This is a genomic window from Burkholderia aenigmatica, assembly GCF_902499175.1.
In the GTDB taxonomy this organism is placed as follows: domain Bacteria; phylum Pseudomonadota; class Gammaproteobacteria; order Burkholderiales; family Burkholderiaceae; genus Burkholderia; species Burkholderia aenigmatica.
In genome coordinates this window covers 111877-167648 of sequence record NZ_CABVQC010000009.1, presented here as the reverse complement: position 1 = coordinate 167648, position 55772 = coordinate 111877, and the positions used below count along the sequence as shown (strand labels likewise).

General features: G+C 67.6%; 53 protein-coding genes, 1 tRNA gene, 1 pseudogene and 1 riboswitch (2 of these 56 only partly in view). Of the genes and pseudogenes, 22 read left to right on the top strand and 33 right to left on the bottom strand.

The window, feature by feature from the left end:
- Nucleotides 1-665 carry the end of a tetratricopeptide repeat protein gene (locus BDO18943_RS09485; RefSeq protein ID WP_175022071.1) on the top strand. 1009 nt of this gene lie to the left of the window's left edge, so the window shows 665 of its 1674 coding nt (coding positions 1010-1674); its start codon lies off the left edge, out of view; it ends in the stop codon at nt 663-665.
- Nucleotides 666-752: 87 nt separating this feature from the next.
- Here BDO18943_RS09485 and lnt read toward each other — a convergent pair whose 3' ends face one another.
- From lnt to BDO18943_RS09445, 8 genes are all read right to left on the bottom strand, one after another.
- Nucleotides 753-2441 (bottom strand): apolipoprotein N-acyltransferase, encoded by a 1689-nt coding sequence (lnt, locus tag BDO18943_RS09480; RefSeq protein ID WP_175022070.1) that lies wholly within the window; start codon nt 2439-2441, stop codon nt 753-755.
- Nucleotides 2442-2493: 52 nt separating this feature from the next.
- Nucleotides 2494-3381 carry an HlyC/CorC family transporter gene (locus tag BDO18943_RS09475; RefSeq protein ID WP_043190655.1) on the bottom strand — a complete coding sequence of 296 codons (888 nt, stop codon included), beginning with the start codon at nt 3379-3381 and terminating at the stop codon, nt 2494-2496.
- 309 nt (nt 3382-3690) lie between these two features.
- Complete coding sequence (locus tag BDO18943_RS09470; protein ID WP_175022069.1) at nt 3691-3840, bottom strand: hypothetical protein; 150 nt, start codon at nt 3838-3840, stop codon at nt 3691-3693.
- A 70-nt stretch (nt 3841-3910) separates the two neighbouring features.
- Nucleotides 3911-4543: a gamma-glutamylcyclotransferase gene (locus BDO18943_RS09465; protein ID WP_175022068.1), complete on the bottom strand. Its 633-nt coding sequence runs from the start codon at nt 4541-4543 to the stop codon at nt 3911-3913.
- Between the two features lie 12 nt (nt 4544-4555).
- Entirely contained in the window at nt 4556-5332 is a 777-nt protein-coding gene (ybeY, locus tag BDO18943_RS09460) for an rRNA maturation RNase YbeY (RefSeq protein ID WP_043190659.1), read from the bottom strand.
- Nucleotides 5333-5473: 141 nt separating this feature from the next.
- Nucleotides 5474-6520 (bottom strand): PhoH family protein, encoded by a 1047-nt coding sequence (locus BDO18943_RS09455; protein WP_043190661.1) that lies wholly within the window; start codon nt 6518-6520, stop codon nt 5474-5476.
- A 29-nt stretch (nt 6521-6549) separates the two neighbouring features.
- Nucleotides 6550-7923, bottom strand: coding sequence for a tRNA (N6-isopentenyl adenosine(37)-C2)-methylthiotransferase MiaB (gene miaB / locus BDO18943_RS09450; RefSeq protein ID WP_175022067.1), 1374 nt, complete (start codon nt 7921-7923; stop codon nt 6550-6552).
- Between the two features lie 214 nt (nt 7924-8137).
- Nucleotides 8138-9070 (bottom strand): LysR family transcriptional regulator, encoded by a 933-nt coding sequence (locus tag BDO18943_RS09445; protein ID WP_175022066.1) that lies wholly within the window; start codon nt 9068-9070, stop codon nt 8138-8140.
- A gap of 147 nt (nt 9071-9217) precedes the next feature.
- Here BDO18943_RS09445 and BDO18943_RS09440 point away from each other — a divergent pair, with 147 nt between their 5' ends.
- The 3 genes from BDO18943_RS09440 (at nt 9218) to ribB (ending at nt 12480) form a co-directional block, all read left to right on the top strand.
- On the top strand, nt 9218-10393 hold the full coding sequence (locus tag BDO18943_RS09440) for an MFS transporter (protein ID WP_175022065.1): 1176 nt from the start codon (nt 9218-9220) through the stop codon (nt 10391-10393).
- Nucleotides 10394-10611: 218 nt separating this feature from the next.
- Complete coding sequence (locus BDO18943_RS09435; protein WP_175022064.1) at nt 10612-11313, top strand: helix-turn-helix domain-containing protein; 702 nt, start codon at nt 10612-10614, stop codon at nt 11311-11313.
- A 189-nt stretch (nt 11314-11502) separates the two neighbouring features.
- A riboswitch (FMN riboswitch) is annotated at nt 11503-11651 on the top strand.
- A gap of 118 nt (nt 11652-11769) precedes the next feature.
- On the top strand, nt 11770-12480 hold the full coding sequence (gene ribB / locus BDO18943_RS09430; protein WP_011353122.1) for a 3,4-dihydroxy-2-butanone-4-phosphate synthase: 711 nt from the start codon (nt 11770-11772) through the stop codon (nt 12478-12480).
- A gap of 100 nt (nt 12481-12580) precedes the next feature.
- Here the strand turns inward: ribB and BDO18943_RS09425 are convergent, their stop codons facing one another.
- The 5 genes from BDO18943_RS09425 to BDO18943_RS09405 all read right to left on the bottom strand — a co-directional run bounded on the left by BDO18943_RS09425 (nt 12581) and on the right by BDO18943_RS09405 (nt 17638).
- Nucleotides 12581-13267, bottom strand: coding sequence for an HAD family hydrolase (locus tag BDO18943_RS09425; RefSeq protein ID WP_175022063.1), 687 nt, complete (start codon nt 13265-13267; stop codon nt 12581-12583).
- Nucleotides 13268-13458: 191 nt separating this feature from the next.
- Complete coding sequence (gene iolG / locus BDO18943_RS09420) at nt 13459-14445, bottom strand: inositol 2-dehydrogenase (protein ID WP_175022062.1); 987 nt, start codon at nt 14443-14445, stop codon at nt 13459-13461.
- A gap of 71 nt (nt 14446-14516) precedes the next feature.
- Complete coding sequence (locus BDO18943_RS09415; RefSeq protein WP_175022061.1) at nt 14517-15344, bottom strand: TIM barrel protein; 828 nt, start codon at nt 15342-15344, stop codon at nt 14517-14519.
- Nucleotides 15345-15382: 38 nt separating this feature from the next.
- Entirely contained in the window at nt 15383-16405 is a 1023-nt protein-coding gene (locus tag BDO18943_RS09410; RefSeq protein ID WP_175022060.1) for a xylose isomerase, read from the bottom strand.
- 168 nt (nt 16406-16573) lie between these two features.
- Complete coding sequence (locus BDO18943_RS09405) at nt 16574-17638, bottom strand: LacI family DNA-binding transcriptional regulator (protein WP_175022059.1); 1065 nt, start codon at nt 17636-17638, stop codon at nt 16574-16576.
- A gap of 172 nt (nt 17639-17810) precedes the next feature.
- Between BDO18943_RS09405 and BDO18943_RS09400 the strand changes: the two genes are divergently transcribed.
- From BDO18943_RS09400 to BDO18943_RS09390, 3 genes are read left to right on the top strand one after another with little or no spacing between them, the layout of a single operon-like run.
- A complete protein-coding gene (locus BDO18943_RS09400; protein WP_175022058.1) occupies nt 17811-18893 on the top strand; it encodes a fatty acid desaturase family protein in 1083 nt (360 codons plus the stop codon).
- A gap of 36 nt (nt 18894-18929) precedes the next feature.
- Nucleotides 18930-19238 carry a non-heme iron oxygenase ferredoxin subunit gene (locus BDO18943_RS09395; RefSeq protein ID WP_011353115.1) on the top strand — a complete coding sequence of 103 codons (309 nt, stop codon included), beginning with the start codon at nt 18930-18932 and terminating at the stop codon, nt 19236-19238.
- A 4-nt stretch (nt 19239-19242) separates the two neighbouring features.
- Complete coding sequence (locus BDO18943_RS09390; protein ID WP_175022057.1) at nt 19243-20493, top strand: NAD(P)/FAD-dependent oxidoreductase; 1251 nt, start codon at nt 19243-19245, stop codon at nt 20491-20493.
- A gap of 184 nt (nt 20494-20677) precedes the next feature.
- Here BDO18943_RS09390 and BDO18943_RS09385 read toward each other — a convergent pair whose 3' ends face one another.
- The 3 genes from BDO18943_RS09385 to glpD form a co-directional block, all read right to left on the bottom strand.
- Complete coding sequence (locus BDO18943_RS09385; RefSeq protein ID WP_011353113.1) at nt 20678-21394, bottom strand: MIP/aquaporin family protein; 717 nt, start codon at nt 21392-21394, stop codon at nt 20678-20680.
- Between the two features lie 81 nt (nt 21395-21475).
- On the bottom strand, nt 21476-22978 hold the full coding sequence (glpK, locus tag BDO18943_RS09380) for a glycerol kinase GlpK (protein WP_089440962.1): 1503 nt from the start codon (nt 22976-22978) through the stop codon (nt 21476-21478).
- A gap of 104 nt (nt 22979-23082) precedes the next feature.
- Nucleotides 23083-24606, bottom strand: coding sequence for a glycerol-3-phosphate dehydrogenase (gene glpD / locus BDO18943_RS09375; protein WP_175022056.1), 1524 nt, complete (start codon nt 24604-24606; stop codon nt 23083-23085).
- Nucleotides 24607-24768: 162 nt separating this feature from the next.
- Here glpD and BDO18943_RS09370 point away from each other — a divergent pair, with 162 nt between their 5' ends.
- A complete protein-coding gene (locus tag BDO18943_RS09370; protein WP_175022055.1) occupies nt 24769-25137 on the top strand; it encodes a hypothetical protein in 369 nt (122 codons plus the stop codon).
- 91 nt (nt 25138-25228) lie between these two features.
- Here BDO18943_RS09370 and BDO18943_RS09365 read toward each other — a convergent pair whose 3' ends face one another.
- The 3 genes from BDO18943_RS09365 to BDO18943_RS09355 all read right to left on the bottom strand — a co-directional run bounded on the left by BDO18943_RS09365 (nt 25229) and on the right by BDO18943_RS09355 (nt 26707).
- Entirely contained in the window at nt 25229-25426 is a 198-nt protein-coding gene (locus BDO18943_RS09365) for a hypothetical protein (RefSeq protein ID WP_006751304.1), read from the bottom strand.
- A 303-nt stretch (nt 25427-25729) separates the two neighbouring features.
- Nucleotides 25730-26509, bottom strand: a complete 780-nt coding sequence (locus tag BDO18943_RS09360) for a DeoR/GlpR family DNA-binding transcription regulator (RefSeq protein WP_006493999.1) — start codon at nt 26507-26509, stop codon at nt 25730-25732.
- A gap of 54 nt (nt 26510-26563) precedes the next feature.
- Nucleotides 26564-26707: a hypothetical protein gene (locus BDO18943_RS09355; RefSeq protein ID WP_175021984.1), complete on the bottom strand. Its 144-nt coding sequence runs from the start codon at nt 26705-26707 to the stop codon at nt 26564-26566.
- Nucleotides 26708-26731: 24 nt separating this feature from the next.
- On the opposite strand from BDO18943_RS09355, the gene BDO18943_RS09350 reads away from it, so the two are divergent.
- The 3 genes from BDO18943_RS09350 (at nt 26732) to BDO18943_RS09340 (ending at nt 30103) form a co-directional block, all read left to right on the top strand.
- Nucleotides 26732-28372 (top strand): gamma-glutamyltransferase family protein, encoded by a 1641-nt coding sequence (locus tag BDO18943_RS09350; RefSeq protein ID WP_175022054.1) that lies wholly within the window; start codon nt 26732-26734, stop codon nt 28370-28372.
- Between the two features lie 326 nt (nt 28373-28698).
- The gene (locus BDO18943_RS09345) at nt 28699-29526 is read left to right on the top strand and encodes a ferritin-like domain-containing protein (RefSeq protein ID WP_043190698.1); all 828 of its coding nucleotides are present in this window, start codon (nt 28699-28701) and stop codon (nt 29524-29526) included.
- Between the two features lie 70 nt (nt 29527-29596).
- Nucleotides 29597-30103 carry a hypothetical protein gene (locus BDO18943_RS09340; RefSeq protein ID WP_175022053.1) on the top strand — a complete coding sequence of 169 codons (507 nt, stop codon included), beginning with the start codon at nt 29597-29599 and terminating at the stop codon, nt 30101-30103.
- On the opposite strand, the gene BDO18943_RS09335 is transcribed toward BDO18943_RS09340, so the two are convergent.
- The 3 genes from BDO18943_RS09335 to BDO18943_RS09325 all read right to left on the bottom strand — a co-directional run bounded on the left by BDO18943_RS09335 (nt 30097) and on the right by BDO18943_RS09325 (nt 33761).
- Entirely contained in the window at nt 30097-31551 is a 1455-nt protein-coding gene (locus BDO18943_RS09335) for a DEAD/DEAH box helicase (protein WP_175022052.1), read from the bottom strand. The two genes, BDO18943_RS09340 and BDO18943_RS09335, sit on opposite strands and share 7 nt — an antisense overlap.
- Before the next feature lie 127 nt (nt 31552-31678).
- Nucleotides 31679-32977 (bottom strand): c-type cytochrome, encoded by a 1299-nt coding sequence (locus tag BDO18943_RS09330; RefSeq protein ID WP_043190707.1) that lies wholly within the window; start codon nt 32975-32977, stop codon nt 31679-31681.
- 19 nt (nt 32978-32996) lie between these two features.
- The gene (locus BDO18943_RS09325; RefSeq protein WP_043190709.1) at nt 32997-33761 is read right to left on the bottom strand and encodes a c-type cytochrome; all 765 of its coding nucleotides are present in this window, start codon (nt 33759-33761) and stop codon (nt 32997-32999) included.
- On the opposite strand from BDO18943_RS09325, the gene BDO18943_RS09320 reads away from it, so the two are divergent.
- Together BDO18943_RS09320 and BDO18943_RS09315 are read left to right on the top strand one after the other, a co-directional pair.
- Nucleotides 33760-33948 (top strand): hypothetical protein, encoded by a 189-nt coding sequence (locus BDO18943_RS09320; RefSeq protein ID WP_143331030.1) that lies wholly within the window; start codon nt 33760-33762, stop codon nt 33946-33948. The genes BDO18943_RS09325 and BDO18943_RS09320 overlap by 2 nt on opposite strands.
- A gap of 192 nt (nt 33949-34140) precedes the next feature.
- A complete protein-coding gene (locus BDO18943_RS09315) occupies nt 34141-35073 on the top strand; it encodes a CopD family protein (protein WP_175022051.1) in 933 nt (310 codons plus the stop codon).
- Between the two features lie 152 nt (nt 35074-35225).
- Here the strand turns inward: BDO18943_RS09315 and dgoD are convergent, their stop codons facing one another.
- Nucleotides 35226-36374: a galactonate dehydratase gene (gene dgoD, locus BDO18943_RS09310; protein ID WP_043190713.1), complete on the bottom strand. Its 1149-nt coding sequence runs from the start codon at nt 36372-36374 to the stop codon at nt 35226-35228.
- Nucleotides 36375-36596: 222 nt separating this feature from the next.
- Here dgoD and BDO18943_RS09305 point away from each other — a divergent pair, with 222 nt between their 5' ends.
- Nucleotides 36597-37229: a FadR/GntR family transcriptional regulator gene (locus tag BDO18943_RS09305; RefSeq protein WP_235995892.1), complete on the top strand. Its 633-nt coding sequence runs from the start codon at nt 36597-36599 to the stop codon at nt 37227-37229.
- Nucleotides 37230-37256: 27 nt separating this feature from the next.
- On the opposite strand, the pseudogene BDO18943_RS09300 reads toward BDO18943_RS09305, so the two are convergent.
- Nucleotides 37257-37516: pseudogene (locus BDO18943_RS09300) on the bottom strand (DUF1272 domain-containing protein).
- Nucleotides 37517-37670: 154 nt separating this feature from the next.
- On the opposite strand from BDO18943_RS09300, the gene BDO18943_RS09295 reads away from it, so the two are divergent.
- Nucleotides 37671-38018: a GFA family protein gene (locus tag BDO18943_RS09295; RefSeq protein ID WP_043190717.1), complete on the top strand. Its 348-nt coding sequence runs from the start codon at nt 37671-37673 to the stop codon at nt 38016-38018.
- 34 nt (nt 38019-38052) lie between these two features.
- Here BDO18943_RS09295 and BDO18943_RS09290 read toward each other — a convergent pair whose 3' ends face one another.
- Nucleotides 38053-41160 carry a transglycosylase domain-containing protein gene (locus BDO18943_RS09290; protein WP_175022050.1) on the bottom strand — a complete coding sequence of 1036 codons (3108 nt, stop codon included), beginning with the start codon at nt 41158-41160 and terminating at the stop codon, nt 38053-38055.
- A gap of 420 nt (nt 41161-41580) precedes the next feature.
- On the opposite strand from BDO18943_RS09290, the gene BDO18943_RS09285 reads away from it, so the two are divergent.
- Both BDO18943_RS09285 and BDO18943_RS09280 read left to right on the top strand, forming a co-directional pair.
- Nucleotides 41581-41973, top strand: a complete 393-nt coding sequence (locus BDO18943_RS09285; RefSeq protein ID WP_175022049.1) for an MAPEG family protein — start codon at nt 41581-41583, stop codon at nt 41971-41973.
- 153 nt (nt 41974-42126) lie between these two features.
- On the top strand, nt 42127-42411 hold the full coding sequence (locus tag BDO18943_RS09280; RefSeq protein WP_166963454.1) for a PAAR domain-containing protein: 285 nt from the start codon (nt 42127-42129) through the stop codon (nt 42409-42411).
- Nucleotides 42412-42469: 58 nt separating this feature from the next.
- Here the strand turns inward: BDO18943_RS09280 and BDO18943_RS09275 are convergent, their stop codons facing one another.
- Together BDO18943_RS09275 and BDO18943_RS09270 are read right to left on the bottom strand one after the other, a co-directional pair.
- Nucleotides 42470-42781, bottom strand: a complete 312-nt coding sequence (locus BDO18943_RS09275) for a cupin domain-containing protein (protein ID WP_175022048.1) — start codon at nt 42779-42781, stop codon at nt 42470-42472.
- Between the two features lie 75 nt (nt 42782-42856).
- The gene (locus BDO18943_RS09270; RefSeq protein ID WP_175022047.1) at nt 42857-43540 is read right to left on the bottom strand and encodes a DJ-1/PfpI family protein; all 684 of its coding nucleotides are present in this window, start codon (nt 43538-43540) and stop codon (nt 42857-42859) included.
- Nucleotides 43541-43657: 117 nt separating this feature from the next.
- On the opposite strand from BDO18943_RS09270, the gene BDO18943_RS09265 reads away from it, so the two are divergent.
- Both BDO18943_RS09265 and BDO18943_RS09260 read left to right on the top strand, forming a co-directional pair.
- Nucleotides 43658-44629, top strand: a complete 972-nt coding sequence (locus BDO18943_RS09265; protein WP_043190728.1) for a GlxA family transcriptional regulator — start codon at nt 43658-43660, stop codon at nt 44627-44629.
- A gap of 181 nt (nt 44630-44810) precedes the next feature.
- Nucleotides 44811-45785, top strand: a complete 975-nt coding sequence (locus BDO18943_RS09260; RefSeq protein ID WP_175022046.1) for a LysR family transcriptional regulator — start codon at nt 44811-44813, stop codon at nt 45783-45785.
- Between the two features lie 85 nt (nt 45786-45870).
- On the opposite strand, the gene BDO18943_RS09255 is transcribed toward BDO18943_RS09260, so the two are convergent.
- The 6 genes from BDO18943_RS09255 to BDO18943_RS09230 form a co-directional block, all read right to left on the bottom strand.
- The gene (locus tag BDO18943_RS09255) at nt 45871-46704 is read right to left on the bottom strand and encodes a hypothetical protein (protein WP_175022045.1); all 834 of its coding nucleotides are present in this window, start codon (nt 46702-46704) and stop codon (nt 45871-45873) included.
- An 86-nt stretch (nt 46705-46790) separates the two neighbouring features.
- Entirely contained in the window at nt 46791-48983 is a 2193-nt protein-coding gene (locus tag BDO18943_RS09250; RefSeq protein WP_175022044.1) for a WD40 repeat domain-containing protein, read from the bottom strand.
- Nucleotides 48984-49554: 571 nt separating this feature from the next.
- Nucleotides 49555-49631 (bottom strand) — tRNA-Met (locus tag BDO18943_RS09245).
- Nucleotides 49632-49769: 138 nt separating this feature from the next.
- Complete coding sequence (locus tag BDO18943_RS09240; protein ID WP_175022043.1) at nt 49770-51428, bottom strand: MFS transporter; 1659 nt, start codon at nt 51426-51428, stop codon at nt 49770-49772.
- Nucleotides 51429-51654: 226 nt separating this feature from the next.
- The gene (locus BDO18943_RS09235; RefSeq protein WP_043190739.1) at nt 51655-53202 is read right to left on the bottom strand and encodes a sensor histidine kinase; all 1548 of its coding nucleotides are present in this window, start codon (nt 53200-53202) and stop codon (nt 51655-51657) included.
- A 17-nt stretch (nt 53203-53219) separates the two neighbouring features.
- On the bottom strand, nt 53220-53948 hold the full coding sequence (locus tag BDO18943_RS09230; RefSeq protein WP_041492943.1) for a response regulator transcription factor: 729 nt from the start codon (nt 53946-53948) through the stop codon (nt 53220-53222).
- Between BDO18943_RS09230 and BDO18943_RS09225 the strand changes: the two genes are divergently transcribed.
- The 3 genes in view from BDO18943_RS09225 to recX are tightly spaced (at most 50 nt apart) and all read left to right on the top strand, a layout consistent with a single transcriptional unit that may run on beyond the window.
- Entirely contained in the window at nt 53947-54087 is a 141-nt protein-coding gene (locus tag BDO18943_RS09225) for a hypothetical protein (RefSeq protein WP_155292077.1), read from the top strand. The two genes, BDO18943_RS09230 and BDO18943_RS09225, sit on opposite strands and share 2 nt — an antisense overlap.
- 50 nt (nt 54088-54137) lie before the next feature.
- Entirely contained in the window at nt 54138-55211 is a 1074-nt protein-coding gene (recA, locus tag BDO18943_RS09220; RefSeq protein WP_043190741.1) for a recombinase RecA, read from the top strand.
- Nucleotides 55211-55772 carry the 5' portion of a recombination regulator RecX gene (gene recX, locus BDO18943_RS09215; protein ID WP_175022042.1) on the top strand. 311 nt of this gene lie beyond the right edge of the window, so 562 of the gene's 873 nt are visible here — the first part of the coding sequence; it begins with the start codon at nt 55211-55213; its stop codon lies beyond the right edge, outside the window. Before recA ends, recX begins: the two co-directional genes overlap by 1 nt.

Below are 55772 nucleotides of genomic sequence, written 5' to 3'. Positions count from 1 at the left end.
TGCTGCCCGCGTTCGATTACGAAGTACCGCTGATCGGCCTGCCGCTGATGCTCGGCATGGAAGCGTCGACGCTCGCGTCGTCGGTGCCGTACCTGCGGGCCGATCCGTCCGCGCGCGACGCGTGGTACGCGCGGCTGGCGGGCGACCGCCGGCTGAAGGTCGGGCTCGTGTGGACGGGCAGCGCGGGGCACCAGCGCAATCCGTACCGGCGCGTCGGGCTCGAACGCTATGCCGACGCGTTCCACGGGATCGACGGTGTCGCGTTTTATTCGCTGCAGCCGGGGGCGGGCGCGGATGTCGCGGCGGCGCGCGCGGCCGGCTTCGCGATCGAGGATCTCACGGCGGAACTGACGAGCTTCGACGACACGGCCGCGTTCATCGGCGCGCTGGATCTCGTGATCACCGTCTGCACGTCGGTCGCGCACCTGTCGGGCGCGCTCGGCGCGCGCACCTGGGTGCTGCTCGACGTGAATCCGCACTGGCCGTGGCTGCTCGAACGCAAGGACAGCCCGTGGTATCCGACCGCGACGCTGTACCGGCAACCGGCGTTCGGCGCGTGGGCGCCGGTGATGGAGGCGGTGAGCCGCGACCTGCGGCGTCTGGCCGCGCAGCCGGTTCAATCGGCAGAGTCGGCAGAGTCGGCGGAGTCGGCCCGGCAGGGCTGAGCGGCCGGCCGGTTCGCGGCCACGGACCGCTGTTGCACGTTGCATTGGCGGCGGCCGCCACGCATTGCGCAGCGGCCGCCCGTTGCGTCACTTCGGCTGGCTGTCGCCGTTCTTCCGGCCGTTGCGCCGGCGCAGCCCGGGGCCGAACGTGAAGCCGAACGCGAGCAGCACGAGCGACACCGCGAGCACGATGTTGTTGCCGCTCGTCACGTAAGGCGTGAAGCCGCTCGTGCCTTCGATCCGCACGTCGAGCGAACCGATCGTGAACGGCTTCAGCTGGCCGAGCACGCGGCCGTGCGCGTCGATCGCGGCGGTCATCCCCGTATTGGTCGAGCGCAGCATCGGCCGGCCCGTCTCGAGCGAGCGCATCCGCGCGATCTGCAGGTGCTGGTCGAGCGCGATCGTGTCGCCGAACCACGCGAGGTTCGTCACGTTGACGAGCACGCCCGGCGGCTGCGGGTTGTCGCGGATCGTCGCGGCGATTTCCTCGCCGAACAAGTCCTCGTAGCAGATGTCGGCCATCACGGGCTGGTTGTGTACCAGGAACGGCTTCTGCACGGGCGCGCCGCGCGCGAAGTCGCCGAGCGGCATCTTCATCAGGTCGACGAACCACCGGAAGCCCCACGGGATGAATTCGCCGAAGGGCACGAGGTGGTGCTTGTCGTAGTGATAGATGTCGCGCGAATTCGGCGTCACGCCGTACAGGCTGTTCGTATAGTCGACGTAGTGGCCGTCCTCGGTCACCGACGCGCCGACCGCGCCGAACAGCACGGCCGAGCCCGTCGTGTCGCTGAACTTGCGGATCGCGACCGCGAACGGCTCGGGCAGCTCCTGGATCATCACCGCGATCGCGGTTTCGGGCGTGACGATCAGGTCGGCGGGCTTCTCGATGATCATCTGCGTGTACATCTTGATCGCTGCGTCGATGCCCGCTTCCTCGAACTTGATGTCCTGCTTCACGTTGCCCTGCAGCAGCCGCACGGTGAGCGGCGCGTTCGCGGGCACGGTCCACGTGACCTGCGACAGGCCGAGACCGGCCGCGATCAGCGCGAGCGCGATGCCGGCCGGCGCGGCGATGCGTATGCGCGCATTGCCGGCGCGGGGTTCGGCGAGCGGCGATGGCCGGGCGGCGGCGAGCGCCTGCACGACGAGCGCGGCGAACAGCGCGAGCACCCACGCGATCCCGTACACGCCGGCGACCGGCGCGAAGCCCGCGAACGGGCCGTCGACCTGCGGATAGCCGCTGGCGAGCCACGGGAAGCCGGTGAGGACGGTGCCGCGCAGCCATTCGCCGAGTGCCCAGGCGCTCGCGAACGCGAATGCGCCATGCCAGGTCGGCGAGAACGGCCGCGGGTCGCGCGTGCGGCGATGCCACGCATGGCCCGCGCAGAACGACCACAGCCCGGCGGAGAACGCCGGGTACAGCGACAGGTACAGCGAGAACAGCACGAGCGCGCCGCCCGCGAGCGGCGCGGCCATCTCGCCGTACACGTGCATGCTGATGTAGAGCCACCAGATGCCGGTGATGAAGTTGCCGAAGCCGAACGCGCCGCCGGTGAGCGCGGCGCTGCGCCAGCTCGCGGTGCGCATGAGCTGCGCGAAAAACCAGACGAATACGACGAGTTGCAGCCAGCCGCCATGCGGCGTCGGTGCGAAGCTGAGCGTATTGGCCGCGCCGGCGAGCAGCGCGGCCGGGTAGTGCCAGCGCGGCAGCGCGCGGCCGGGTGTCGGCGCGAGCAGGCCGCCAGCCGGGCGGGACAGGATCGGATCGTCCATGTGAAGCGAAAGTGGGCGAGCGGTTGTGGAACGCGCGGCTGGCGCGCGACGGTCAGTCCTCGTGCGAGGTTTCGGCGCGACGGCTGGCGAGCGGGTTGCGGCGTACCAGCAGTACGTGAACCTGGCGCGCATCGCCGCGCTGAATCTCGAACACGAGGTTGCCGAGCTGCAGCTTCTCGCCGCGATGCGGGACGCGGCCGAAATGATGCGTGATCAGCCCGCCGATCGTGTCGACTTCGTCGTCGGGGAAATCGGTGCCGAACGTCTCGTTGAACTGTTCGATCTCGGTGAGCGCGCGCACGCGGTAGCGGCCATCGGGCCCCGAGATGATGTTGCCGGCTTCCTCGTCGAAGTCGTATTCGTCCTCGATGTCGCCGACGATCTGCTCGAGCACGTCCTCGATCGTGATCAGGCCCGCGACGCCGCCGTATTCGTCGACGACGATCGCGAGGTGGTTGCGGTTCACGCGGAAGTCGTGCAGCAGCACGTTCAGGCGCTTCGATTCGGGAATGAACACGGCCGGGCGCAGCATCCCGCGCACGTCGAATTCCTCTTCGGCATAGAAACGCAGCAGATCCTTCGCGAGCAGCACGCCAATGACGTTGTCGCGGTTCTCCTCGTACACGGGGTAGCGCGAGTGCGCCTTCTCGAGGACGAACGGGATGAAATCTTCGGGCTTGTCCGCGATGTTGATCGCGTCCATCTGGGCGCGCGGCACCATGATGTCGCGCGCGCACAGGTCGGACACCTGGAACACGCCTTCGATCATCGACAGCGAATCGGCGTCGATCAGGTTGCGTTCGTGGGCGTCCTGGAGGATTTCCAGCAACTCGCCGCGGGATTCGGGCTCGGGCGAGATGAAGTCGGTCAGGCGCTCGAGGAGCGAGCGCTTTTCTTGCGGTTTGTCGGTTGACTTACGACTGGGATACGAATCGTTCATGGTGGTGCGCCCGGGTCATGCCGGAGCGCGCTGTCACGGAGTAGGCAAGGATACACCAAGGGCACGACGCGACCGTGTCACACCGGCCGCATGGCCAGGGTGGGCAGCGCGCGCGGGCCCCGCTCGGGAACGGTCGCGCCGGGCGCGACATCGTCCTCGGTTCCATCCTATCTCAGAAAAGGGCGGCGGGGCAGCGGCGGCAAAAAACGGGTGCGGAAGGGGCCGGGAACCGTGACGCGGGAAAGCGGCCGGCCGAGGCGGCCAGCGGCGGCATTCTGCCGCACGGGGGCTTGGCCGCCGGGGCGTGGATCAGAACCGCATGCCGGCCGAGCAGCCGCCGGCGGCCGCACCGTTGGTCGCGGCGCCGCCGCAGCCAAGGATTCCGCAGCCGAACAGCGCGATGCTCGCGGCGACGAGCAGCGCGGCGACCTTGCAGCGCGACCAGCGTGACGGTTTCATCGTTTATGCCCGCGTTTGAATCCGCACCCGCCGCGGCAGCGCGTGGCGGCGAGCCGGGCGTCGTGCCACGTCACCGGCATCGCGCGAGCAGCCCTTCAAGTGCGCGATCGGGGATGCCGCTCGCGCGCAGCGCGTCGACCGTGCGGCTCACGTAGTCGAGCGTCGTGCCGTAGCGGCCGGCCGCGCAGTCGAACACTTCCTTTACGATGGGGTCGGACAGCTTGCCCGTATAGGTCGGCGCGTCGCGGCGCATCACGAATGCGAGCGCGTTCACGCGTTCGCCGTTCTCGAGCGAGCACGGCAGCCATGCGGGCCGGTACGAACCCATCGGCATCTCGCGCTTCCACAACGTTTCGAGGTGCGGCTGCGCGGTCGGGCCGGCGAGCCGGAACGCGATGCCCGAGCACGAGCCGCCGCGATCGAGCGCGAGCACGAGGCCCGGGCGTTCGGGCGTGCCGCGGTTCACGCGCGACCACAGGTAGAGCCCGCGATGATAGCCGTGCACCTTGCCGCGCACGGCGGCGATGGTCGGCAACCCGGGGTTCCAGATCAGCGAGCCATAGCCGAACAGCCAGAGATCCTGCTGACCGTCCCAGTCGCGCATCGTGTGCGCGAGCGAGGCCGCGAGCTCGTCTTCCGTCAGCAGGCGCCCGTCGCCGATCGACGGCGGGTAGGCGGGCGGGAGCGTCGCGGCGTTGCGCATCGTGCGGACGGCTTACTGGTACGGGTTCGGGAAGCCCAGCTTGGCGAGGATGTCGACTTCGAGCGCTTCCATTTCGGCCGCGTCCTCGTCGCTCGTCTCGTGGTCGTAGCCTTGCGCGTGCAGCGCGCCGTGCACCAGCAGGTGCGCGTAATGGGCCGTGAGCGACTTGCCCTGGTCGTGCGCTTCCTTCTCGACGACCGGGCAGCACAGCACGAGGTCGCCGATCACGGTGCCGTCGGGCGCCGCGTCGTACGCGAAGGTCAGCACGTTGGTCGGGTAGTCCTTGTGGCGGTAACCGGCGTTCAGCGTGCGGCCTTCTTCTTCGCCGACGAAGCGCACGGTGAGCTGCGCGCTGGCGAACAGCGCCGGCTCGATCCATTCGGCGATCAGCTTGCGCTTGGGGCAAGTCTTGCGCACGTCGCTCGTGATCTCGTCGCCGTACTGCACGGACAGGTCGAGCTCCGGCTCGCGCAGCGCGTCTTCGGTGTCGTCTTCGCGCGGCGCGGGCTCGGCACCGACGTGCAGCGTCACGCTGTCGTAGTGCTCGGGCTGCAGCGCGAGCTTCGCGCGCATCGCCGGATCGTTGTGCTGCGCGACGATCGCAACGGCGGCTTCTCCCGAACTGCCCGACAGGTCGAACATCAGGCTGCGGCCATCCGGGAAGTCGATTCGCAGCCCTTGCGCGTTGACGGTCCGGGCCTTGCCCTTCGCATCGAACAGCGACAGGCGGGGGGAGGCGGGCGCGGCGGACTGGGCGCGCCCGGACTTGCGGGAACGGGAGGATTTCATGACGCGTGCGGCGATTAGGACGCGTTGAGGATACACCAAACGGCCGATCGCACCCGAATTCGCGCAGGCGAAAAAAAGCCCGGCGCGCCGTCTGGCGGGCCGGGCTGTCAGACCAAGCGGCGCGCAGGCGCCGCCGGCCGGTCAGCCGTCCTGGTGCTGCGCGTGGAACTCGTCGTACGCCTCGACGATGCGCGCGACGAGCGGATGGCGCACGACGTCCGCGCTCGTGAAGCGCGTGAGCGCGATGCCGCGCACGCCGCTGAGCACCTGCTGTGCCTCGACGAGGCCGCTCTTGTGGCCGCGCGGCAGGTCGACCTGGCTCGTGTCGCCGGTCACGACCGCCTTCGAGCCGAAGCCGATCCGCGTGAGGAACATCTTCATCTGTTCGGGCGTCGTGTTCTGCGCCTCGTCGAGGATGATGAACGCGTGGTTCAGCGTGCGGCCGCGCATGTACGCGAGCGGTGCGATCTCGATCATCTGGCGCTCGAACATCTTCGCCGTCTTGTCGAAGCCGAGCAGGTCGTACAGCGCGTCGTACAGCGGACGCAGGTACGGGTCGACCTTCTGCGCGAGATCGCCCGGCAGGAAGCCGAGCCGCTCGCCGGCCTCGACGGCCGGGCGTGTCAGCACGATCCGCTTGACCTGGTCGCGCTCGAGCGCGTCGACCGCGCACGCGACCGCGAGGTAGGTCTTGCCGGTGCCGGCAGGCCCGACGCCGAGCGTCACGTCGTGCGACAGGATCTGCTTCAGGTATTCGCGCTGCGCCGGCGTGCGGCCGCGCAGGTCGGCGCGCCGCGTGTAGAGCTTCGGTGCAGGCTCCTCGTCCGGCTCGCTGGCGTCGAGCTGTACGATGGGGTCGTCGAACGGATGGTCGGGGTCGCCGCGGAAGCGCACGTCGAGCGTGTCCTGGCGCCCGTTGCCGGACGTGTGGCGCACTTCGACCAGCGCGAGCTGGATGTCGTCGACCGACAGCGCATCGCGCGCGCGGTTGTAGAAGTTCTCGAGCGCGGCGAGCGCGAGCTTGGCGCCGCGACCGCGGATCGCGATCCGGTGGCCGCGTCGCGACAGCGTGACGTCGAGCGCCTGTTCGATCTGCCGCAGGTTCTCGTCGAGCGGGCCGCAGAGGTTGGCGAGGCGCGCGTTGTCGTCGCGCGGCGCGACGAATTCCAGTGCTTGGGTCGGCTTCAAAGTGGCGTCGGGTTCCTGTTGAGCGTCAGTCAGTGGGTGGCCGCGCTCGCGTCGTCGCTGACGAGCAGGAGCTCGCCGCGCAGCGAATGCGGATACGCATGGTTGATCTTCACGTCGATCATCTGGCCGATCAGGCGCGGGTGCGACGCGAGCGGCGCCGGGAAATTCACGACCCGGTTGTTCTCGGTGCGGCCCGCGAGTTCGTTCGGGTCCTTGCGCGACGGGCCCTCGACGAGGATCCGCTCGACCTTCCCGACCATCGACTGGCTGATGCGCGCGACGTTTTCCTCGATGGTCGCCTGCAGATGTTGCAGGCGTTTGAGCTTCACTTCGCGCGGCGTGTCGTCGTGCAGGTTCGCGGCCGGCGTGCCGGGGCGCGGGCTGTAGATGAACGAGAAGCTGGTGTCGTAGCTCATGTCGTGCACGAGCGCCATCATCTTGTCGAAATCGTCCTCGGTCTCGCCGGGGAAGCCGACGATCATGTCGGTCGACAGCGACAGGTCCGGGCGGATCGCGCGCAGCTTGCGGATCACCGACTTGTATTCGAGCACCGTGTAGCCGCGCTTCATCGCCATCAGGATGCGGTCGGAACCGTGCTGGACGGGCAGGTGCAGGTGGTTCACGAGCTTCGGCACCTTCGCGTAGGTGTCGATCAGGCGCTGCGTGAATTCCTTCGGGTGCGACGTCGTATAGCGGATCCGCTCGATGCCGGGGATGTCGGCGACGTATTCGATCAGCGTCGCGAAATCGGCGATCTCCGACGAGCCGGCCGTCAGCGCGCCACGATAGGCGTTCACGTTCTGGCCGAGCAGCGTGACTTCGCGCACGCCCTGGTCGGCGAGGCCGGCCACTTCGGTCAGCACGTCGTCGAGCGGGCGCGACACTTCATCGCCGCGCGTGTACGGCACCACGCAGTAGCTGCAGTACTTCGAGCAGCCTTCCATGATCGACACGAACGCGCTCGGCCCTTCGACGCGCGCGGGCGGCAGGTGGTCGAACTTCTCGATTTCGGGGAACGTGATGTCGACCTGCGAGCGGCCGCTCGCGCGGCGCGCGTCGATCATCTGCGGCAGGCGGTGCAGGGTCTGCGGGCCGAATACCAGGTCGACGTACGGTGCACGGGACACGATCGACGCGCCTTCCTGGCTCGCGACGCAGCCGCCGACGCCGATCAGCAGATCCGGCTTCGCTTCCTTCAGCTCGCGCACGCGGCCGAGATCGGAGAACACCTTCTCCTGCGCCTTTTCACGCACCGAGCACGTGTTGAACAGGATGATGTCCGCGTCTTCCGGGGTGTCGGTCTTTTCGAGGCCTTCGGCCGCATTCAGCACGTCCACCATCTTGTCCGAGTCGTACTCGTTCATCTGGCAGCCGAAGGTCTTTACGTAAACTTTCTTGGTCATGGGGGTTCGCCGTTCGCAGTGGTTGACCTGGGGGCGTCGTCAAGAGTGAATCGGGACGGCCGTGCGCTGCACGCGGATGGCGCGCAGCCAGCATGAAAGGCCGTCGGGAAAGCCTTCCATTATAGCTTTTCATGCTGCCCGGGACGGGCGGCGGGTTGCGGCCGCGCGACGCCGCCTGCCAGGTTTCGACCCCCGGACGACGGTGCGCCGGCCATCAGCGGCACGCGTTCAGCAGGTCGTCGTGCGCGGCTTCCTCGCGCGCGAAGCGTTCGGCGAGAAAGTCGAGCAGCACGCGCACGCGTGGCGCCATGTAGCGCTTGCCGGGATAGATCGCGTGCAGCGGCGCGCTCTGGTGCCGCCAGTCGGGCAGCAGGACCTTGAGCCGCCCGGCGCGGATGTCGTCGGCGACATCCCAGATCGAGTTCAGCACGATGCCGCGGCCGCGCAGCGCCCACTCGCGGGCGAGGCCGCCGTCGTTGGTCTCGAACGCGGTGGCGAGCGGCACCGTGCAGGTCTGGGTGTCGTCGCCGCGCGTGAAGCGCCACGTGTTCATCGGCCCGGACGCCACCGTGATCACGTTGCACGGAAAGCGGGCCAGATCGTGCGGATCACTCGGCACGCCGTGGCGTTCGATGAAAGACGGCGCCGCGCACGGCACGCGCCGGTCCGCGGCGAGCCGGCGGGCGATCAGCGCGCCGTCGGGCGGTGCCGCGAAGCGGATCGCGAGGTCGATCTCGTCCTGCCACAGGTTCACCGTCGAGTCGGACGCCGTCAGCGAGAACGTCACGTCCGGGTAGCGGGCGGTGAATTCGTCGAGCCAGTCGAGCAGCCGGCGGCGGCCGAAATCGGACGTCGCCGACAACCGCACCCGGCCGGCGACGACATTGCGGCCGGCCTGCAGCAGCGCGTTGGCGTCGTCGAGCGCCTGCAATGCCTGCCGGCAGCCGTTCAGGTACAGGCGGCCCTCGTCGGTGAGCCGCAACTGCCGGGTCGAACGATCGAACAGCCGGGTCGCGACGGCTGCCTCGAGCTTTGCGAGGCGCGCGCTCGCGGCGGCCGGCGTGAGGTTCAGCTTGCGCCCGGCAGCGGACAGGCTGCCCAGTTCGGCCGCCTCGACGAACAGCCGGATATCGCCCAGTCGATCCATCGGATTTTTCAGAAATTTTTGAAAATGGTTCAAATGCCACGCCAATTCTCAAATATAGGCGTATTCGGGACAATGCGCGCACATCCCGCATTTTGGTGCGGTGCGGCACCGACCGGGCGCCGCACCCGCCGCTTCCCGGAGAACCTCATGCCCATTCCCTTGCTGGCGCTCGCGATCAGCGCCTTCGCCATCGGCACCACCGAATTCATCATCATGGGCCTGTTGCCCGAAGTCGCGCAGGATCTGGCCGTGTCGCTACCGTCGGCCGGGCTGCTCGTGACCGGCTACGCGCTCGGCGTCGCGGCCGGCGCGCCGCTGCTCGCGGTGCTGACGAGCCGCATGCCGCGCAAGGCCGCGCTGCAGTTGCTGATGGCGATTTTCATCGTCGGCAACGTGCTGTGCGCGACCGCGTCCGGCTACGCGATGCTGATGGTCGCGCGCGTCGTCACGTCGTTCGCGCACGGATCGTTCTTCGGGATCGGCGCGGTGGTCGCCGCATCGCTCGTGCCGACCGACAAGCGCGCGAGCGCGATCGCGCTGATGTTCACGGGGCTCACGCTGGCGAACGTGCTCGGCGTGCCGTTCGGCACGTTCGTCGGTCAGCTGCTCGGCTGGCGCGCGTCGTTCTGGATCGTCGCCGCGCTCGGCGTGCTGGCGCTCGGCGGCGTCGCCGCGCTCGTGCCGAACCGCCACGACAGCGGGCCGGTCGGCCTCGGCCACGAAGTGCGCGTGCTGAAGGAGCCGCAGGTGTGGCTCGCGCTGCTGATGACGGTGCTCGGCTTCGGCGGCGTGTTCGTCGTGTTCACGTACATCGCGCCGATCCTCCAGTCCGTGTCGGGCTATTCGCCGCGCGCGGTCGCGCTGATCCTCGTGCTGTTCGGCGCGGGGCTCACGATCGGCAACACGCTGGGCGGCAAGCTCGCCGACCGCGCGCTGATGCCGTCGCTGATCGCGATCCTCGTCGCACTGATCGCAGTGATGGTCGTGTTCGCGAAGACGAGCCACTATCCGGTCGCGGCGGCCGTGACCGTGTTCGCGTGGGGGATCGCCGCGTTCGCGACGGTGCCGCCGCTGCAGGCGCGCATGGTCGAGAAGGCCGCGAGCGCGCCGCATCTCGCGTCGACGCTGAACATCGGTGCGTTCAACGTCGGCAATGCACTCGGTGCGTGGCTCGGCGGCTTTGCGCTGGATCGCGGCCTCGCGCTCGATGCGCTGCCGTGGGTCGCCGTCGCGGTGACGTTCGCGGCGCTCGTCGTCACGTGGTTCGCGATGCGGCTCGATGCGCGCGGGCCGGCAAGCGGCGCGGCGCCGGCGGCGCAATGAATGGCGAATGAGCGGCGCCTGCGCGACGCGATAGCGGCAGGAAAAGGTTCGCGAGAAACGCATTCCTCCGCGATGCTGATAACGGTGTGAAGATAACTTCGTTTGCCGGTGCAGGGCCGGGTGATAGCGTCTCGATACGCGCCGTTGCTGGCGCAACCCGATTCCGATCCCGGCTTACCCCATACGCAGGGCTGCACAAGCGGCCCGGAGGCAATGCTATGTCTTCATCCCTGGCGCTCGTGCGCGACCTGTCTTCCTTCGAGTCCGGCAATGCCGTCGATGCGCGGGCCGCTGCGTCGCTCGACGTGCTCGAGCAGGTCGTCGGCGTGAACCTCGCGCGGTTGCGTGCCGAGCGGCAGTTGTCGCTCGATGCGCTCGCACGGCTGTCCGGCGTGTCGCGTGCGATGCTCGCGCAGATCGAGTCGGCGCGCAGCGTGCCGTCAATCAAGGTGCTCTGCAAGATCGCCGCGGCGCTGAAGGTATCGGTCGCCGCATTCCTGCGCCGCCATGCGGTGAACGGCTTCGAGCATCTGGCGGCCGAGCGTGCGTCGCGCGTCGTCAGCTCGAACGGCCGCTTCTCGGCGCGCGCGCTGTACCCGGAAGGCGAGCCGGCCGCGGCCGAGTTCCACGAGCTGCGGATCGCGCCGCTGCATACGGAGCCCGGCACCCGTCGCGCGCCCGGCACGACGGTCAACCTCGTCGTCAGCGAGGGCACGCTGGAAGTCAGCGTACATGATCGCCGCCAGTTGCTCGCGACCGGCGATGCGATCGTGTTCGATGCCGACCAGCCGTACAGCCTGCGCAATCCGGGTGACAGCGAGGCGCGCGCGTTTCGCGTGACGGTGAGCCCCGAGGTGCCGCCGCGCTGGCTCGTGCCCGATGCGGCGCACGCGACCCATGCAGCGCACGCGGCCGGCTGATCGCGCAGGCCGCACGGAAGCGGGCCGCGTTCCCGTCGTTGGGGAGAGATCGCGGGTCGCCCGTCGGCCGTTCGGACGATGCCGTTAGACGGAGTCGTCAGTAAGGTTTTAGGTGATGTTCGCTGCGCCGCGCGCGCAGCTGTTGTATGCTTGGCCCGCCGTTGATGGGATTGGCCCATCCGGCAATCAGTGCGTCTTCAGGGCGGGGCGAAATTCCCCACCGGCGGTAGGCTGGCGTAAGCCGGCGAGCCCGCGAGCGCCCGCGCATCCGCGCGGGGTCAGCAGATCTGGTCGAATGCCAGAGCCGACGGTCACAGTCCGGATGAGAGAAGATGTGCAGATAGTCATGTCCGCCAGGGCCGCTTCGCGATGCATGCGAAGCGGGTTGTCGTTCTGTCTGTTTGCAATGCCCTGAAACGTTTTTCGCCCAAATCGTCTTTGCGAGGAGCGTTTCACATGTCCTTGATGTCCATTTCGTCGGCACCCGCCGACGCCTTTGCCGATCTCCCGTTGCTGGATTCCGAACCGGTGCCGCCGCGCATTGCCGCCGCGCTCGAAGCGATGCGCGCAGGCCGTGCGGTCGTGCTGCAGGACGACCACGACCGCGAGAACGAAGCCGACCTGATCGTTGCCGCCGAGCGCATCACGCCCGAGACGATGGCGCTGCTGATCCGCGAGTGCAGCGGCATCGTGTGCCTGTGCCTGACCGACGACACGGTGCGTGCGCTCGAGTTGCCGCCGATGGTGCAGACCAACGAGAGTCGCAACGGCACCGCGTTCACCGTCTCGATCGAGGCACGCGAAGGCGTGCATACGGGCGTATCGGCGGCCGATCGCGTGACGACGATCCGCGCGGCGATCGCCGAAGGGGCGAAGCCGCACGACATCGTGCGCCCCGGCCACGTGTTTCCGTTGCGTGCGCAACCGGGCGGCGTGCTGGCACGCCGCGGTCACACCGAAGGCACGGTCGACCTGTCGATCCTCGCAGGCCTGAAGCCGGCCGGCGTGCTGTGCGAGCTGATGAATCCGGACGGCACGATGACGCGCGGCGACGACGTCGAGCGTTTTGCGCAACAGCACGGGCTGCCGATGCTGACGATCGCGGAACTCGTCGAGTTCCGCGAGGCGCTGGCCGCTGCGCGCGAGCGCTGCTGCGAACCGGCCTGAGGGTAAGGAAGGCGGGCGCGTTCGCGCGCCCGTGGCACGGCGTGCGTGAACCGGCGCACGCCGGATCGGCTCGATCAGCGTGATCGGGCCGGCACGACCGTCAGGACTGTACGTCCCCGAACTCGCCGCGCATGCCGGCTTCGACGAACGCCGGCAGTTCGTCCATCTTGCGCATGATCCGCGTGATGCCCATCGCGCGCAGCGCGTCCGCGTAGTTGTCCGGGATGTGGCTCGCGCCGACGAACGCGATCGTCTTCATGCCCGCCGCACGCGCGGCATTCAGCCCCGATACGCTGTCCTCGACGACGATGCAGCGTTCCGGCGCGACACCGAGCGTGTGCGCCGCATGCAGGTAGACGTCGGGGTAGGGCTTCGGCCGCGCCACCTGCTCGGAGCTGAACACGCGATCGCCGAAGATCTCGGTGAGCGACGCGCGCTTCAGCGAGCTGCGCACGCGCGCGAGCCGGCTGTTCGACACGACCGCCGCCGGCAGGCTCACCTTCAGCAGCGCATCGCGCACGCCGGTGATCGGCGCGAGCGACTGCGCCAGCGCGCTCTCGATGTTGTGCTCGATGGTCTCGATGAAATTGGCCGGCATTTCGATCCCGAAGCGGGATTCGATTCCCGCCAGGAAGCGCGACGTCTGCTGGCCGAACGCCGACTTCGCGGCGGCTTCGAAATCGAGATTCGGGAACGTGGCGGACAGCGTGTCGAGCAGCACGCGGTCGGCGATGACTTCGCTGTCGACGAGCACGCCGTCGCAGTCGCAGATGAGGTGATCGAGCATGGTGGTGAAAAGCGGGATGTCGGCGACGCAGATCAATTCGCCATCATACGTGCTTTCACGCATACGCCGCGCGACGCTTCGGCAAATTTTCCCGATGCGTCCGCGTGCTCGCCACGTGTCGTCCAGAGGGGCGGCCGATCGTCCGGTGGCGGCCCGCGGGCGCGGTGCGCCGCCGCCTGCCAGCGGTTGCGTTACAGCTCGATCACGCGCCCCGTTTTCCACGACTTCATCGCGGCCTCGGCCAGTTCGAGCGCGGCGAGCCCGTCGTCGATCGTCGTCCTGACCGGCGTGCCGTCGCGCAGCGCGTCGACGAAGTGCGCGATCTCGGCCGCGTACGCATGCCGGTAGCGCTCGAGGAAGAACGGCTCCGGCACGTCCGTCGCGATGCCGCCCGCGAGCCACGCGCTCACCTCGGTCGGCCGCACGTTGCCGGCCTGCAGCATCCCGTTGCTGCCGAGCAGTTCGAAACGCTGATCGTAGCCGTACGCGGCGCGCCGCGACGTGTTGATCTGGCACAGCAGCCCGCGCCGCGTGCGGATCGTCACGGCAGTCGAATCGATGTCGCCTGCGTCTTGCACGGCCGGATCGGTCAGGCAACTGCCGGTTGCGTGCAGCGTCTGCGCTTCGTCGCCGAGGATCCAGCGGAACACGTCGAAATCGTGGATCAGCATGTCCTTGAAGATGCCGCCCGAGCTGCGGATGTAGTCGACGGGCGGTGCGCCCGGGTCGCGGCTCGTGACGACCAGCATTTCCGGCGCACCGATCTCGCCGCGCTCGACGCGCGCCTTCAGCGCGGCGAAGGTCGGGTCGAAGCGGCGCTGGAAGCCGATCATGCAGGTCACGCCGCTGCGCCGGACGACGTCCGCGCACGCACGCGAGCGCTCGACGGTCAGGTCGACGGGCTTCTCGCAGAACACGGCCTTGCCCGCGTGCGCAGCCGCGACGATCAGGTCCGCATGCGTGTCGGTGCTCGACGCGATCACCACGGCCTGGACAGCCGGATCGCCGAGCGCGCGCTCGACGTCGGCCACCTGCGCGCCGTGCGCGTGGGCCAGTGCTTCGGCCGACGGCGCGTGCCGGTCGACCACGTACTTCAGCTTCGCGCCCGGATGGCGCGCGAGATTCGCCGCGTGGATCTTGCCGATCCGTCCCGCGCCGAACAACGCGAATTCGATCATTCCGTTCTCCTGTTGATTTCGTGGTTTTCCATCGGCACGCGGCTCGAGTCGGCCATGCACCGTGGCGGCGGTCATCGATCCGCCAGTGCGCCGCGCACGTAGTCGATGCTCGCCCGCAGCCGGTCCTCGATATCGTCGGCTTCGGCGATCTCGCTCGCGAATGGCTCGAACGAGAACGCGCCGCGGTAGCCGCGCGCGAGCAGTTCGCGCAGTTGCCGGATATTGCCGAGCCGGTCGGCGCCGCCGACCAGCACGCGATGGCCGTCGCGCATCCGGTCGACCGGCAGGTCGTCTTCCTCGACGCCCGAGAGATGCACGAGGCCCGTCAGGTTCGGGAAGAAGATGTCCTCGCCCGACAGGTGATGGTGGAACGTGTCGTGCACGAGCCGGAACACCTGTTCGCCCGCCGCGTCGTAGATGCCTTTCACCGCATCCGACTTGCGGCGCAGCGCGCATTCCTCGAAGCCGAGCGGCTCGATGAAGCCGAGCAGGCCGCGCGCGGCGAGGATTGGCTCGAGCGCTTTCAGCGCTTTCACGAGGTCGGCGTGGCGCACGTCCGCGCTGCGCGCGTCGCTCCGGCTGTTGGTCGGGCACAGCACCAGCGCACGCGCGCCGCATTGCGTCGCGTAGTCGGCCAGCACGGTCGCCTCGTCCGCGCGCTCGGCGTTCCATTGCTCGAAGCGTTGCAACGCGTTGATCGTCAGGATCGTCACGCCACCGGCTTCGGCCGTTGCGCGCACGGCGGTGGCCGGCGTGCCGTCGGCGATCTCGACGCCGTCGAGATCGTTGCGGATCTCGATCGTGTCGACGCCGAGGCGCTTGCACAGCGCGACGTAACGGTCGAACGGCAAGCGCGGCGCGCTCATCCGGTTCAGCGAAAAATGGAAGGCTTGCGTCATCGTTCTGTCCTTGGGGTTCGAGTGGGGGCGGGTTCGAATCAGGTGCCGGTGTGCACGAGGTTGGCTGTCGACGGCGCGGCGAGGGCATGCCACGTGTCGCGCAGCCAGTGCGCGCACGCGATGTTGTTGTCGAAGATCGAATAGCGTGCGCCGCCGCCGTAGTCGGGGAACGGGATGAACTCGCAGCTGATCTGTTCGAGTCGCGACGGTTGTGCGTGGGTCTGCGATTGCAGCAACTGGCGAAGCGCGGCCTTCCACGTGTCGAGCGCCGCCGCGTGCCATGTGCCGTGATAGGCGCCCGGCGCTGGCGCGACGAACGGATACTGGATGCCGCGCCCGGGCTTGCCGTTCGCGCGGCGCATCCAAGGGTTGTCGGGATTGTTCGGGCTCACGCTGCGCGCATGCGCGTGCCGGACCCAGCCGCGCGCGATCCAGTCGGTGTAGAGGGCGTCGGGCGACGCAGGGTCGAGCATCCGGCGGCCGCCGTCGGCCGCTTCGCGCAGGCCCGATGCATCGAGTTCGGCGCGATTGCCGATCTTGAACAGCAGGTGCGAATGATCGATCGTGATCCGGAACGGCACGCCGGCCTGCTCGACATGCCGCGCGACGCGCGCGATGCGCGTGAAATCCTCGCTCCACATGTCGACGTGCACTTCGAGGCTCGGCAGGCAACCGGCCGGCTCGCCGCGCTCGTAAGTGCGCAGGTAGAAATCGGCGACTTCGCGATCCGACAGCGGATGACCGTCCGCGTGATGCGCGAGCAACTGGCAGTTGAGCACCGTGCTGCCGAAGCGCGCACCCGCGTCGACGATTTCGGCGACGTGTGCTTCGTCGCGGCCCGCGCACCAGATGCCGCCGATCACGCGAATCGGCAGCGCATGGCGTTCGACCAGCGCGAAATACGGCGACAGGTCTTCGCCGCGCGCTGGGTTCTTTTCGACGTAGTCGAATGCACCGGCGCCGGCGACCATCCGGAAGCGTTCGGCGGGCGCGGGCAACGGCAGGCCGTCGTGTTCGAGCACGCCGTCGAGGTTCACGCCGATGAGAATCGGTTCAGCCATCGTCTCCTGTCCGCCGTTGTCATGGGATTGGCTGCCCAATGTACGGATGCGCGGCGCGGGCTGCATGACAAACGTTGGCGAAAAATCGCCAATGCGGCGGTCGATTTTTTTGCAACGCGCATGCGGTGCGACAGACGGTGCGACAAACGCTTCACCCAGCGGCGGGATTCAGGTCGGCAGGTAGGCGCTGGTCCTCACGTTCGCCGGACAGAACACGCGGAATTCGACCGGGTCGGCCGGCGGCGGCTGTTCGACGATTCCGCACGCATGCAGCACGTGTTGCAGCGCGGAAATCACCTGACCGTCCGGATCCTGGTCGATCGCGAGGTCCATCGCGCCGGCTTCGATGAAGGTGCGATGCAGGTCGATCATCTCGTGGCCGATCCACACGATCCGGCCGGTGGCGCCGGCCTTGCGCAGCGCCGCTTCGATGCCGGCCGAGCCGGCGCCGCTGTTGTAGATCGCGACCACGTCGTCGTGCGCCTGCAGCGCCTTCGTCACGGCGCGGTAGCAGCGGTCGTCCTGGTCGAGCGTCTCGACCGGCTCGTCGGCGCAGCGGACGGCGGCGAACGCTTCGGTGAGCTGGTCTCGGCAGCCGGCCATCCGGTCGGCGTGCGCGCGGTAGCCCATGCGCCCGCCGAGCAGCAGCACGCGGCCGGGGCGTGCCGCCAGGCGGCCGATGTAGTAGCCGGCGGTGCGCCCGGCCCGGTAGTTGTCGATGCCCGCGAAGTGCACGCGGTCGATGCCGCCGATGTCGGTGACCATCGTGACGACGGTCTCGCCGCGCGCGATCGCGCCGGCCAGCGCGTCGCGCACACGGGCCGTGTCGCGCGCCGTCACGATCAGTGCCGCGCGCCGGTACGCGGGCTTTTCGATCAGCGCGGCGGCCCGCTCGTCGTCGGCGGCGGGCAGGATCGTCCGGTGCACGACTACGCGCCGGTCGAGCATCTGCAGCGAGCGCTGCAACGCCAATTGCAGCCGCCGGAAGAATGCCGCGTCGGTGTCCGGCAGCAGCACGTCGACATGGATCAGCCCGTGCCGCGTGTCGGGCAACTGACGCGGCACGCCGAGCTGCCGCGCGGCCGCCACCACGCGCTCGCGCGCTTGTGCCGACACGCTGCCGCGCTCGTTCAGCACACGGTCGACGGTGGTCGTGCTGACCCCGGCGAGCGCCGCGATCTCGTCGAAGCGTGCGGTGCGCTTGCGCCAGCGCGGCCCGGATTCGCCTGCCATGGTTGTCTCCATCGTGGTGTCGCCATCGAGACGTGGCGATGCGAGGAACGCTAAAGCGATGGCGAAATTTCGTCAACGTTTCGATTGAGCGGAGGCGGCCGCGGGCCTAATTTTGATTCCATGCCGAAGCGCTTGCCGCGCTTCCTACGAACAAGGAATCAAGGAGACGCACGTGGCTCATCTCGACGATCAGGCGCACGACCGCACGGCGGCGCGCCGTCAGGAGTACCGGATGATCGGCGGTGCCGGCGAGCGCGCGCACGCGGCCGGGCTCGTCAACGCCGAGTGGTACCGGTGCGCGGTGCCGCGGCCGCTGATGAAGCAGCTGATGCAGCGCGGCGACGCGCGCGCGATCCGCGACACGCTGCTCTGGTACGCGGCGATCGCGATCAGCGGTGTGCTCGCGTGGCTGGCGTGGCGCACGCATTCGGCGTGGGCGATCCCCGCGTTCTTCGTGTACGGCACGCTCTACTGCAGCCCGGCCGATTCGCGCTGGCACGAATGCGGGCATGGCACCGCGTTCCGCACGCGCTGGATGAACGACGTGCTGTATCAGGTCGCGTCGTTCCAGGTGTTCCGCCGCGCGACGGCGTGGCGCTGGAGCCATGCGCGCCATCACACCGATACGCTGGTCGTCGGGCGCGATCCGGAAATCGCCGCGCCGAAGCCGACCGACTGGCTTTCGCTCGCGCTGAACGTCGTCGCGCTGAAGCATGTGGCCGGCGAGCTGCGCAAGATGATCGCGATTGCGTTCACCGGCCGGCTCGACGACGACGAGCGTACCTACGTGCCCGAATCGGAACGACCGAAGGTGGTGCGCGAGTCTCGCATCCATCTCGCGGTGTACGCGCTCGTGACCGGTGCTTCGCTCTACTGGCACACGATCCTGCCGCTGCTCTACATCGGGCTGCCGAGCCTCTACGGTGCGTGGCTATACCTGTATTTCGGCCTCACGCAGCACGCGGGGATGCCCGAGAACGTGCTCGATCACCGCCGCAACTGCCGGACCGTGATGATGAATCCGGTGTTCCGCTTCCTGTACTGGAACATGAACTACCACGTCGAGCACCACATGTTCCCGATGGTGCCGTTCCATGCGTTGCCGAAACTGCACGAGGCGGTGAAGGCCGACATGCCGCCGCCGTACCGCAGCACGCTGGCCGCGTATGCGGAGATCGTGCCGGCGCTGGTCCGGCAGACGCGCGACCCGACCGATTACGTCGTGCGGCCCGTGCCGGATGCCGCGCATGCGTGACCGACAACGAACCTTCCCACCCAGGAGACACGCAACATGACGCAATGGATCGACACCGGCGCGCTCGACGACATCGACGACGAAGACGTCGCGCGCTTCGACCATGCCGGCCACACGTACGCGATCTACCGCATCGACGGCGAAGTCTATGCGAGCGACGGCCTGTGCACGCACGAGCACGTGCATCTCGCGGACGGGCTCGTGATCGACCACGTGATCGAATGCCCGAAGCACAACGGGCGCTTCGACGTCCGCGATGGCCGGCCGCTGTCCGCACCCGCATGCGAGAAGCTGCGCACGTACCGCGCGAAGATCGAAGACGGCCGCATCCTGATCGAGGTGTGACGCGATGACGAACGACCGGGTGATGGCGATCGTCGGCGCGGGCCACGCGGGCGGCCGCGCGGCGCAGGTGCTGCGCGACTCCGGCTGGGGTGGGCGGATCGTGCTGATCGGCGCGGAGGCGCACCTGCCGTACGAGCGGCCGCCGTTGTCGAAGGGCGTGCTGACCGGCGAACGCAGCGCGGCGCAGTGCCGGTTGCGCGATCCGGACGCGTGGGCGGCCGATCGCATCGAGCCGGTTGTCGCGACGGTCGAGCGCATCGATCCGGGCGCACGTGAAGTGCGCGTGTCGGATGGCAGCGTATTCGGCTACGACGCGTTGCTGCTCGCGACCGGCGGCCGCGCGCGTCGCCTGACGATTCCGGGCGCGACGCTCGACGGCGTGTTTGCGTTGCGCACGCTCGACGACGCAGCGGCACTCGGCGCGCGGCTCGTGCCCGACACACGGATCGTGCTGATCGGCGGCGGTTTCATCGGTCTCGAAGTCGCGGCGTCGGCGCGACTGCGCGGCTGTCGCGTGACGGTGCTCGATGCAGCGACGCGCCTGCTCGGGCGCGCGGTGCCGGAGACGATCGCGGCGCGCGTGCACGCGCTTCACGAACGGCAGGGCGTGACCATTCGCGTGAACTGCAAGCCGGTTGCGATCGAGCGCACGGCGGGCGGTGCGCTGGCCGTCGTGCTCGACGACGGCGACACGCTGATCGCCGATACGGTCGTCGCCGGCATCGGCATCGAGCCGGCCGACGAGCTGGCGCGCGATGCGGGCCTCGCAGTCGAGCGCGGCATCGTCGTGAACGCGCGGCTCGAAACGTCGGCGCGCGGCATCTACGCGGCCGGCGACGTCGCGGTGTTTCCGAGTGCATTGTCGGGGCGGCCGGTCAGGCAGGAGACGTGGCACGGCGCCGAGACCCAGGCGCGCGTCGCCGCGCGCAACATGCTCGGCGCCGACGAGCCGTATCGCGAGATGCCGTGGTTCTGGTCGGATCAATACGACGCGCAGTTGCATGTGGCCGGTGAGCCGGCGCTCGGCGAGCGGTCGGTCGCGCGCGTGCTCGGCGACGACGCGGAGATCCATTTCCATTTCGACGCCGGTGCGCGGCTCGTCGCGGCGAGTGGGTTCGGCCGCGCGTCGGGGTTCGTCAAGGAAATGCGGGTTGCGCGGATGCTGGTCGAGCGTGGGGCGGACGTGACGCCGACCGCAGTGGCGGACGTGAACGTGAAGCTGAAATCGCTGATCGGAGAGGCGGGCGGCAGGTAGCGAAACGATGCGCGCAATGCGCAACTGGCGCGCGCCACAGGCCGTGGAAACGAGTACGAAGGAGGGGAGAAGCGGCACGGGTGCGATACCCGCGCCGCTATGCCGGCGTGCCGGCGGTCAGGCGAACGAGCCTGTTCCCGAAGCGCGCGGGTCGATTGCCACGCGCTTCGTCACAGGCCGGCGTTCAGGCCATCGCGTGCAGGCGCAGGTACAGGCCAGCCGCCGCGGCGCCGCCCAGCAGCGGGCCGACGACGGGCACCCATGCATAGCGCCAGTCGCTGTCGCGCTTGCCGGGGATCGGCAGCAGCGCGTGCATGATGCGCGGCGACAGGTCGCGTGCGGGGCTCATCGCATAGCCGGTCGGGCCGCCGAGCGAGATGCCGATGCCGAGCACGAGCAGGCCGACAGGCAGTGCGTCGAGTGCGCCGAGACCAACCTGCGGCGACGCGAGGTACAGCACGCCGAGGATCAGCACGAACGTGCAGATCGCTTCGGTCAGCACGTTGTGCGTGACGCTGCGGATCGCGGGCGCCGTGCAGAACACCGCGAGCTTCAGGTCCGCATCGGCTTCCTTCGCGAAGTGCTGGCGATACGCGAGCCACACGAGCAGCGCGCCCGCCATCCCGCCGAGCATCTGCGCGAGGATGTAGCCGCCGACTTTCGACCACGCGAACTTGCCCGCGAGCGCGAGACTGATGGTGACGATCGGGTTCAGGTGTGCGCCGCTGAACGACGCGGTCACGTAGACGGCGACGAAAACGGCCATCGCCCAGCCCATCACGATCACGATCAGGTCCGCGCCTTTGCCCTTGGTCTTTGCAAGCAGCACGTTTGCGACCGCGCCGTTGCCGAGCAGCACGAGGATCGCTGTGCCGATGAACTCTGCAATATAAGGTGACATGGTTGTCTCTCGTATGTCATCGCGGACTCGCGCGTTGCGCGGTCCGCCGGTGTTGTTGTATTTCGTCCGGATGTCTGAGGATTACTGGGCGTCGTCGGCCCATGCCTTCGCGGCACGTACCGCACGCTGCCAGCCCGACATGCAGCGTTCGACCTGCTCCTTCGGCATCGACGGCGAGAAGCGGCGATCGAGTTGCCACTGGTCGCGCACTTCGTCGAGGTTCTTCCAGTAGCCGATCGCGAGACCCGCGAGATAGGCCGCGCCGAGCGCGGTCGTCTCGGTGATCTGCGGACGCACCGCGTCGACGCCGAGCAGGTCCGCCTGGAACTGCATCAGCAGGTCGTTCGCGCTCGCGCCGCCATCGACGCGCAGCTCGCCGATGCTGATGCCCGAGTCGGCTTCCATCGCGGCCAGCACGTCGAGCGACTGGTACGCGATCGAATCGAGCGCCGCGCGTGCGAGGTGCGCGGAGGTCGTACCGCGCGTGACGCCGAACACCGAGCCGCGCGCCCGCGCGTTCCAGTGCGGTGCGCCGAGGCCCGCGAAGGCCGGCACGAGATAGACGCCGTCGGTATGCGGCACGCTCGCGGCGAGCGCTTCGATCTCAGCGGCCGACTTGATGATGCCGACGCCGTCGCGCAACCATTGCACCACCGCTCCCGCGATGAAGATGCTGCCTTCCAGCGCGTACTGCACGTTGTCGCCGATCTGCCAGGCGATCGTCGTGACGAGGTTGTTCTTCGATTCGATCGGCTTGTCGCCGGTGTTCATCATCAGGAAGCAGCCGGTGCCGTAGGTGTTCTTCACCATGCCGGACTGCGTGCACATCTGGCCGAACAGCGCCGCCTGCTGGTCGCCCGCGATGCCCGCGAGCGGGATCTTCGACGCGAACACGGTGGTCTTCGTGTGGCCGTAGATTTCCGACGATGCCTTCACTTCCGGCAGCATGCTGCGCGGGATGTCGAGCATGTCGAGCAGTTCGTTGTCCCACTCGCGCGTGTGGATGTTGAACAGCATCGTGCGCGACGCGTTCGTCACGTCGGTCACGTGCAGTTCGTGCTTCGTGAAGTTCCACACGAGCCAGCTGTCGACGGTGCCGAACGCGAGCTTGCCTTGCTTGGCCTTCTCGCGTGCGCCCGGCACGTTGTCGAGGATCCAGCGGATCTTGGTCCCTGAGAAGTACGAATCGATCGGCAGGCCGGTCTTCGCGCGCACCTTCGCCTCGAAGCCCTGCGCCTTCAGCGAATCGCAGAAGTCGGCCGTGCGGCGATCCTGCCAGACGATCGCGTTGTACACGGGCTGGCCCGTCTCGCGATCCCAGACGATCGTGGTTTCACGCTGGTTGGTGATGCCGATCGCGGCGATCGACGTGCCGTTCAGGCCCGTGCGCGTGACGGCTTCAGCGGCGACGCCGGCTTGCGTCGACCAGATTTCCTGCGGGTCGTGCTCGACCCAGCCGGGTTGCGGGTAGATCTGCTCGAATTCCTTCTGGGCGATCGAAACGATATTGCCCTGGCGATCGAACAGCATCGCGCGGGAACTCGTGGTGCCCTGGTCAAGCGCGAGGATGTACTGATCCTGCATGTCTCTCATCTCCATCCGTGGATTTGGCTTAGTTGTGATGCGCGCCGCGTGGGGCGGCGCGTCGGTGAGTCAACGTCGGTACGGCAACTGCAACTGCATTCGGATCAGGCCTGCGGCGCGTGCGCGGCGGCGAACCACGCATCGACCGCGGCGGTCACCGCGTCGAGCGTGCCAGGCGCCACGTGCAGGCCGAGCTTCGAGCGGCGCCACAGCACGTCCTGCGCGCAGGTTGCCCATTCGGCATCGCGCAGGTAGCGCAGTTCGGCGTCGTGGATGCCCGGTGCGATTTCGGTGCCGAGATCGGCGAGCGATTTCGCGCCGTCGATCACGCGCTCCGCGCGCGTGCCGTAGGCGCGCGCATAGCGGCGGGCGAGCGCGGCGGGCAGCCACGCATGGCGTTTGGCGAACGTATCGGCGAATGCGTCGAACTTCGCGTTCGCGATGTCGCCGCCCGGCAGCGCGACGCCGGCCGTCCAGGTCTTCGCGTCGCGGCCGAGCGCGCTGCACAGCATGTCGCCGGCTTCTTCCGCGAGCTTGCGGAAGGTGGTGATCTTGCCGCCGAACACCGACAGCAGCGGGGCGCCCGCGCCATCGTCCAGCTCGAGGCGGTAGTCGCGCGTGACGGCCGATGCGTTCGCTGCGTTCTCGTCTTCCAGCAGCGGGCGCACGCCCGAGTAGGTCCAGTGCACGTCGGCCGGCGAGATCTTGCGCTTGAAGTAGCGGTTGATCGAGTCGCACAGGTACTGCGTCTCGTCGCGATCGATCGCGACCTTCGCGGGATCGTTCGTGTATTCGACGTCGGTCGTGCCGATCAGCGTGAAATCGTGTTCGTACGGAATCGCGAAGATGATCCGCTTGTCCGGGTTCTGGAAGATGTACGCGTGGTCGTGATCGAACAGGCGGCGCGTGATGATGTGGCTGCCCTTCACGAGTCGCACGCTGTGGTGCGCGCCGCGGCCGAGCGCGCCTTTCAGCACTTCGCCGACCCACGGGCCGGCCGCGTTCGCGATCGCGCGCGCATGCACGACGCGGATCGAACCGTCGGCGTGCTGCAGCCGCGCCTCCCATTCGTCGCCGCGACGTTCGGCGGACACCAGCTTCGTGCGCGTCAGGATCTCGGCGCCGCGCTCCTTCGCATCCATCGCGTTCAGCACGACGAGGCGCGCGTCGTCGACCCAGCCGTCCGAATAGACGAAGCCGCGCTTGATCGAATCGATCAGCGGCGCGCCGGCCGCATGGCGGCGCATGTCGATGCCGCGCGAGCCGGGCAGCAGTTCGCGTTTCGCGAGGTGATCGTAAAGGAACAGGCCGATGCGGATCAGCCAGGCCGGACGCAGGTTCGGCATGTGCGGCATCACGAAGCGCAGCGGCCACATGATGTGCGGCGCCGCGCGCAGCAGCGTCTCGCGCTCCTGCAGCGCCTTGCGCACGAGTCCGAACTCGTTGTACTCGAGGTAGCGCAGGCCGCCGTGAATCAGCTTCGTGCTGCACGACGACGTGTGCGACGCGAGATCGTCCTGCTCGCAGAGCATGACCGACAGGCCGCGGCCGGCCGCATCGCGCGCGATGCCCGCGCCGTTGATGCCGCCGCCGACGACGAGCAGATCGTAGCGATTCGGTTGGGTCACCTGCTGTCCTTATCGTCTGAGGGAAATGGGTGAACAGAAAATGTTCGAATTCGAAATTTAACGAACGAAATCGAAAAAGTAAAGTTCGAAAAAGCGGGGCCAGTAGCGCACGGCGCGATCCCGGACGATACTGGCGGAATCGACCGTTTCGCGAGGTGAATCATGCGTATTGGGATGTGGGCCGGCGTGTGCGCCGTCCTTCTGGCGGGCTGCAGTGCCGGCACGCCGCCGCTTACCGGCAACTGGCGGGCGCCGTCGTTCGTCGACCTGCAGACGTCGTGCGGCGGCACGGCGCGGGACTGGGGCGCGGATGCGCAGCCGGTCTATTCGACGCTGTACGACGCGTACGTGGCGAAGCGGTATCGCGGGCTGACCGAAGCGAACTATTGTGCGTTCGTAAACGAACTTTCGACGCACTATGCGGCGCCCGACGCGGCGACGCGCGCCGGCTGGATCGCCTACTTCAACGGTGCGCGCGCGCAGGCCATCAGCTGGCGGGCGGCGGTCGATCCGACGCTGCGCGGCGGCTGAAGCAGGCTGCGGTGGGGCGGCGGCAGGGAAGCGGGAATGGCCGCGCGGCCCGGCATGCGGGCGGCGCGGTCAGGTCAGGAGCGGTGTGGTTTTACGAATAGCGGTATTTGATGGATCGCAGCGCGGCGTCGCCGGTTTCGGTCACGCAGTATTTGCGCCCCGACCCGAGTCCTTCCAGACGGACGAGCTGCTGTTCGAGCAGTGCGTCGATTTCGTCCCGATCCATGTTGGTTTGATCGGGAGCGTCCTTCACAAGCAATAGCGTGGCGAATTCATGCGGACTCAGCATCGTTCTCTCCATGGCGACCAGTCAGCCCGCGCGGCCGGCGCAAAAGCCGACGCGCGATACCCAGCGGGGTATGGCTTGGGGGGAAAAGCTGCATTCGCCGGCCATGTCATTCGTCCGCGCCCTGGCACAGGCGGAACGGCCGAACGGGCCGGGGAACTGGAGTCTAGTCGAGCGCGCAGGCAACGACAAATCGTGCCCCGTTAATTTTCCGTTTGACAGCCCGGCCGCGCGCAAGCGGTTTGCTTGCGACGCCAACTTCTTGATTTCACTTGAAGTTTCAGGTGCGGTGCAGCATCGGAGCCATCACTCCGCGACGTACACCTGGGTACCCGCAGCCGCAACGGTGTCGGCCATCTCGGGCGGCAGCGGCTTGTCGGTGAACAGTGCGTGCACCTGGCTCAAATGCCCCTGGCGCACCAGCGCGGGGCGACCGACCTTCGAATGGTCGGTCACGAGATAGACGGTGCGCGCATGCTGCATGATCGCCTCGGCCACACGCACCTCGCGCGTGTCGAAGTCGCGCAGCGTGCCGTCGGCCTCGATCGCCGACGTACCGATGATCGCGTAGTCGACCTTGAACTGGCGGATGAAGTCGATCGCGAGTTCGCCGACGATCCCCTTGTCCCACGGCCGCACGATGCCGCCCGTGATCAGCACCTCGCAGTCGGGGTAGCCGCTCATCATCGACGCGACGTTCAGGTTGTTCGTGATCACGTGCAGCCCGTGGTGACGGTTCAGCGCGCGCGCGACTTCCTCGGTGGTCGTGCCGAGGTTGATGAACAGCGATGCCTGGTCGGGAATGTGCGACGCCGCGAGCGCCGCGATGCGCCGCTTCTCGTCGTGGAACATCCGCTGGCGCGCCGTGTACGACACGTTCTCCGAGCTGGTCGGCAGGCTCGCGCCGCCATGGTAGCGGCGCAGCAGGTTCAGGTCGGCGAGCCAGTTCACGTCGCGGCGGATCGTCTGCGGCGTCACCGCGAAGTGCGCGGCGAGATCGTCGACGGTCACGAAGCCGTCGCGCTGCACCCATTCGAGCAATTCCTGCTGGCGCGCGTTGAGGGTGAGGCGGGGATCTCGGGTCATGGCTCGATGGTCGTGTCGTGAGACGGAGCGGGTATTGTAAGGGCGGCAACGGCGTTAGGCCGGCCCGGCCGGCACGGTTGCCCGATATTCATGCGGAAACTGCATGGATTGATGTAACAAATGAATTTGTGCGATTGCGCCGATCGCGCTGCAATGGCGGATTGCGCGCGCACGCGGGTGCGCGTCCGGCGCGTTCATTCAGCTTTCGACGAGGTGGAACCGATGACTGGCTTCAACTGGCACAACCCGTATCCGACGACCCGTATTCCGGTGTTCGCGCGCAACGTCGTGTCGACGTCGCACCCGCTCGCCGCGCAGGCCGGCCTCCGGATGCTGTGGAAGGGCGGCAACGCGGTCGACGCGGCCCTGGCCGCCGCGGCCGCGCTCACGGTCGTCGAGCCCGTGTCGTGCGGGCTCGGCGGCGACGCATTTGCGCTCGTGTGGGACGGCGAGCGGCTGTCCGGGCTGAACGCGTCGGGTGTCGCGCCGACCGCATGGAACGTCGACTATTTCCGCCAGCGCCATGGCGAGGCGGGCAACGGCATCGCGAACAAACCGACGCGCGGCTGGGATACCGTCACCGTGCCGGGCGTGATCGCGGGCTGGGAGGCGCTGCATGCGAAATTCGGTTCGCTGCCGTTCGCGGACCTGCTCGAACCGGCGATCGAGATCGCGGAGCGCGGCTATGCGGTGCCGCCGATCGTTGCGCACAAGTGGGCGGCCGCGGTGCCGGAACTCAAGGGGCTGCCGGGTTTCGCGGACACCTTCATGCCGCACGGCCGCGCACCGCAGGTGGGTGAGCGCATGTGTCTGCCGGGCCATGCGCAGACGTTGCGCACACTGCAGAAGGAGGGCGCCCGCGCGTTCTACGAGGGCGCGCTCGCCGAGCGCATCGCCGCGTTCTCCCGCGAAGGCGGTGGCGCGCTGAGCGCCGCCGACCTGCACGCCTACCGGCCCGAATGGGTCGAACCGATCGGCAAGCGCTTCGGCCGCCACACGATCCACGAGATTCCACCGAACGGGCAGGGCATCGCCGCGCTGATCGCACTCGGGATCGCCGAGCACGCGGGCCTGACCGAATGGCCAGTCGATTCGGTCGACTCGCAGCATCTGCAGATCGAAGCGATGAAGCTCGCGTTCGCCGATGTCTATCGTTATGTCGCCGATCCGCGCGCGATGGACGTCACGCCCGAGCAGATGCTCGACGACGCATATCTCGCCGAACGCGCGAAGCTGATCGATCCCGCGCGCGCGACGCACTTCGGCGCCGGCCGGCCGCATTCGGGCGGCACGGTCTACCTGTCGGCGGCCGACGAGCGCGGGATGATGGTGAGCTTCATCCAGTCGAACTACATGGGCTTCGGCTCGGGGCTCGTCGTGCCCGGCACCGGCATCGCGCTGCAGAACCGCGGGCACGGCTTCTCGATGGACCCGGCTTCGCCGAACGTCGTCGCGGGCGGCAAGCGGCCGTTTCACACGATCATTCCGGCGTTCGTCACCGAGGAGGTCGACGGCCGCACCGAGGCCGTGATGAGCTTCGGCGTGATGGGCGGCGACATGCAGCCGCAAGGGCACCTGCAGACCGTCGTGCGAATGCTCGGCTACGGGCAGCAACCGCAGGCTGCCTGCGATGCGCCGCGCTGGAAGGTCAATCGCGACTTCACGCTGGACGTCGAAGCGACGATGAATCGCGCGACCGTCGAGGCACTGGCCGCACGCGGCCATACGATCAAGTCGATCGACGATCCTTACATGGATTTCGGTTCGGGGCAGTTCATCTGGCGTCTCGATCGCGATGATCGCGAACGCGGCTACGTGGCCGCGAGCGACAGCCGGCGCGACGGTCTGGCAGCGGGTTTCTGACGGATTGCTGCCGGCTTTCGCCGGCATTTCCTGCGCTTCACGGGCGGCCGAACGGCCGCCCGTTTCGTTTGCCGCGGCCGTATCGGCGAGCGGGCGCAAGCGGTTTGAAGGACTCGTCTAACCAACGGCAACAGACGGCGTGGAACTGCGCTCGTCGGGTATGGTCAGTGCTTGGAGCACGAACATCAAAGTCCGGCTAAGATGCCAGCATGGTTCGGCCGGACCAATCCACTATATAACGCAAGTAAAACGCCGCCTGCGGGACGGTTGGCGCCTGTGCCGAAGGCATGGGCCGGCCCCCGCGCGACGACTGGGAGCGCACCACCATGGACACCAAAACGACGCATGTGATGCCGTGGCGCATCGAGGACATCGATCTGAACCGGATCGATCGTCAGCGTGCCGCCGCGAACGAGGATCTGTTGCTGTTGCTGTGCGCGTCGTCGTTCATCGAAAGCGGCTCGGATCTCTACACGAGCAATCTGAGCCAGTTCTTCAACGACGATCCGGAAGTCTCCGCATGGCTCAACAATGCATGGGAGCACGAAGAATTGCAGCACGGGCGCGCGCTGAAGGCGTACATCGCGCACGTGTGGCCGGAGTTCGACTGGGACACCGCGTTCGCGAATTTCTTCGCCGAGTATTCGAAGACCTGCAAGGTCGAGGCGTTCGAGAAGACCCGTGCGCTCGAGATGGTCGCGCGCTGCGTCGTCGAGACGGGCACGGCCACGCTCTATCGCGCGATCAACGAATGCTCGGACGAGCCCGTGCTGAAGGAAATCACCGACAACATCCGCACGGACGAAGTGCGTCATTACAAGCACTTCTTCAAGTTCTTCAAGAAGTACAACCAGCTCGAAGGCAATGGCCGGCTCGCGGTGCTCGGCGCGCTGGCCCGCCGCGTGATGGAAATCAAGAACGAGGATTCCGAGATCGCGCTGCGCCACGTGTTCGCGGTCCGCTATCCGGATCGTGTCGGCGACAGCCAGTACAACCGCGAGCGCGCCGCGCGCATCAGCAAGCTCGTGCGGCGCAACCTGTCGGCCGACATGTGCGTGAAGATGCTGCTCAAGCCGCTCGACCTGCCCGCGAAGATCCAGCCGGGCGTCCACTATCCGCTCACCAAGATCACGCGGCACGTGTTCCTGCGCTGATCGCCGCGGCGCGGCCCGACGCGCGTATGCTGCGGGGTCTTCATCCGCTTTCCACCGGGGCCACGCCATCATGACCGATACCCATCGCCACGCGCTCGAACAATGGACGTTCGATGCGTGGCCGCCGGCCGTCGTCTCGCTGTTCGACGGCACCGCGCTCGAGCGTCATGCCGACGTCGCCGCCTCGCTGATCGTCGCAACCGACGATGGCCAGTTGCGCACGACACTGCTCGGCGTCGGCGAGATCTACGCGCACGATGCGCGCACGCTGCTGCTGGCGCTCTGGCCGCAATCGCGTGCGGCGCGCGCGATCGCGCAACGGCGTACGGCCGCGTTGACGCTCGTCGCGGACGGTGCGTTCTTTCAGGCGCAATTGAGGATGGCGCCGCTCGAAGGAGACTTCGGCGGACTGGCCGGATTCGCTGCGACGATCGCGCACGGCGATGCGCAGCGGGTCGGCTATGCGCGTCTCGCGACAGGCGTCACGTTCACGCTGGAAGGGGAGCGCACCGCGGTGCTCGCGCGCTGGCAACGCCAGGTCGAGCACCTGCGGCGCGCGGCCGCGCGGCTTCAGTGACCGCGCTGGCCGCTGCGCGACGAACGGTTGCGGTTCGGGTGCGCGGCATTGCCGCTCGCCGGGCGTGCGCTGTTGCCGCCGCCGGCCGGACGTCCGCCGCTGCCGCCGGCGCCGCCTTGCCCTTGCGTGCGTGGCTTCGCGGCCTTCTGCTGAGAAGCCTTCGGTTGCGCGTTGCCATCGCGTTTCGCGGCCGGCTGGCCTGAGCCGCCTGCACGCGGCTGGCGATTGCCGCCGCCGCCACCACCGCCACCGCCGCGCGGTTGCTGCTGGCCGCGGCGCTGCTGGATCGGCTCCGGCTTCGCGTTCGGATCGGGTGTGAAGCCCGCGATCACTTCCTGCGGAATCTCGCGCTTGATCAGCCGCTCGATGTCGCGCAGCAGTTGCTTTTCGTCGACGCACACGAGCGACACGGCTTCGCCGGTCGCGCCCGCGCGGCCCGTGCGGCCGATCCGGTGCACGTAGTCTTCCGGCACGTTCGGCAGGTCGAAGTTGACGACGTGCGGCAACTGGTCGATGTCGATCCCGCGCGCGGCGATATCGGTCGCGACGAGCACCTGCAGCGTGCTGTTCTTGAACTCCGCCAGCGCGCGCGTGCGGGCCGACTGGCTCTTGTTGCCGTGGATCGCCATCGCGCTGATGCCGTCCTTCGTCAGCTGCTCGGCAAGCCGGTTCGCGCCGTGCTTCGTGCGCGTGAACACGAGCACCTGGAACCAGTTGTGTTCGCGGATCAGGTGCGTGAGCAGTTCGCGCTTGCGATCGCGGTCGACCGGGTGGATCTTCTGCGCGACGCTTTCGGCGGTCGTGTTGCGGCGGGCGACTTCGATCAGCGCGGGCGAGTCGAGCAGGCTGTCGGCGAGCGCCTTGATCTCATCGGAGAAGGTGGCCGAGAACAACAGGTTCTGGCGCTGCGGCGGCAGCTTCGCGAGCACGCGCTTGATGTCGTGGATGAAGCCCATGTCGAGCATCCGGTCGGCTTCATCGAGCACGAGGATGTCGAGATCCGACAGGTCGATCGTCTTCTGCTGCATGTGGTCGAGCAGGCGGCCCGGCGTCGCGACGACGATGTCGACGCCGCGCTTGAGCGCATCGATCTGCGGATTGATGCTGACGCCGCCGAACATCACGGTCGAGCGCAGCTTCAGGTATTTGCTGTACGCACGGACGCTTTCCTCGACCTGGGCGGCGAGTTCGCGCGTCGGCGTGAGGATCAGTGCGCGCACCGCGCGTTTCGCGCCGCGATGCTCGGCGTAGAACGTATGCAGGCGTTGCAGGATCGGCAGCGTGAAGCCGGCGGTCTTGCCGGTGCCCGTCTGCGCGCCGGCGAGCAGGTCGCCGCCGCCGAGGACGGCCGGGATCGCCTGCTGCTGGATCGGGGTCGGCGACGTGTAGCCGAGCTCGTTGACCGCCTTGACCAGCGGTTCGGCCAAGCCGAGAGATTCGAAAGACATAGATACCACTCTTCAGTTTTATGATCGGCGACGTCTCGCGCGGCCCGCGCGGGAGGTGACATCGCAAAATGCAAAAGGGCGCGGCCGCGGTTTCCCGCAGCCGCGCCCCGTTTGTGTCAGCCGCTTCTTAGTCGAGCGGCGCGGAACGCAGGTCGCTCACCTGTTGCGGCGAGATCGGCGTACCGTTGTTGCCCCACGACATCCGGATATACGTGACGACCGCCGCAACTTCCTGGTTCGACAGCGACTGTGCGAACGGCGGCATCCCGTACGGACGCGGATTCTTGAACGTGCTCGGCGGATAGCCACCGTTCAGCACCATGCGGATCGGGTTGACTGCCGATTCCATCACGATCGAATGGTTGCCCGCGAGCGGCGGATACGCCGGCGGCTTGCCTGCGCCGGTTGCGGCGTGGCAGGTCGCGCAGTTGTCCGCGTAGATCTTCTTGCCCTGGTCGAACAGCGCGTTGCCGAACTGCTTCGACGGCTCGTACTGCATGTTCTTCGGCGCTTCAGCCTTCTGCGGGATCGACTTCAGATACGTCGACATCGCGCGCGTATCTTCGTCGTTCATGTACTGGAGGCTGTTGTGCACGACGTCCGCCATCGGGCCGAACACGGCGCCCTTGTTCGACACGCCGGCCTGCAGCAGGTTGGAGAGCTCTTCAACGTGCCAGTCGCCGAGGCCGAGTTCCTTGTCGTTCGTCAGCGACGGCGCATACCAGTTCTGCAGCGGAATCAGGCCGCCCGCGAAGGCTGCCGAGCTCACCGGGCCGCCCATCATGTTGATCGACGTGTGGCACATCGAGCAGTGGCCGAGGCCTTCGACGAGGTACGCGCCGCGGTTCCATTCAACCGACTTGGTCGGATCCGGCTTGTACTCGCCTTCCTTGAAGAACAGCGTGCGCCAGCCGATCAGCAGGTTGCGGTTGTTGAACGGGAACTTCAGTTCATGCGGACGGCTCGGCACCGATACCGGCGCGACCGAGCGCAGGTACGCGTAGATCGCGTCGGAATCCGCACGCGTGACCTTCGTGTAGCTCGCGAACGGGAAGCCCGGGTACAGCAGGCTGCCATCCTTCGAACGGCCGGTGTGCATCGCGCGGTAGAAGTCGTCCGACGTCCACTTGCCGATGCCATCCTTGTCGTCCGGCGTGATGTTCGGCGTGTACATCGTGCCGAACGGCGTCGCCATCGGCAGGCCGCCCGCGAACGACTTGCCGCCGCGCACGGTGTGGCACGCGATACAGTCGCCGACGCGCGCGAGGTATTCGCCCTTCTTGATCAGCGCGGCCTGGTCGGCCGGCGTGGCCGCGACGGCGGAAGCGCCGTGCAGCGTGTCGTTGCCCGGCCACAGGACCGGCACGAGGGCGGCAGCCGCGACGATCGCGACGGCCGAGAGTGCAAACAGGGACTTGCGTTTCATTGTGTCTGTCTCCCTTGCCTTATTGCGGTTCGCTGCCGCAGGCGAGCGGAGTCTTCATCGAACGCGCCGGAGCCGGCACGGGGTTGGCGGGCGCCGGTTGCGCGGCGAGCCATGCGGTCACGGCGGTCACGTCTTCGTCGGAAAGCTTCGAAGCGACTTCATGCATGCAATCGGGCGCCTTCGCGTGACGGTTGCCCGAACGCCATGCACCGATCTGCGCGCTCAGGTAGTCGGCGTGCAGGCCGACCAGGCCCGGGATCGCCGGCTGCATGCCGGTCAGCGTCGCGCCGTGGCAGGCCACGCAGGCCGGCAGCTTGCGCGACGGATCGCCTTGCGTGACGAGCTGCTTGCCGCGCGCGAGCGTCGCGGCCGGCAGCGTCGGCTTCGCCGGCGCCGGATACGGCGGGCGTTCGGCCGAGAAGTGCTCGGCCATTTCGCGCAGGTAGTCGTCGTTCAGGTACGTCAGCAGGTAGTTCATCGGCGGGTACTTGCGCCGGCCGTCACGGAAGTTGACGAGCTGGTTGTACAGGTACTCGGCCGGCTTGCCGGCAAGACGCGGGAAGTAGTCGTTGTCGGTGCCTTGGCCATGGACACCATGGCAGGCCGTACAGCCGCGCACGCGCTCGGCCATGGTATCGGGTGCCTTGAGCGGCGCCTGCTGGGCTTGCGCTTGCTCCGTGGGCTTGGTCTGCGCTTGGGCAGCGCTCATAAGGCCCGCGCCGCCGAACATCAGAACGGCGAGCAGCGGACGGAAGAGGCGTCTTGAAGACACACGAGACTCCATGTTTATTCGACGGGGACCTGTTGTCCGGGCTACGATCGGCTCGGCGCATGACGGCAAGGCAGCCGGGCTGCTGCGACGCGGCATTCTATCATCGATGGGTAATGACGGCTATTTGGCAAAAGGTCATCGGTTCCTGTCCGTTTGCGACTTGCGACAATTTGACGCGCATTGCGACGTGCTGGTGTGAACCGGCGTGCGTTTTCACCATCGAAGACCGTACACTCGCGGGTCGCGCGGCGCCGCCTCCGCCGCAGGTCCAGTCATTTCTCCCGTTTCCGGATTCATCGATGACGTTTTCTACCGTGCCGTTGCCTTCCTCACGCTGTCCGTCCCGTTGCCGCCGCTCCGTCGGCCTGCCGCTTTCGGGAGGGTGTGCGCGATGAAGTTCGACAGCTTGTGGATCGGTCAGGTCGCGCTCGCGGCACTGATGGACGCCGCGTTCGCGATGGCGGTCGGCTCGGCGCTGCTCAAGGCATGGCTCGGCAAGGACGGCGCCCGTCCGGTCGTCGCGCCGTCGCATCCTGCTTGGCTGCGCGCGCAACATTCGCTGGCCGCGGCGGCGCTGGCGCTGGTGCTCGCAGATCTCGGCTGGCTCGTCTACGAGGCCGCGACGATGAGCGGGGCGGGGCTCGGCGGCGCGTTCGCCGCGATTCCCGTCATGCTGACGCAGACGCATACGGGCTTCGCGTGGAGCGTCGCGTTCGGCGGCGCCGTGGTGCTCGCGATCGTCGCGCTGGCCAAGCCGGAGGGCCCGGTCGCGCATGCGGTGCTGTGGTTCGCGGTGATCGTGGTCTCGGCCGGCAAGGCGTCGCTCGGCCATGCGGCCGATACGGGCGCGCTGTCCGCGGCGGTCGGCGTACAGACACTGCACCTGCTCGCGACGGCCGTGTGGGGCGGCCTCGTGCTCGCGGGCGGGCTCGCGGTGCTGCCGGCGCTCGGTTCGTCGGTCGCGCGCGGCGCGCTGATCCGCATCGGCCAGCACCTGTCGCGGACGTCGATCGTCTCGGTCGTCTTCGTGCTCGGCACCGGCGCGCTCAACGCGATTCGCGGGCTCGGCGGTTCGCTCGCGCCGCTCGACGGCAGCACGTGGGGGCGCGTGTTGCTGCTGAAGCTGCTGCTCGTCGCGCTCGCGCTCGTGCTCGGCGGCCTGAACCGCTTCTCGGCACTGCCGCGCCTGCGCCGCACCGCATCGACCGAGGATGCGCACACGTTCCGCAACATCCTGCATCTCGAAGCGCTGACGATGATCGGCGTGTTCGTCGCGGCAGCCGTGCTGTCGTTCAGCGTGCCGGGGTTCGCGGCCCTCGGCTGACGGCAGGGCTTGCGCGGAGAGGCGCGCCGCAAGGCCGCCCGCGCGCACCCGGCACGTGCCGGGCGTCGCAGCGCGCATGCAAAAACGGCTGCCCGTCGGGCAGCCGTTCTCGAATCGATACCGACCGCGCGGGCCGCAGCCGCGCGCCGTGCTTACCACTCGGCGACGCTGCCGTCCGCGTGGCGCCACACCGGGTTGCGCCAGCGGTGGCCCGTCTTCGCCATCTCGCGCACCTTCTCCTCGTTCACGTCGATGCCGAGCCCCGGGCCCTGCGGGATCGCGACGAAGCCATCCTCGTAGCGGAACACCTCGGGGTTGCGCAGGTAGTCGAGCAGGTCGTTGCCCTGGTTGTAGTGGATGCCGAGGCTCTGCTCCTGGATGAACGCGTTGTAGCTGACCGCGTCGAGCTGCAGGCACGCGGCAAGCGCGATCGGGCCGAGCGGGCAGTGCAGCGCGAGCGCGACGTCGTAGCTCTCCGCGAGCGTCGCGATCTTGCGGCACTCGGTGATGCCGCCCGCGTGCGACGCGTCGGGCTGGATGATGTCCACGTAGCCGCCCGCGAGGATGTGCTTGAAGTCCCAGCGCGAGTACAGCCGCTCGCCGAGCGCGATCGGCGTGTTGGTCTGGTTGACGATGTCGCGCAGCGCCTCGACGTTCTCCGACAGCACCGGCTCCTCGATGAACATCAGCTTGTACGGGTCGAGCTCCTTCGCGAGCACCTTCGCCATCGGCTTGTGCACGCGGCCGTGGAAGTCGACGCCGATCCCGACGTGCGGGCCGACCGCGTCGCGCACCGCTGCGACGTTCGCGATCACCTGCTCGACCTTGTCGTAGGTGTCGACGATCTGCAGCTCCTCGGAACCGTTCATCTTCACGGCCTTGAAGCCGCGCTCGACCACCGCGCGCGCATTGTTCGCGACGTCGCTCGGCCGGTCGCCGCCGATCCACGAGTACACCTTGATGCGATCGCGCACCTGGCCGCCGAGCAGCGCATGCACGGGCACGCCGTGATGCTTGCCCTTGATGTCCCACAGCGCCTGGTCGACGCCCGCGATCGCGCTCATCATGATCGGGCCGCCGCGGTAGAAGCCCGCGCGGTACATCACCTGCCAGTGATCCTCGATCAGCAGCGGATCGCGGCCGACGAGGTAGTCGGCCAGTTCCTGCACCGCGGCCTCGACCGTATGCGCGCGGCCTTCGACGATCGGCTCGCCCCAGCCGACGATCCCCTCGTCGGTTTCGATCTTGAGGAACAGCCAGCGCGGCGGGACGACGAAGGTTTCGAGGCGGGTGATTTTCACGATGCGGGTCTCCAGGGTTGACCGGCGCGGACAGTCGGGCGCGGCGCACGGTCGCGTGCTTTCGCGGTTATCCTAGCGTAGCCCGATAAAAAATAGTATTAATAGCACTATTGTGCAGATAGTGAGATAGCGGGCAGCCGGCCCGCCCGGGTGCCGGCATAACGGAGAACGATCATTCGACGCGACCTGCATGGACAGACGGCCTTCCGGCTCGCCACGGCGATCCTGCGCGGCGACTACCCGCCCGAGTCGCTGCTGCCGAGGGAGCCCGACCTGATGGAGATGTACGGCGTGAGCCGCACTGTGATGCGCGAGGCGCTGCGTACGCTCACGTCGAAGGGGCTCGTTGAATCGCGGCCGAAGATCGGCACGCGCGTGCGGCCGCGCGGTGTATGGAATCTGCTCGACGCCGACCTGCTCGACTGGTACGCGCGCGTTGCGCCACCGCTCGCGTTCGCACTGAAGCTGCAGGAGATGCGGGAGATGGTCGAGCCCTACGCGGCCGCGCTCGCCGCGCGCATGCATACGCCGGACACGTTCGACGCGATCGACGGCGCGGCGCGCGCGATGGCCGCCGCGCGCAACGTCGACGAATGGGTGCGCGCCGACCTGCGTTTTCACCTGAGCGTGCTCGAGGCCGGCGGCAATGAGCTGCTGGTGCCGCTCGGCACGCTGATCGATCGCACGCTCGAGGCGCAGCTGCACCTGAATGCGCGCCGCGCGGACGTGTACAACGCGTCGCTCGCCGAGCACACGGCCGTCAGCGACGCGATCCGCGTGCGCGACGAGGACGGTGCGCGCCGCGCGATGGCGGCGCTGCTCGCGGTGACGCGCGCGCGGATCGAGATGTCGTGACGGGCACGCGCGAGCGGTGCGGCGCCGTCAGGCGTTCGCGCAGCCGCCCGGCTTGTGGATGCGCTCGGTCGACGCGGGGTATTTCGCGAGCAGGCTCGCCGGCCGCCGCGGGCGCGCGACCAGGTCGCCGCCGCAGTTCGGGCAGCGGCCCTTCAGCACGTCGTCGGCGCAGGTCGCGCAGAACGGCTCGCCGCCCGCGTACATTCGAACGTACAGATGCGCGCGTCCGCCGAATCGGGCGGCAGGTCCTTGTCGCAGCATTCGCAGCCGGGGCGCAGTTCGAGCATGACGGTGTTCCTTGGTTCGGGCAGGGTCGGGACGGGCGCCGCCGGACATTGCGTGCAGCGCATGTGCGCGCTACTGTACCCGCTTGGATCGGCCTGGCCAACGGTGTCCCGACGGGGCGCCGTTGATGCGCACGGGCCGCACCGGGAGACGACCATGCTTTATCGCGGAAGCTGTCACTGTGGCGACGTGAAGTTCGAGGCGGAAGGCGACCTGCAGGGCGTGATGGCGTGCAACTGCTCGATCTGCCAGCGCAAGGGCGCGCTGATGTGGTTCGTGCCGCGCACGAGCATGACGCTGCTCACGCCCGACGAGAACCTGGCGACCTACATGTTCAACAAGCACGTGATCAAGCACCGCTTCTGCAAGCGCTGCGGGATTCACACGTTCGGCGAAGGCGTCCACCCGAACGGCACCGCGATGGCCGCGATCAACGTGCGCTGTCTCGAGGATGTCGATCTCGACGCGCTGCCGGTCACGCACTACGACGGCCGCTCGCACTGAGCGGCGCGTCGGCGCATGAAGGGGCGCGTGGCCGTCAGGACGGTTGCGCGGCAGCGGCATCCGGCGCGGGCGTTTCCGCCTGCGGGGCGGGGCCCACGGTGCGCGTGCCGGTGCCGGCCGGACGTTCGATCAGCGGCGCGAGCGCCGGCGCCATCGACTTCAGCAACTGCACGGCCATCGCGCTCGTGAAGTCGTAGCGCGCCGCATACGGTTCATGCGCCGTTGCGGTCAGGACCCCGAAGAACCGGTCGCCGAGCACGAACACGAACGTGCCGCTGCGATTGACCTTGCGCGACTCGATCAGCCGCGCGCCGCGCGCATAGACGTTGAAGCGCTGGTCGCCGGTCCCTGTCTTGCCGTACACGTCGAGCGTCTTGCCGTCGGGCAGCGTGAAGCCACCCGCGAGGCGGCGCGCGGTGCCGTTGAGCACGACGTCGCGCAGCAGCGTGTGCGCCACGTTGACGATCTCCGGCGACAGCATCGGCTGCGGCTGCGCGGCCGCGCGCACGAAGCGCGTCTCGTACGGCGTGCCCTTCGCGAAGTCGAGCCGCGTGATCGTCTCGGTCGGCGCTTTCTGGCCGCCGTTCGCGATCAGGCCGATCAGTTTCGCGAGTGCGTCGGGCTGGTCGCCCGATGCGCCGATCGCGGCCGCATACGACGGCGTGACCTCCGCGAACGGGTAGCCGAGCGCGCGCCACGCTTTCGTGATCTCCGCGTACGCGCGCAGCTCGACCATGCGGCGGATGCGGCGGTCCTGGGTCGCGTGGTAGCGCGTCTTGTACAGCCATGAGTACGTGTAGAAACGCGCATCGTGGCTGTCGCGCTGGACATCGGCGAGCGATGCGCCCGGGTGCGCGCGCAGGTAGTTGAGCGTCCACAGCGCGAGCGGATGCACGCTCGCGATATAGCCGCGATCGTTGAGGTTGAAGCGGTCGATCGCGTACTTCGCGTAAAGCTTGGCGAGGTCGTCGTCGGACAGCGTGGCGGCCGGCGTGCCCTTCAGTTGCGCGCGCATCTGCGCATCGAACCACGCGAGCGATTCGTTCGGCGCGACGCTGCGCAGCACCGTCGCGATCTTCGGTGGCGACTTGCGCACGTCCTTCAGCATCAGCGCGAGCGCGTCGTCGGGCGCCTTGCCCGCATAGCGCGTGTAGTAGCGCTTCACGTAGACCTGGCTTTCGCCGTCGACGAACTGCTGCAGGTAATGCTGGCGCTGCTCGGGATCGCCGAGCCACGACGACGACGGGCCGGCCGCCTGCAGCGTCTCGTAGTGGACGATGTCGCGCATCAGCCGCACGAACACGAGGTTGACCGAGTGCTCGAACGCCGTGTGCAGCGTCAGGATCCGGCCGTTGTCCGATTTCTCGAAGTTCGAAAACACCTGCGCGCCGCCGCCCGTGTAGAACACGTCGGGGCTGGCCGAGTACTTGCGTTCGACGGCCGCGTCGAGCATTGCCTGCAGCGAGCGGTCGCGCGTATGCGACAGATAGTCGAGCGCCCAGTGCGACAGCCCGTCGATCGGGTCGGGCTTCACGCGGGCCAGCTCCGCGTTCGACAGGTTCGCGTAGCGCGCATGCAGGTCGGACACGATCTGCAGGTACGTGATCAGCGTGCGCAGCTTCGCGGTCGAGCCGAGGTTGATGCGGCCGCCGCGATTGACGTCGAACGGTTCGTTCACGCTGTCGGTCTGCACGCGCAGCAAGTTCGCGCCGTTGCGGTGTTCGTACAGCGTGAAGCTATACGTGAGGTGCGCCGGGTCGTCCTTCGGCGCGAGCATCTCGAAACCGTACAGGCCCGCTTTCTGCGCGCCGTCACGCGTCGACGCCTGGGCGAGCCGTTCGGCGACCGCCTGCTGCACGCCGTTGTCGAGCGTGCTGGTCGCCTGCAGGTCGAACTGGTCGAGCTGGTACAGATCGCTGATGCCGAGTGCCGACAGCAGCGACGCGCGCGCGGACGTCACGGCCTTGCGCGACACGAACGACTGCACGTGCGCGGCGGCTGGCGGCGCGCTGCGTTCGATCTGCGCGGTGAGCGCGGCGTCGCGCAGCGCGGGTGAAATCACGCCGCCGTTCGACAGCAGCCGCAGGTAGCTGTCGGTCAGCTTCTGCAGCGCCGGATAGCCGCGGTTGAGGAAGTACGACGGCGCGCGCTGCGCGATGATCAGCGACAGCACCTCGCGGAACGTCTTGCCTTGTTCGTCGACGTTGTCGCCGGTCGTCGGCGCGGACAGGATCCGGTTCACGTCGTTGAAGTCGCGGCCGTACCACGCGGCGAGACCGTCGCCGATGCCGGTGATTTCACCGACATGCGGCCGTGCGGCGAGCGGGACGGAATTCAGGTAGCGCACGACGATGGTGCGGCGCGCGGGCATCGTCTGCGGGCCGTTCAGGTACGCGCGCACCGATGCGGACGCGATCTGCCGCAGCTTCTCGGGCGGCGTCGCGGTGCGGCCCTCGGGCGAATGGCGGAACTTCTCGATCTGCGTCGCGAGCGTGCTGCCGCCCGGGCGTGCCTGATGGCGGTTGACGACGTGCAACGCCTGGTCGGCGACCGCGCGGCCGAAGCGCCCCCAGTCGATCGCCGGGTTGCGGTTCGGCTCGTTCGCGTCGAGCAGGTAGCGATCCTCGATGAACAGCAGCGAATTCGCGACCACGGGCGGCACCATGTCGAAGTCGGCGTAGACGCGCTGCGGGAACGCGGTCGTGAACAGCGGCGCGCCGGTCGAGTCGAACAGCATCAGGCCCGCCTGGTCCTTCTCTTCGAACGGGAGGAACAGCCCGCGATCGCCGAGCAACAGCATCCGCTGCGAATCGCGCGCCTGCTTGCTGACGACGAAGCCGCGCGCGAGCAGCCGCTCCTGGAACGCCGGAATCATCGCGTAGCCGAGGCGCTGGTCGTACGGACCGTTGGCGGGGAAGCGGATGTGATCGCTCGGGCCCGTCTCGACCGTGTAGCCGACATCGCGGGTGAGCTCGGACAGGTAGTGCGCCTGCAGCCGGGACGTTTCGATCTCGCTCTGCACGAGTCGCGCAACGATCGCCACGGCGATCAGCAGCGCGGCCAGCAAAGACCACTTGATCCACGTCCAGACCGATGCGAGACCGGTCACGCGCGGCAGGATACGATTCAGCGGCCGATTCATGGCGGCGTCTCCCTGAAGGCACGGGCTCCGGCCGCACCCCATTAAGGATTAGTGTAGTCCTCCGCAGCGGGCTGCCAAGGGCGTTCACTACCGAGATGCGTCGACGCAACGCGCGTGCCTGTGACGCGCTGTAACCCGCGTTGCGTCGCGGTGGTGCATGCCGTCGCAGGGCAACGTTTGCGCGTTTCGTGCCGAGGCACCCGCGTGGCGGGCGTGTCGGCGGGCAGGCCCGGACGGCCGGGCAGGCGGGCAATGCGCCGGATTCGTGCGGTGCGGCGGAGCGACAATTGGGATCGGAACCCGACCGTAAAATGGTGTCCGGCGAACGGCGATGCTGCGGGTTTCCGTGATAGCCGCGCGAGCCGGCCACGGGTACGATCGCCGGATGTGCGGCGCATTTCCGTTTTTGCCGGGAGTCCCATGCCGATCCACCCCGTCGCGCTCGTTTGCACGGCCATCCTCGGGTTGCTGCTGTTCGGGCTCGGCCTCGTCGTGTCCGTCACGCGCTTCCGTTGCACCACCGGTTCCGGGTGTGCGCCCGATCCGGCGAACGGGTTGCACAAGATCGTGCGCGCGCACGGCAACACGGCCGAATACGCGCCGTTTCTCGCGGTGCTGTTTCTCTACTTCGGCGCACACGATCCATCGCGCACGATCCTGACGCTGATCGTCGCGGCGACCGCGTGCCGCTGTCTGCTGGTGATCGGCTTGCTCGCCTGGCCGACGATGGCCAACCCGAATCCCGTGCGTTTCGTCGGCGCGCTCGGCACGTATCTGTGCGGTGCCGCGTTGTGCATCGCGCTGTTCGTCTGAACGGCGGCATCCGGCGACATACGGTACAAGTCCTGACGGCGGTGGTTGCGGCGGGCGGTGATATGCTCGCGGGACGCCCGCGATCGACGGGCGGATTCCGACTGCCTGCGCGCTGCCGCGCTGCACGGCGATTCCGAGGGAAGAACCGGCAACATGAGCCGCAAATTCATTCTGAAGGGCGACACGACCGACCACGGCGGTGTCGTGCTCGACGGGATCGCCAATTCGTCGTTCGACGGACGCGAACTCGCCTATCTTGGCGCGCCGGTGTTCTGCGCCGCCTGCAAGTCGCCGGGCGTGATCGTGTCCGACGGCGGCGAGCGGACGATGACCGTGATGGGCAAGGTCGTCGCGCTCGAACACGACCTGTGCCAGTGCCTGTGCACGCCGCAGCCGAAGCTGATCGCGTCGCAGGCCACCGGGACGATCACCGGATGACACCTGCCGCGCGGAGGCGGTTGCCACCCGCGCGGCGTCGGCATATCGCCGCCGGCCGTCAGACGCTGCCTTCGGTTTCGATCACGAGGATGCGTGCTTCGCCGAGCGGATGCGCGACGTGCTCGGCGCCGGCCGCCGCATGGAACACGTCACCCGTTTCGAGTACCGTCGCGTGCTCGACGCCTGCATCGCGATAGCGCATCTCGACGCGACCGTCGAGCACCGCGAACACTTCCTCGCCGTCGTTCACATGCCACCGATACGGCTGGTCGGTCCAGTGCAGGCGGACCGTGATGCCGTTCAGGTTCGCGATGTCGAGTGCGCCCCACGCGCGGTCGGCGGTGAAGGCGGCGCTGCGGATGATGTTCATCGATGGGTTCTCCGGCGCGAATGCGCGTCGTCTTCCAGTCTTCCAGTCTTCGAGTCGATTTCCCGGTGTGCGTATTCAGCTCGACATCGCGCGCAGCGCCTGTCCGATGATCTCCTTGCGCTTCGCGAAGCCGGCTGCCGACCGTTCGGTGACGCGCTTCACGACCGCGGCCGGCGCGGTGTCGGGCGAACCGGCGTCGAACGGCGGCGCGGGTGCGTATTCGAGCTGCAACTGGATCGCCTGCGCTTCTTCGTCGCCGGCCAGTTCCGCGGCGATCGTCAGTGCGAAGTCGATGCCGGCCGTGACGCCGCCGCCCGTGATCAGGTTGCCGTCGCGCACCACGCGCTCGCGCACCGGCACCGCGCCGAGCGGCTCGAGCAGCGTGTGGAACGCCCAGTGCGTCGTCGCGCGCCGCCCGCGCAGCAGGCCGGCCACGCCGAGCAGCAGCGCACCCGTGCAGACCGACGTCACGTAGCGCGCGGTGGCCGCGCGCTGCTGCACGAATGCGATCGTCTCGGCGTCGAGCAGCAACTCGTTGATCCCGATCCCGCCCGGAATGCAGATCACGTCGAGCGGCGGGCAGTCGTCGAACGTGCAGGTCGGCGCGAGCGCGAGCCCGCTGCTCGACGCGACGGTGTCGCGCGACTTCCAGACCAGATGGACGGTGGCGTCGGGCAGCGACGCGAGCACGTCGTGCGGGCCGGTGAGATCGAGTTGCTGGACGCCCGGAAACACGAGAAAGCCGATATGCAGGGTCATGCGAAGACTCCGAGTGGAAGGGGAACGAACCGTTGCGGGCACGGGATGGACAGATCGATTCTAGGCGCGTAGTGTTTGGCGAAATTGCCATATCACCCACGTTTTCAGCCAATCGCCATGCCTGCCGCTCCGCGTTCGATCCTGGTCCTCGCGTTCCCTCGCGCGCAGCTGCTCGACGTGTCGGGGCCGCTGCAGGTGTTTGCGTCCGTCAACGAGCTTGCGCTGGAGCGCGGCCAGCCGGCGCCGTATGCGCCGCGCGTCATCGCGGCCGATGCGGGGCCCGTCGAGACGTCGTCGGGCCTGGTCGTGATGGCGGAGTCGCTGCGTTCGGCGGCGCGCCATCCCGATACGCTGATCGTCGCCGGCGGCAAGGGCGTGCATGCGGCATCGAAGGATGCGCGGCTGGTGCGGTGGGTACGGCAGCAGGCGGCGCGCACACGGCGCGTGGCATCGGTCTGCACCGGCGCGTTCCTGCTCGCCGAGGCCGGCCTGCTCGACGGGCGGCGTGCGGTCACGCACTGGGCGCGCTGCGACGAATTCGCGGCGCGCTATCCGAACGTGCGCGTCGAGTCCGATCCGATCTTTATCCGCGAAGGCGCGCTGTGGACCTCGGCCGGCGTGACGGCCGGCATCGATCTCGCGCTTGCGCTGGTCGAGGAGGATCTCGGGCGGGCCACCGCGCTCGACGTCGCGCGCGAACTCGTCGTGTTCCTGAAGCGTCCGGGCGGACAGGCGCAGTTCAGCACGATGCTGTCGATGCAGCGCACCGACGACCGGTTCGGCGAACTGCACGCGTGGATGGCCGAGCACCTGACGGCCGACCTGTCGGTGCCCGCGCTGGCCGAGCGCGTGCGCATGAGCGAACGCAGCTTCGTGCGCCACTACCGGGCGGGAACCGGCCGCACACCCGCGCGCGCGGTCGAGCAGATCCGCGTCGAGGCCGCGCAACGCCTGCTCGGCGAAACGGCATGGCCCGTCAAGCGGATCGCCGCGCGTTGCGGCTTCGGCTCGGAGGAAACGCTGCGACGCTGTTTCGTGCGCGTGCTGGGCGTGTCGCCGCAGGGGTATCGCGAACGGTTCGTGCGGTAACGCACGCCGTGCGGCCGGGGTCGGGGCCGGAACGATTGCCGCGAGAGACTGCACGGAAATCGATCGCTTTCCAGTCCGAAATTCGGAAATTATTCAGGATCGTAGAACAATAGGTGGGGGCTTGTGCCGCGCCCGTCACGCGCTCTATTCTGTTTTGTTGGCGATTCGAAGGGGGAGCAGCATGGACCGAATCCAGGCAATGGAAGTTTTTACCCGCGTGGTCGACGCGAACAGCTTCACGCGCGCGGCCGATACGCTCGCGATGCCGCGCGCGTCGGTGACGACCATCATCCAGAACCTCGAGGCGCTGCTCGGCGTGCGCCTGATGCACCGGACGACGCGCCGGCTGTCGCTGACGCCGGAAGGGGCGGCGTACTACGAGCATTGCATGAAGATCATCTCGGAGATCGCGGAGGCCGACGCGAGTTTCCAGACCGGCAACCGCAAGCCGAGCGGCGTGCTGCGCGTCCACATGCCGAGTTCGCTCGGGCGGCGCATCGTGTTGCCGTCGCTGTCGATTTTCCGGCAGCGCTACCCGGACATCACGCTCGAACTGGGGCTCTCCGACCGCTACGTGGACCCGGTCGAGGAGGGCATCGACTGCATGATCCGGGTCGGGCCGCTCGAGGATTCGTCGATGGTCGCGCGGCGGATCGGGATGCTGAAGCGCGTGACCTGCGCGTCGCCCGACTACCTCGCGCGTCACGGCGAGCCGCACGAGATTGCCGATCTTGCCGAGCATCATGCGGTGAATTTTCGTTCGAGCCACGGCGCGCGTGCGATTCCGTGGGTGTTCATGATCGACGGCAAGCCGTTCGAGGTGCGGATGAACGGGAGCGTCACGGTCAACGATTCGGATGCCTATGTGACGTGCGGGCTCGAAGGGTTCGGGATGATCCAGCCGACGCTGTTCATGGTGCTGCCGAACCTGCTCGACGGCTCGCTGGTCGAGGTGCTGCCGGACTGCAATCCGAAGCCGAAGCCGATCTCGATCGTCTATCCGCACAACCGGCATCTGTCGCAGAAGGTGCGCGTGTTCGCCGACTGGATCGCGGAGGTGTTCGAGTCGACGCCGTCGCTGGAGGGCGGGGAGAACTGGCGCGGGCGGGTGGGGGCGCAGGCGGCGAAGGTGCAGAGGGGCGCGGTGGCGGCGTAAGGCGTCAGGCTGCTGCCCGGGTGGCCGTGTTGCCGGCCATCGTGGATTCCGGCGCGCGCCGCCGGCACGCGTGGGGAGGCCGCCGCTACCAGCGGATGGTGTACGGATTGTTGCCCAGCGCCCAGTGCGCGTTGTCGTCCCGCTCGAGGAGAATCCCCTTGTGGGCCCAGCCATCGTCCTCGGGATAGAACGACAGCGCGCCCAGCAGGTCCGGGTCTGCCAGCCACGGCGTCGCTTGCTTGTCCGGTTTCCACAGGAAATTGACCCACGTCACCAGATGCGGATTGTCGTCGAACGGATTCTTGGAGGGCGTCATGAATTTTTCGACGCCGCCATATGAAACGTGCGCGCAGAACAGGTTGATCATGTACAGGACGCTCCCGCCGGGTGACGAAGGATCGGTCGACTCGATTTCTTGATATCGGTAGTATGGCTTCCCGAACGCGGTAAGCTCGATGTGGCTCAAGCGCACATGCTTGTCACTCAGCTCGTAATCCGGATTCCTGATGGTTGGCTTGCCTTTGCCCGCGTCGAATTTGACGGTGATCAGGCCGCGGTCGATGAGCGCCTGCACGTCTTTCCGGACCGTCCCGTCCACTCTCAGCAAGCTCGCCGCAGTGACGTCGGCGGGCAGCTCGGCGCCGCTCAGGCTGACGCAGGCGTCAGTCGGCGCCGTGTTCTTGTCCGCGAGCGCGGCTTTCAGAATCTCGTCGATCTCGCTTTTGTCCAGGCCGCCGGGCGGTGACAGGTATCGCACGCCTGCCACCGCGGCAGCGGCAACCGCGGCGACCGCGACACCTGCCGCCAGCCGGCGTCGTCTCGTGCGTCCGCGTGGCTTGTCGCGGTTCGATTCGTTACGTTCCGTCATCTGATCCTCGGTATTTTCGTTGGCGATCGGGTCACTGCTGAATCCGGTCATGGAGAAGCAGGCAGCGGCCCGACCGGTCGAACGCGTGTCCGATTTTCGCCGATCGTGGAAGTCGGCAGCCAGTCAATGCCACGGCCTCAATTGTGGGACTGATCCGGAGCAGCGCCACGCGTCGCGCGATCACGCAGCGCGGCGGGCAATTGCCACAGCATCAGTTCGCGCGTGCCGATTGCCCACAGCGCCGAACCGCTCCATGAAAAGGCCAGCGCCTGGATCTCGCTGTCTTTGGGGATCGACGATGTGTCGAGCTGCACGGGTGTGCGGCCCTGTGCGACGTCCCAGAGTGCCACGCGATGCTTCCAGCCGCCAGTGGTGTAGGTCGTGCCCATTGCCAGGAAGCGTCCGTTCGCCGAACGGGCGGCGGCCTTGAAGCTGTCGGCACTGCCCAGCAGTGCCGACAGCACGTGCCCGCTCTTGAGATCCACCACGTGCATGCCGACAAAGCGCTTCCGTTTCGGGCCGGGATACTTCACGGGAGGCGGCATGCTGCCGTCGTCGTCGAGCAGGAGCACGAAACCTGTCGCGATCCATTGACCCTGCGGCGAACCGAGCGGCTTGGGCACCCATTGCGCGATACCGGCAGCGCTGACGGAATTCGGCATGCCGAAGCGCTGGGGCAAGGCGATCGTACGCAGCGCGCGGCCGGTGCGGGCGTCCAGCTCGGCGAGCCCTTGCGAATCCTCCGTCCAGTAGCTCCCGGAAGGCCGCCAGCGTACTGGCCAGATCAGGGCATTGCTGCCGTTGCTGATCTCGTTCATCAGCGACTGGCGTACCGACGACAGCGTGGTGACGAACGGCCATGGATCGTCGGTGGCCGACGGCGGTGACGCCGGGCGCTGCACGGTCAGGAATTCGGAACCGACCGGGTTCTCGTTCTTCTCGTCACGTCGGATGTCATGCCAGAAATTGGCCGGCAGATCGTCGTCGAGAATCCAGTGCATATCGCTCATCTGATGGTCTCGCCAATCGGTCTCGCTCGGCCAGACGACTTCATGACGATCGACCTTGCGGCTCGCGAGGTCATATCGGTACAGGCATGGGTTGCTCTTGGCATCCGGCTGGCCGTCGAACCAGACGGCGCTGCCGTCGCCGTTGATCATCATCCGTCGCGGGCCGTCCTTGCCGTGCCAGACTTCGTCCGCCTGCAACCCACCGTTGCCCGCGTGCAGTCGCCACACATACTCGTTCCAGCCGCGGTTGTCGGCCACCTGGGCGCTGAACAGCAGGCTGCCATCCGGCAGGCCGAGGATGTCGTGCGGGTACAGCAACGTGCGTTGCGACGGGTCGGTCACGAACTTGTCCCAGCGGATGATCGCAGGCTTGATGACCGGGGCGCTCGGGTCCGGCACGACCAGCTTGATTGCGGGGGGCGGCATCGACGGTGTCGTGGGTAACTGCCATGCAGCGGGCGACGTGGCGATTTCCAGCTTGGCTGGCAGTGCGGACAGCGCGTCGGACAATGCCGTGAACACGTCGCCCGGTACGACGGATATGCCAGTCCTGCTGGATTGGGTCCGGTTGCCGCTGAATATGTCCAGGTCCTGCAGTGTCAGTGCTTTCCACAGGCTGTAGTCGGGGTTGGGCCGGGAGTCGATGCGACCGAACTGAACGACCGTCGCCGGGTGCCCGAATATGGCGCTGACGTCCTGCACCCTGACGAACAGCGCGCTCCGGTACTGACCGGTGATGCCATCGCTGTGGTCCTGGCGGGCTTCCCAGAATGCGTAGGTGGACTGCAGCGCAGGCACGCCTGAGCCCTGGAACAGCCGGTCGACGCGTGCCCGAGCCTGATCCATGCGCCAGTCCAGTTCCTGCCGGGTGATCGCGCCTTGTTGCAGCGCCAGCTGCAGTTTCGGCAGGGTCGCGTGGTCGGCGATGGCTGCGCGCAGGTCCGGCCGGCGCGATAACAGCACACGACTCCAGGGATCCGGCAAATTCTGCAGCTGCCAGCTATTGGCATTGGCTGTTACCGGGCTCGTCCGTTGCAGTACGCGTTGCACCAGCGGCTGCACCTGATCGTAGGGGGCGGAGACCAGCAGGAACACGGCTTCCGCATAAGCTTGCCGGTTCTTGCCGTTGTCCCAGATCAGGACCTGCTCGCTTCGACGGGCGGCTACTTCGTAATCGTCGTCGTGCCCGGTGTCGTGCAACTGCTCGAATCTCCAGTGCAGGCCGTCGACGGTGGTGTCTGGCAGAGGGTCGGCGTGGCAGGCAAGCGGGATGGCGATGCCGATCAGAACCGACAGGAAGCATGCGAGGCGTTTTTTCATTGACGTTATGCCCGGATGCAGCAGAAATTTGGACATACCGATTCTAAGTGCGGTGTAGTGCCCGTGCTGCTGTGTACCGGGTGCGATTGCGCGGGGTATCGACTTTTGCACCGTTCGGTATCGCCGCATACAGGCATCGGCGCGTGGATCGTCCTTTTATGGAGAGCGGTGCCGGCATCGGTTGCGTACCCGCTCCGGTCTCGAGCGCAATGGCACGATCATCGTGGCCACGAAAGCATGAGCCGGTACTGGAGCGTTGAACTGAAAGCGCGGGTCTCCGATTGCGACTGTGTTCAATCGTTCTTGTTGGCGTCGGTCTTGCGCAGACAACGGTGTCGGGGCGCGTGACGAGCTCAAATGAAAAATCGCGGCCATTCAGCGCGACGGCTCGCGTCGGCGAATTCAAGCCACGCATCGCGATTTCGACCGGACGTGTGCGATTGACGATGGCCGAATGATCGTCGCGTTCGACTGGCGGAGGCTTACACGGTCAACGTGATGTGACGGCGTGTGTTTTTGGCGGAACAAATGAAAAAGCCGCTGTTTCTTTCGAAACAGCGGCTCTCGCATTTGGTGGCGAATCAGGGATTCGAACCCCGGACCTGCGGATTATGATTCCGTCGCTCTAACCGACTGAGCTAATTCGCCGAAGAAATGAATTATGGAGAATGCCGGTCTGGCTGTCAACACCTTTTTTCGTCTTCCGTGAAAAAGGTTGCTGTCGGCCCGCGCCGGCCTCGTCGCGGGGCGGGTTGCCGTTCACCGGAACCCGCCCGCCACCCGGCCTCAATCCTGCGCGTAGATATTCGAGTCCTTCGTCTCCTTGACGAACAGCAGGCCGATCACGAACGTGCCCAGCGCGATCACGATCGGATACCAGAGGCCCGAGTAGATGTTGCCCTTCGCCGCGACGATCGCGAACGCGGTCGCCGGCAGGAAGCCGCCGAACCAGCCGTTGCCGATGTGATAGGGCAGCGACATCGACGTGTAGCGGATCCGCGTCGGGAACATCTCGACCAGCATCGCGGCGATCGGGCCGTAGACCATCGTCACGTAGATCACGAGGATCGTCAGGATCACGATCGTCATCGGCCAGTTGAGCTGCGCCGGGTCGGCCTTCGCCGGGTAGCCGGCCGACTTCAGCGTCGACGCGAGCGTCTTGTCGAACGCCGCGCCCTGCGCCTTCGCGTCGGCCGCCTTACCGTCATAGGCCGCGACCACCGTGTCGCCGACCTTGATCTGCGCGGTCGTACCGGCCGGTGCCGCGACGTTCTCGTAGTTCAGGCCGGCCTTCGCGAGCGCGCCCTTCGCGATGTCGCACGAGTCGGTGAACTTCGACGTGCCGACCGGGTTGAACTGGAACGCGCAGCTGGCCGGATCGGCGATCACCGAGATCGGCGCCTTCTGCGTCGCAATCTCGAGCTGCGGGTTCGCGTAGTGCGTGAGCGCCTTGAACAGCGGGAAGTAGGTCAGTGCCGCGATCAGGCAGCCCGCGAGGATGATCGGCTTGCGGCCGATCTTGTCCGACAGCGAACCGAAGAACAGGAAGAACGGCGTGCCGATCAAGAGCGCGATCGCGATCAGGATGTTCGCGCTCGCACCGTCCACCTTCAGCGTCTGCGTGAGGAAGAACAGCGCGTAGAACTGGCCCGTGTACCACACGACGGCCTGGCCGGCGGTCAGGCCGACGAGCGCGAGGATCACGATCTTCAGGTTCTTCCACTGGCCGAACGCCTCGGTCAGCGGCGCTTTCGACGTCTTGCCTTCCGCCTTGATGCGCATGAACACCGGCGATTCGTTCAGCTGCATCCGGATCCACACCGACACCGCGAGCAGCAGGATCGACGCGACGAACGGCACGCGCCAGCCCCAGCTGCCGAACGCTTCCTCGCCGATGAACGTGCGCACGCCGAGAATCACGAGCAGCGACAGGAACAAGCCGAGCGTGGCGGTCGTCTGGATCCACGCGGTGTAGAAGCCGCGACGGTTGGCCGGCGCATGCTCGGCGACGTAGGTCGCCGCGCCGCCGTATTCGCCGCCGAGCGCGAGACCCTGCAGCAGCCGCATCGCGATGAAGATCACGGGCGCGGCAATGCCGATCGACGTGTAGCCGGGCAGGAAGCCGACCACGAACGTCGAGATGCCCATGATCACGATCGTCACGAGGAACGTGTGCTTGCGTCCGACCATGTCGCCGAGCCGGCCGAACACGATCGCGCCGAACGGCCGCACCGCGAAGCCGGCCGCGAAGCCGAGCAGTGTGAAGATGAACGCGGCGGTTGGATTGACGCCGGAGAAGAAACTCTTGCTGATGTAGGCCGCGAGCGAGCCGGCCAGGTAAAAGTCGTACCACTCGAACACGGTGCCGAGCGACGACGCGAAGATCACCTTCTTCTCTTCGCCCGTCATCGGCGCGTGCGAAATTTGCCCGCCTAACGTTGCCATGAGTCGTCTCCAAGTCCCTTGATATAGATATGCGGCCGCCTTGGGTGAGCGGGCCTGTGGACGATTATTGGTACGGAAACTTACGGCGGACTGACTCGCGCGTGCAAAACGACTGCGCGTTAACCCGCGTCGAATCGGTCGCTTTGTGTGCCCATCTTGCCTCGAACGTCCGGCAAATCGCCGGTTTTGGCGCAATTGCGGCGTGCTGCGGCGGCGCGCGTCAGGGTTAATCCGGGGCGGTGTCGGTCAGCGGCAGGCTGATGCGCACGAGCGTGCCGGCGAGGCGCGGTGCGTGCTGGTACACGTGATCGTCGAGCGTCAGCGTGCCGCCGTGCTGCGTGGCGATCTCGCGCACGATCGCGAGCCCGAGGCCGCTGCCGTCGCCTTCGCGGCCGAGGATCCGGTAGAAGCGCTCGACGACGCGCTCGCGTTCGGCGGCCGGGATGCCCGGCCCGGTGTCCTCGACTTCGAGATGCACGACCCGCGCCGCGGGCTCGGCGCACACGCGCACCGTGATGCGGCCGCCGTCCGGCGTGTAGCGGATCGCGTTGTCGATCAGGTTGCCGAGCATCTCGCGCAGCATCACCGGATTGCCATCGACGTCGAGCGGCGTGTCGTCCGGCGGGCCTTCGTAGCCGAGATCCATCCGTTTCGCGAGCGCGGCCTGCACCCAGTCGCGCACCGCGCGCCGCGCGAGTGTGGCGATCTCGACCGGCTCGAACGTCAGCCCGCTCGCGCGGTTCTCGGCGCGCGCCAGCGCGAGCAACTGCGTGACGAGCCGCGCGGCCTGCTCGGAGCTCGTCGCGATCTGCTCGAGCGAGCGCTGCACGTCGGGCGGGACGGGGTGGCGCAGCGCGAACTCGGCCTGCGTGCGCAGGCCCGCGAGCGGGGTCTTCATCTGGTGCGCGGCGTCGGCGATGAAGCGCTTTTGCAGCGCCATGTTCTGTTCGAGACGCGCGAGCAGGTCGTTGAACGACGTGACGAGCGGCTCGATCTCGGGCGGCGCGCGCTGCGCCTCGACGGGCGACAGGTCGTCGGGCCGCCGCGCGCGGATGTGCGCCTGCAGCGCGTTGAGCGGTGCGAGGCCGCGCGACAGCCCGAACCAGACCAGCAGGATCGCGAGCGGCAGGATCACGAATTGCGGCAGGATCACGCCCTTGATGATGTCGTTCGCGAGCGCGTTGCGCTTGTCCAGCGTTTCGCCGACCTGCACGAGCACGGGCTGCGTGTTGCCCGGTTGCGGCAGCGCGACCGTCGTATAGGCGACGCGCACGTCGTTGCCGCGCAGCAGGTCGTCGCGGAACATGACGACGCCTGGCGGCGGGCGATCCTCGTCGCGCGGCAGCGGCATGTCGGCTTCGCCCGCGACCAGCTCGCCGCGTGTGCCGAGCACCTGGAAGTAAACGCTGTCGACGTTGTCCGCGCGCAGGAAGTCGCGTGTCTGCTCCGGCAGCGTCAGCTCGGCGACACCGTTTACCGGATGGATCTGCCGCGCGAGCACGTACGCGTTGGTCTCGAGCGCGCGGTCGAACGGGCCGTTCGCGATCGTCTTCGCGACCAGATAGGTGACGGCGATGCTCATCGGCCATAGCAGCAGCAGCGGCGCGAGCATCCAGTCGAGGATCTCGCCGAACAGCGAGCGCGGGCGTGGTGCCTCGGGCGCATCGGTTTCGTCGGGTGGCGCGAACGGGTTCTCGTAGCGCGCGTCGCGCGCCTCGTCGGCGGCCGACGACGGCGCGCCGGTCGGGTGGCGGGTATGGGCCGGCGTGGCCATCGCGGCGACGCCCGGGTTCAGCGCAGCGGCGTGCCGGCCACCGCGGGCTGGGGCGCTGCCGTGTCGGCCGGCGCGGCGGGCGCGACCTTCTCGAGGCAATAGCCGAGGCCGCGCACGGTCGAGATCCGTACGCCGCTGGGTTCGATCTTCTTGCGCAGCCGGTGCACGTAGACTTCGATCGCGTTGTTGCTGACTTCCTCGCCCCATTCACACAGATGGTCGACGAGCTGCTCCTTCGACACGAGCCGGCCGATCCGCTGCAGCAGCACCTCGAGCAGGCCGAGCTCGCGTGCGGAGAGATCGAGCACGTGATCGTTCGCATACGCGATGCGGCCGACCTGGTCGAACGCGAGCGAGCCGTGGCGCACGACGGTCGGGCCGCCGCCCGCGCCGCGCCGGGTCAGCGCGCGCACGCGCGCCTCGAGTTCGTTGAGCGCGAACGGCTTGGCCATGTAGTCGTCGGCGCCGAGGTCGAGCCCCTTCACGCGCTCGTCGACGCTGTCGGCGGCCGTCAGGATCAGCACGGGGAGGTTGGAATTGCGGGCGCGCAGGCGCTTGAGCACGTCGAGCCCGGGCATTTTCGGGAGCCCGAGATCGAGGATCAGCAGGTCGAACGTCTGCATCGACAGCGCCGTATCGGCGTCGACGCCGGTCTTCACGTGGTCGACCGCATAGCCCGATTGGCGGAGTGACCGGGTGAGGCCGTCCGCGAGTATGCTGTCGTCTTCCGCGATGAGAATTCGCATGATGCTGACCGATGGCCGGCAGGGCGTTCGCGCCGGCCGGCTGTCTCCGAAGTTATTCGTGTACAACGCAGCCTGCATTGCGGGCTTGCACAAAACACTGTTTTTTTATACAGTGTCTGCATTCGTGGGCGGCGCTTGAAAGCGGGCGCGCCTCTAACAGACGCTGCTCATCATAGCAAAGGACGATTCATGGAAGATAGCAAGAAGGGCTCCGGGATGACCGCCGAGAAGAGCAAGGCGCTGGCCGCCGCGCTTGCCCAGATCGAAAAGCAGTTCGGCAAGGGCTCGATCATGCGCATGGGCGACGGCGAGGCGACGGAGAACATCCAGGTCGTGTCCACGGGCTCGCTCGGTCTCGATATCGCGCTCGGCGTCGGCGGCCTGCCGCGCGGCCGGGTGGTCGAGATCTACGGTCCGGAATCGTCCGGTAAAACCACGCTCACGCTGCAGGTCATTGCCGAACTGCAGAAGATCGGCGGTACGGCGGCGTTCATCGACGCCGAGCACGCGCTCGACGTTCAATATGCAGCGAAGCTCGGCGTGAACGTGCCGGAGCTGCTGATCTCGCAGCCGGACACCGGCGAGCAGGCGCTTGAAATCACCGACGCGCTGGTGCGCTCGGGCTCGATCGACATGATCGTCATCGACTCGGTCGCGGCGCTCGTGCCGAAGGCCGAAATCGAAGGCGAGATGGGCGATTCGCTGCCGGGTCTGCAGGCCCGCCTGATGTCGCAGGCGCTGCGCAAGCTGACCGGCACGATCAAGCGCACGAACTGCCTGGTGATCTTCATCAACCAGATCCGGATGAAGATCGGCGTGATGTTCGGCAACCCGGAAACCACGACGGGCGGTAACGCGCTGAAGTTCTACTCGTCGGTGCGTCTCGACATCCGCCGGATCGGCTCGATCAAGAAGAACGACGAGGTGATCGGCAACGAAACCCGCGTGAAGGTCGTCAAGAACAAGGTGTCGCCGCCGTTCCGCGAAGCGATCTTCGACATCCTGTATGGCGAAGGTATTTCGCGTCAGGGCGAGATCATCGATCTCGGCGTGCAGGCGAAGATCGTCGACAAGGCGGGCGCCTGGTACAGCTACAACGGCGAGAAGATCGGCCAGGGCAAGGACAACGCGCGTGAATTCCTGCGCGAGAATCCGGAAATCGCACGCGAGATCGAGAACCGCATTCGCGAATCGCTTGGCGTGGTCACCATGCCCGATGGTGCTGGCCTGGACGAAGCCGAGGCGATGGACGAAGAAGAGTGATGGTCGGGCGCCGAGGTCAGGCTGGCGAGCCGGAGGAGAGCGACGTGCCCGAAACGGCGGGTCGCTCCGGCCGGCGAGCCGGATCCTCGGGCGCCGATCGGCGGGTCGCAGGCAGCCATGCCGCGAACCGCACCGCGACGAGGGCATCCGACGATGCCCTCGTTTCGTTTGAGATTACCGCACCGGACGATCCGTTCGACGACGATGAGTCGTTCGACGCGCACGACCGCTCCCGTCGTCGCGTGTCCGGTGTCAGCTTCCCGGGCGATCGCGCAGCCGACGCATCGGCGCCGGCCAGGGAAGATGTCTATACGCGCAGCAGCCAGCATCCGCGTCGCACACGTCGCGCGTCGGGTGCTTCTTCTTCCAGTGCTTCGCCAGGTGACGCTCCGGGCGCGACCGAGCGCAAGTCGTCGAAGCCTCAGCGATCGTTGAAGGGCCGCGCGCTCGGCTATCTATCCCGCCGCGAATACAGCCGCGCGGAACTCGCGCGCAAGCTCGCGCCCTACGTCGGCGACGACGAATCCGTCGAGCCGGTGCTCGATGCGCTGGAACAGGAAG

Bases quoted from the DNA above. Each gene is read 5' to 3' on its own strand.
- lnt (WP_175022070.1), bottom strand. From the start codon at position 2,441: ATGGACGATCCGATCCTGTCCCGCCCGGCTGGCGGCCTGCTCGCGCCG.
- BDO18943_RS09475 (WP_043190655.1), bottom strand. From the start codon at position 3,381: ATGAACGATTCGTATCCCAGTCGTAAGTCAACCGACAAACCGCAAGAA.
- BDO18943_RS09470 (WP_175022069.1), bottom strand. From the start codon at position 3,840: ATGAAACCGTCACGCTGGTCGCGCTGCAAGGTCGCCGCGCTGCTCGTC.
- BDO18943_RS09465 (WP_175022068.1), bottom strand. From the start codon at position 4,543: ATGCGCAACGCCGCGACGCTCCCGCCCGCCTACCCGCCGTCGATCGGC.
- ybeY (WP_043190659.1), bottom strand. From the start codon at position 5,332: ATGAAATCCTCCCGTTCCCGCAAGTCCGGGCGCGCCCAGTCCGCCGCG.
- miaB (WP_175022067.1), bottom strand. From the start codon at position 7,923: ATGACCAAGAAAGTTTACGTAAAGACCTTCGGCTGCCAGATGAACGAG.
- BDO18943_RS09445 (WP_175022066.1), bottom strand. From the start codon at position 9,070: ATGGATCGACTGGGCGATATCCGGCTGTTCGTCGAGGCGGCCGAACTG.
- BDO18943_RS09440 (WP_175022065.1), top strand. From the start codon at position 9,218: ATGCCCATTCCCTTGCTGGCGCTCGCGATCAGCGCCTTCGCCATCGGC.
- BDO18943_RS09435 (WP_175022064.1), top strand. From the start codon at position 10,612: ATGTCTTCATCCCTGGCGCTCGTGCGCGACCTGTCTTCCTTCGAGTCC.
- ribB (WP_011353122.1), top strand. From the start codon at position 11,770: ATGTCCTTGATGTCCATTTCGTCGGCACCCGCCGACGCCTTTGCCGAT.
- BDO18943_RS09425 (WP_175022063.1), bottom strand. From the start codon at position 13,267: ATGCTCGATCACCTCATCTGCGACTGCGACGGCGTGCTCGTCGACAGC.
- iolG (WP_175022062.1), bottom strand. From the start codon at position 14,445: ATGATCGAATTCGCGTTGTTCGGCGCGGGACGGATCGGCAAGATCCAC.
- BDO18943_RS09415 (WP_175022061.1), bottom strand. From the start codon at position 15,344: ATGACGCAAGCCTTCCATTTTTCGCTGAACCGGATGAGCGCGCCGCGC.
- BDO18943_RS09410 (WP_175022060.1), bottom strand. From the start codon at position 16,405: ATGGCTGAACCGATTCTCATCGGCGTGAACCTCGACGGCGTGCTCGAA.
- BDO18943_RS09405 (WP_175022059.1), bottom strand. From the start codon at position 17,638: ATGGCAGGCGAATCCGGGCCGCGCTGGCGCAAGCGCACCGCACGCTTC.
- BDO18943_RS09395 (WP_011353115.1), top strand. From the start codon at position 18,930: ATGACGCAATGGATCGACACCGGCGCGCTCGACGACATCGACGACGAA.
- BDO18943_RS09390 (WP_175022057.1), top strand. From the start codon at position 19,243: ATGACGAACGACCGGGTGATGGCGATCGTCGGCGCGGGCCACGCGGGC.
- BDO18943_RS09385 (WP_011353113.1), bottom strand. From the start codon at position 21,394: ATGTCACCTTATATTGCAGAGTTCATCGGCACAGCGATCCTCGTGCTG.
- glpK (WP_089440962.1), bottom strand. From the start codon at position 22,978: ATGCAGGATCAGTACATCCTCGCGCTTGACCAGGGCACCACGAGTTCC.
- BDO18943_RS09370 (WP_175022055.1), top strand. From the start codon at position 24,769: ATGCGTATTGGGATGTGGGCCGGCGTGTGCGCCGTCCTTCTGGCGGGC.
- BDO18943_RS09365 (WP_006751304.1), bottom strand. From the start codon at position 25,426: ATGCTGAGTCCGCATGAATTCGCCACGCTATTGCTTGTGAAGGACGCT.
- BDO18943_RS09360 (WP_006493999.1), bottom strand. From the start codon at position 26,509: ATGACCCGAGATCCCCGCCTCACCCTCAACGCGCGCCAGCAGGAATTG.
- BDO18943_RS09355 (WP_175021984.1), bottom strand. From the start codon at position 26,707: ATGAACGCGCCGGACGCGCACCCGCGTGCGCGCGCAATCCGCCATTGC.
- BDO18943_RS09350 (WP_175022054.1), top strand. From the start codon at position 26,732: ATGACTGGCTTCAACTGGCACAACCCGTATCCGACGACCCGTATTCCG.
- BDO18943_RS09345 (WP_043190698.1), top strand. From the start codon at position 28,699: ATGGACACCAAAACGACGCATGTGATGCCGTGGCGCATCGAGGACATC.
- BDO18943_RS09340 (WP_175022053.1), top strand. From the start codon at position 29,597: ATGACCGATACCCATCGCCACGCGCTCGAACAATGGACGTTCGATGCG.
- BDO18943_RS09335 (WP_175022052.1), bottom strand. From the start codon at position 31,551: ATGTCTTTCGAATCTCTCGGCTTGGCCGAACCGCTGGTCAAGGCGGTC.
- BDO18943_RS09330 (WP_043190707.1), bottom strand. From the start codon at position 32,977: ATGAAACGCAAGTCCCTGTTTGCACTCTCGGCCGTCGCGATCGTCGCG.
- BDO18943_RS09320 (WP_143331030.1), top strand. From the start codon at position 33,760: ATGTTTATTCGACGGGGACCTGTTGTCCGGGCTACGATCGGCTCGGCG.
- BDO18943_RS09325 (WP_043190709.1), bottom strand. From the start codon at position 33,761: ATGGAGTCTCGTGTGTCTTCAAGACGCCTCTTCCGTCCGCTGCTCGCC.
- BDO18943_RS09315 (WP_175022051.1), top strand. From the start codon at position 34,141: ATGAAGTTCGACAGCTTGTGGATCGGTCAGGTCGCGCTCGCGGCACTG.
- BDO18943_RS09295 (WP_043190717.1), top strand. From the start codon at position 37,671: ATGCTTTATCGCGGAAGCTGTCACTGTGGCGACGTGAAGTTCGAGGCG.
- BDO18943_RS09290 (WP_175022050.1), bottom strand. From the start codon at position 41,160: ATGAATCGGCCGCTGAATCGTATCCTGCCGCGCGTGACCGGTCTCGCA.
- BDO18943_RS09285 (WP_175022049.1), top strand. From the start codon at position 41,581: ATGCCGATCCACCCCGTCGCGCTCGTTTGCACGGCCATCCTCGGGTTG.
- BDO18943_RS09280 (WP_166963454.1), top strand. From the start codon at position 42,127: ATGAGCCGCAAATTCATTCTGAAGGGCGACACGACCGACCACGGCGGT.
- BDO18943_RS09275 (WP_175022048.1), bottom strand. From the start codon at position 42,781: ATGAACATCATCCGCAGCGCCGCCTTCACCGCCGACCGCGCGTGGGGC.
- BDO18943_RS09270 (WP_175022047.1), bottom strand. From the start codon at position 43,540: ATGACCCTGCATATCGGCTTTCTCGTGTTTCCGGGCGTCCAGCAACTC.
- BDO18943_RS09265 (WP_043190728.1), top strand. From the start codon at position 43,658: ATGCCTGCCGCTCCGCGTTCGATCCTGGTCCTCGCGTTCCCTCGCGCG.
- BDO18943_RS09260 (WP_175022046.1), top strand. From the start codon at position 44,811: ATGGACCGAATCCAGGCAATGGAAGTTTTTACCCGCGTGGTCGACGCG.
- BDO18943_RS09255 (WP_175022045.1), bottom strand. From the start codon at position 46,704: ATGACCGGATTCAGCAGTGACCCGATCGCCAACGAAAATACCGAGGAT.
- BDO18943_RS09250 (WP_175022044.1), bottom strand. From the start codon at position 48,983: ATGAAAAAACGCCTCGCATGCTTCCTGTCGGTTCTGATCGGCATCGCC.
- BDO18943_RS09240 (WP_175022043.1), bottom strand. From the start codon at position 51,428: ATGGCAACGTTAGGCGGGCAAATTTCGCACGCGCCGATGACGGGCGAA.
- BDO18943_RS09235 (WP_043190739.1), bottom strand. From the start codon at position 53,202: ATGGCCACGCCGGCCCATACCCGCCACCCGACCGGCGCGCCGTCGTCG.
- BDO18943_RS09225 (WP_155292077.1), top strand. From the start codon at position 53,947: ATGATGCTGACCGATGGCCGGCAGGGCGTTCGCGCCGGCCGGCTGTCT.
- BDO18943_RS09230 (WP_041492943.1), bottom strand. From the start codon at position 53,948: ATGCGAATTCTCATCGCGGAAGACGACAGCATACTCGCGGACGGCCTC.
- recA (WP_043190741.1), top strand. From the start codon at position 54,138: ATGGAAGATAGCAAGAAGGGCTCCGGGATGACCGCCGAGAAGAGCAAG.